Source organism: Litchfieldella xinjiangensis (assembly GCF_000759345.1).
GTDB classification, from domain to species: domain Bacteria; phylum Pseudomonadota; class Gammaproteobacteria; order Pseudomonadales; family Halomonadaceae; genus Litchfieldella_A; species Litchfieldella_A xinjiangensis.
In genome coordinates this window covers 1-57160 of record NZ_JPZL01000003.1, presented here as the reverse complement: position 1 = coordinate 57160, position 57160 = coordinate 1, and the positions used below count along the sequence as shown (strand labels likewise).

Here is a 57160-nt window from a genome sequence, read left to right as displayed (position 1 = left end):
TCGGCGGCCAGTTCGCGCTCGGCGAGCCACGCGCCCGCTTCGGGCAAGGCGGCGATATCGAATCGCGCGGAAAGATCGGCACGCTCGGCACCGTGGCGCACGCTGCCGGCATCGGCACGCTCGCCCAGGCACAATCCCAGCGCCCCGAGAAGGATGGACTTGCCGGCACCGGTTTCCCCGGTGATGGCAGTCATGCCGCCATGCAACTCCAGATCGAGGGAATCGACGATGGCGAAATCACGAATCGCAAGCTGCACCAGCATGGCCACCTCCAGGTCGTGCCGTGTGATACGGGTCTAAGACGGGCTTCTGTGTGTTTATACAGTAGTCGATGAGGCGCATCAATTCCTGCATAAAGGGAGAGGGTACGATCCCTTGAGTTTCTTGTGGGTATCCCCATATAGCCTGAAACGCTGGGTGGCTACGCCACTTCACTATCCACAGCCCACTGTGTCGAAGGCGAACGGTTCGCCTTTGCCGTCAGGAGATGTTCATGGCTAAAGAACCTCAGAACCCGATCGACGAGGAAATGGAACGTGCCGAGCGCGATGCCGAGCCGGTACCCGAGCCAGTGGAAGGCGAGCTCGATGAGGCCGACGCTGCCGAGCGTGCGGTTGCCGACGAGCAGGAAGTCGACCCCGAGATTCTCGAGGATCCGGATGCCGACGTCCTGACCGCTCGCATCGAGGAGCTGGAACAGGAACTGGCTGAAACGCGTGATCAATCACTGCGTGCCGCGGCCGAAGCCCAGAACGTGCGGCGCCGGGCGGATCAGGATGTCGACAAGGCCCGCAAGTTCGCGCTGGAGAAATTCGTCAAGGAGCTGCTGCCGGTAGTCGACAGCCTCGAGAAGGCGCTCGACAGCATGCAGGACGGCGCCAGCGAGACCCATCGGGAAGGGGTGTCGATGACCCTCAAGCTGCAGCTCGACGTGTTGACCAAGTTCGGCGTCGAGGTGGTCGAGCCGGAAGGTGAACCCTTCGATCCGCAGTATCACGAAGCCATGGCCATGGTGCCCAACCCCGAGCTCGAACCCAACACGGTTATGGAAGTGATGCAGAAGGGTTACCTGCTCAACGGTCGCCTGGTACGCCCGGCCATGGTGGTGGTGAGTCAGGAAGCCGGCTGAACGGTTCGTGGGGGATAGCCCTTGAAATGGTCACGGCGACCCCCACATAGACGACAACTCCGCGGTAAACGCCGCAATCAGTAATTCAGCGAACGAATTTGAGGATTACCTATGGGACGCATCATCGGTATTGACCTGGGGACTACCAACTCCTGTGTCGCCGTCCTCGACGGCGATAGCGCCAAAGTCATCGAGAACGCCGAAGGTGGCCGCACCACGCCGTCCATCATCGCTTATACCGATGATGGCGAAACGCTGGTAGGCCAGGCGGCCAAGCGCCAGGCGGTCACCAACCCCGAGAACACCCTGTACGCCATCAAGCGCCTGATCGGTCGTCGCTTCAAGGACGACGTGGTGCAGAAGGACATCAAGATGGTGCCCTACACCATCGCCGAGGCCGATAACGGCGACGCCTGGGTGGAAGTGAAGGGCAAGAAGCTGGCACCGCCGCAGGTCAGCGCCGAAGTCTTGAAGAAAATGAAGAAGACGGCGGAAGACTACCTGGGTGAAGAAGTCACCGAAGCGGTCATCACCGTGCCGGCTTACTTCAACGACAGCCAGCGTCAGGCAACCAAGGACGCCGGTCGTATCGCCGGTCTAGAGGTCAAGCGCATCATCAACGAGCCGACCGCGGCGGCGTTGGCCTATGGCATGGACAAGTCGCGTGGCGACAAGACCATCGCCGTATACGACCTGGGCGGCGGTACCTTCGATATTTCGATCATCGAAGTGGCCGACGTCGACGGCGAAACCCAGTTCGAGGTACTGGCCACCAATGGCGATACCTTCCTGGGCGGTGAAGATTTCGACATGAAACTGATCAACTATCTGGTCGATCAGTTCAAGTCCGACAGCGGTATCGACCTGTCCGGCGACAACCTGGCCATGCAGCGCCTCAAGGAAGCCGCCGAGAAGGCCAAGATCGAGCTATCCAGCGCGCAGCAGACCGACGTCAACCTGCCTTACATCACGGCTGACAACACCGGCCCCAAGCACCTGAACGTCAAGGTGACCCGGGCCAAGCTGGAGTCGCTGGTGGAAGAGCTGGTGCAGCGCTCCATGGGGCCGTGCAAGACCGCACTGGCCGATGCGGGTCTCTCCGCCTCCGAGATCGACGACGTGATCCTGGTCGGTGGCCAGACGCGCATGCCGATGGTCCAGAAGCAGGTGGCCGAATTCTTCGGCAAGGACGCTCGCAAGGACGTCAATCCGGACGAAGCCGTGGCCGTAGGCGCCGCGATTCAGGGTGGCGTGCTCGGCGGTAGCGTCAAGGACGTGCTGCTCCTCGACGTCACTCCGCTGACGCTGGGCATCGAGACGCTGGGTGGCGTGATGACGCCGCTGATCGAGAAGAACTCGACCATTCCGACCAAGAAGACCCAGACCTTCTCGACCGCCGACGACAACCAGACAGCCGTGACCATTCACGTGCTGCAGGGTGAGCGCAAGCAGTCCAGCGGTAACAAGTCGTTGGGTCGCTTCGACCTCAGCGACATTCCGCCCGCGCCGCGCGGTGTGCCGCAGATCGAAGTCGCCTTCGATATCGATGCCAACGGTATCCTGCACGTGTCCGCCAAGGACAAGGCCACCAACAAGGAGCAGTCGATCGTCATCAAGGCCTCCAGTGGCCTGTCGGACGACGAGATCGATCAGATGGTACGCGATGCCGAGGCGCATGCCGACGAGGACAAGAAGTTCGAGGAACTCGTCCAACTGCGCAACCAGGCCGATGGCATGGTACATGCGGCACGCAAGACCCTCGACGACGCTGGCGACAAGGTCAGCGACGACGAGAAGCAGAAGATCGAATCGGCCATCGCCGAGCTCGAGGAAGCGGCCAAGGGCGACGACAAGGATGCCATCCAGTCCAAGCTCGACGCGCTGACCGAGGCCTCCGGCGAACTCGCCCAGAAGCTCTATGCCGAGCAGGGTGAAGGCGCCCAGGCGGCTGGCGAGGCCGGTGCCGGCGAGAAGAAGGAAGACGACGTGGTCGACGCTGAGTACGAAGAAGTCAACGACGACCAGAAAAAGCAGTAACCACGTCAGTCGCTACTAAGCACGCCAGCGCGGGGGCCGATGACTCCCGCGTTGGCGTTTGCGTAGCGCCGATAGGAGGCGGACAGATCCATGTCCAAACGTGACTATTACGAGGTTTTGGGTGTCGAGCGCGGGGCCGATCAGAAAGAGATCAAGAAGGCCTATCGCCGGCTCGCCCAGAAATACCACCCCGACCGCAATCCCGATGACGAGACCGCGGCCGAGAAGTTCCGCGATGTCTCCGAGGCCTACGAAATCCTGGCCGATGAAGAAAAACGGGCTGCTTATGACCAGTTCGGTCATGCCGGTGTCGACGGCCAGGCCGGCGGTTTCGGTGGGGGCGGCTTCGGTGGCGCCGGGGCCGGTGGCTTCAGCGACATCTTCGGCGACGTGTTCGGCGATATCTTCGGCGGTGCCGGCGGCGGTCGCCGCAACCCCAACGCGCCCGCACGCGGCAGCGACCTGAGATACAACCTCGAGCTCGATCTCGAGGATGCCGTAGCGGGCACCAACGTGGATATCCGTGTACCGCGCCATGTGGAATGCGGTCGTTGTGACGGTAACGGGGCCGAGCCAGGCTCTACCAAGGAAACCTGCCCGACCTGTGCCGGCCATGGCCAGGTGCGCATGCAACAGGGTTTCTTCGCCGTTCAGCAGACCTGTCCGACCTGCCATGGCACGGGCCAGATGATCAAGGTGCCTTGCCATGAGTGTAATGGTGAGGGTCGGGTGCGCGAGACCCGCACGCTGTCGGTCAAGATCCCCGCTGGCGTGGATACCGGTGACCGTATCCGCCTGAACGGGGAAGGTGAGTCCGGCATGAATGGCGGCCCGCCGGGCGATCTCTACGTGCAGGTAGCGATCAAGCCGCACCCCATCTTCCAGCGCGACGGACGCCATCTGCAGTGCGAGGTGCCGATCAACTTTGTGGATGCGGCGCTGGGTGGCGAACTCGAAGTGCCCACGCTGGATGGCCGGGTCAAACTCAAGATCCCGCCCGAGACCCAGACCGGCAAGTTGTTCCGTCTGCGTGGCAAGGGCGTGAAGCCGGTACGTGGCGGCCCCGCCGGCGACCTGCTGTGCAAGGTGGTGCTGGAGACGCCGGTCAAGCTCAACGAGCACCAGAAGGACTTGCTGCGCAAGTTCCAGGACAGCCTCGGCGAGAGCAACAGCCACTCGCCCAAGAAGACCAGCTTCTTCGATGGCGTGAAGAAGTTCTTCGAGGACATGAAGCCCTAGTCGCTTGGGCTGCCGTTGACAAAACCCCGGGTGTCAGATCCCGGGGTTTTTTAATGCGGCGAAGGTAGGGTCTAATTCCCTCCTTCCTGAAACGATTGGAGCAGGTCAGCGTGATGCAACATGAAGTAGCCAGGCCGATGACAGGCATCCTGCTCAGGCTTCTCTCCGGTGTGCTTTTTACCGGCATGATGGTCTGCATCAAGGCGGTAAGTACCGTGGCACCGGTGGGGCAGACTGTCTTCTTCCGTTCGGCCTTCGCGCTGCTGCCTATCGTGGTGTTTCTGGCGCTACGTGGGGAATTCCCGCGGGGGTTGGCTACCCGGCGGCCCGCAGGTCATTTGATGCGCTCCGGACTCGGCGCGGCGGCCATGTTCGCCTCGTTTGCCGCTCTTGCGTATCTGCCGGTGGCGGAGGCAACGCTCTTGGCACAGCTGACCCCGGTGCTCATGGCTTTGGGTGGGGTACTCCTGCTTGGCGAACGCTTTTCGCTTTGCCGGGGCGCCGCGTTGGCGCTGGCACTCGGCGGTGTGGGCGTTCTCATCGTGCCGGGACTTGAGGCGGGGGCTGCCGGTGGGCGCCTGCCCGGCTATGTCCTCGGCCTGTTGGCGGCGCTGCTGTCCGCCGCGGCACTGCTGACGGTGCGCCGCATTTCACGGACGGAGACCCCGGGCGCCATCGCGTTTTATTTCGTACTGGTCACGACCCTGGCCGGGTTGGCCACGGCACCGTTGGGGTGGGCGTCACTGACCGGCACCGAGTTGGGGCTATTGATACTGTCAGGGTTGTTCGGGGGCTCGGCGCATATCGCCATGACCCTGGCGCTGCGCTATGCGGAAGCCTCGCGCCTGGCACCCTTCGAGTACGTCGCCCTGATCTGGCCGGTGCTGGCCGACCTGTTGATCTTCGGTGTAGCGCTGTCGAGTGGCTTTTTGCTGGCCCTGCCGCTGGTGCTGGGCGGGGCGGTGTTGGCGGCGTTCGAGGGCCGAAGCTTCAAACGGCCGCTTCGACAATAAGCTGTGGTTGGCCCTGAGAGCAGGGCTCGATTCGGGCGGTCACGCGATACACGTCTCGCACCAGCTCAGGCGTTACCACCTCGGCTGTGGGGCCGCAGGCAATCAGGCGCCCGTTCTCGAGCACCATCGCCTTGTCGGTGAAGCGCAGCGCATGGCCGAGATCGTGCAGGGCAATCATGATCAACATCTCACGCTCCCGGGCGAGCCGGCGCAGGATCGATAGCAAGCTGATCTGTCGATTGAGGTCGAGGGCCGAGGTGGGCTCGTCGAGCAGAAGAATTTCGGGTCGCTGAACCAGCGCCTGGGCAGCACTCAATAGCTGCCGCTGCCCCCCGCTGAGATCACCGATGTCACGCTCGCTCAAACTGGCGATGCCGAGCTCGTCCAGGGCCTGCTCCACCTCGGCGAGATCCTCGGGCTGGACGTTCAGGCGACGCCCCTGCATGCGCGCCAGAAGCACTGACTCATAGACCGTCAGGATCGCGTTCACACCCGTATCCTGTGGCATGTACGCCACGGGGCGCGCCGTGGTGGCGCCATCGATCCGGGCTTCGCCCCCGCCCTTGAGCAGGCCGAAAATGCGCCGGAACAGGGTGGATTTCCCCGCGGCATTGGGGCCAAGCAGCGCCACGACCTGGCCGCCTTCAAAGCGGGGCGTGGAAACCTCCGTCAGGATTTGACGCCGACCGTAGCCGGCCGAAAGGCGATCGAGCTGTAGCGTTACCATGAGGCCTTCTTGTGGTTGAGCACGAGAAACAGGAAGAAGGGAATACCGACCAGGGAAGTGATGATGCCAATGGGGATGATGGTTCCCGGCAGGATGACCTTCGACAATACCGAGCCAATGGACAGAATCAAGGCACCGCAAAGCGCCGAGCCCGGCAGGAAGAAGCGCTGATCCTCACCCAGCAGGAGCCGGGCGATGTGCGGGCCGACCAGGCCGATGAAGCCGATGGTGCCGACGAAAGCCACCGCAATGGCGGCCAGCAACGAGACCAGCACCAGGACCTCCAGGCGCAGCCGCCGCGGGTTGACGCCCATGCTTTCGGCCTTGCTGTCGCCCAGGCGCATGGCGGTGAGCGCCCAGCCGTGACGGGCCAGCAGCGGCACGACCATCGCCAATACAGCCAGCGAGATCCACAGCTTGGGCCAGGTGGCCTTGGTCAGGCTACCCATGGTCCAGAACACCACCGCGGCTACGGCCTGCTGACTGGCGAAGAACTGGATCAATGCCATCAGGGAATTGAAGATGAACACCATGGCAATCCCGAGCAGAACGATCGTCTCCACCGTCACGCCGCGCTTCAGGCTCAGGGCGTGGATGAAGAAGGCGGTCAGCATGGCCATGATGAAGGCGTTGATGGGAACGATGTAATCGATCGCCGAGGGAACGATGGCAACCCCGAACGCCAGGGCCAAGGCTGCACCGAAGCTTGCCCCGGCAGAGATGCCTAGGGTGAAGGGGCTGGCCAGGGGGTTGCTGAGAATGGTCTGCATCTCGGCGCCGGCAATGGACAGGCTGGCGCCGACGACCATGGCCATCAATGCCACGGGCATGCGGATCTCCCAGACGATGACACGCGCCTGCTGGCTCACGGCGTCCGGATTAAGGATCGCAGCAACGACTTCGCCCAGACTGAAACGGGCCGGGCCGAGTGCAAGATCGATACACAGGCTCAGCAGTAGCGCAAGCACCAGGGCGACGAGAATCAACTGGCGACGCAATACCAGGGCGCGATAGTGATCGCGCCCTAGTGCCAGAGACTGGGGAGCCGCCTCACTCCTCATCGAGCGAGATCCAGTAGCCGGGTTCGTAATCCACGGGCAGGAAACGCTCGTGCAGCTCGGTCATTGTCGCTTCGGGGTCAAGATCGGCGAATAACTCCGGGTGGAACCACTTGGCCATTTTCTGAACAGCCACGAAGTAATACGGGCTGTTGTAGAACTGATGCCAAATGGCATGGAAATTGTCGTTCTCGACCGCCGAGATGCCGGTCATGGCGGTCCGTTCCGTGAGCCCCTCGAGCTTCTGGCGGGCGGCGTCCATATCGGCGCCGGGCCCCACGCCAACCCAGGCTCCGCCGGGCACGTAGGCGTCCCAGTTGCCGCCTGTCACCACCACGTGGTCGGGATTGGCGGCAATGATCTGTTCCGGATTCAATGTGCCGAAGGTATTGGGAATGATGTCCTTGGCAATATTGGTGCCGCCTGCCAGCTCGACATACTCGCCGAAATTGCCGGGCCCGAAGCTCATGCAGCAATCCTCGGAGTACCCGCCGGCACGGTCCACGAAGACACTGGGGCGTTCGGGATTCTCCGCTTCGATCACCTCCGTCACGCGAGCCAGCTGCGCCTGGGAAAATGCGATGAATTCCTCGGCGGCAGCTTCTTTGCCCAGCAGCTCGCCCATGATCCGCATGGAATCGGTGGTGTGGTTGAGCGGATCTTCCCGGAAGTCGACGTAGACGATGGGAATGCCGAGTTCGCCCAGCTTGTCGTCATAAGCCGCATCTTCGGTGGCTGCCTGGGCTTCCAGATTCATCAGGATAACGTCGGGCTCGAGCGCAGCGGCCTGCTCCACGTCGAATGTGCCATCCTTGAACCCGCCGAAGGTCGGCAGGTTCAGCAGGTGGGGGAACGTCTCGGCGTAGCGCGTGAAACTGTCAGGGTCGGCCTGCGAAAAGTCCTCGCGCCATCCCACCACGTTAGCGAACGGGTCGTCGGGCTGCAGCACGCCCAGGAGATAGACCTGACGCCCCTCACCGAGAATGATGCGCTCCACCGGCGTGTTCACGGTGACCTGGCGACCGGCGATATCGGTGATGGTGGTCTCTTCGGCGTGGGCGGCTACGAGCGTCATCGTGAGCGCCACGCCGATAATGGCTTTGACTGGAAGAGATGGGTGCATGGCTGGCTGTCGTTTCCCGTTGACCGTTAGCGTCGATCCCGCTCGTTTCGTGCTCGTTACGTTAGCTTGCTTACCTGAGTCTTATACGCATTCGCAACAGACGGCCAGTATGGGTGAATCCGTGACTTTCGTCGAGATAGATCCGGTAAGGATTGGCAGGGCGCCACTGCGACCGGGCGTGCATGTCACGAGCTGAGGGGACTAAGATGCTAGAACACTCGTCACGCATGCAGGTCTTCCATGGCACGCACTACTCTCGTTCTCGGCGCCGGCATGGTCGGTACCTCGGTGGCCTACCACCTGGCCAGGCGAGGACGCGCAGTCACGTTGGTGGATCGCCAGCCGCCGGGGCGCGAAACGTCATTCGGCAATGCCGGCATCATTCAGCGTGAAGCGGTGCAGCCTCATCCTTTCCCTCGCGATGTCGGTACCCTGGCCCGGGTGCTACCCAACCGGCGCATCGATATTCGCTACCGCCCCAGGGGCATGCTGGCCGCTGCGGGGCCGTTGTTCCAGTACTGGCGACATTCGGCACCCCTTCGCTATGCCGATATCGTCCCTGAGTATGCCTCGCTGATCATGCGCAGTACCGACGAGCATCAGGTCATGGTAGACGCGGCGGACGCAGAGGCATTGATTCGGCGCGAGGGGTGGTTGGAAGGCTTTCGCAGCCAGCGTGTCTTCGACGAGCAGCAGGCGGTTGCCCGTGACAATGAAACCCGCTTCGGGGTGACCTTCGAAACGCTCGACCGGTCTGCCCTCCAGGCCATGGAGCCCTATCTTGGCGATGCCGTCATCGGGGCGATCCATTGGACCAATGCCTGGACGGTCGTCGATCCCGGTGGTCTGGTGCAGGCCTATGCCCAGGCCTTCGAAGCGGAAGGCGGTCAATGCGAGCGGGCCGATGTCGAGCATCTCGAGCCAACGACGACGGGCTGGCGATTGACCACATCCAGTGGAACGCTCGAGGCGGAAGAACTGGTGCTGGCGGCAGGGCCGTGGTCGATGCGCTGGCTTCGCGAGTTGGGTTATCACCTGCCGATGTTCCCCAAGCGCGGTTACCACATGCACTACGCGCCGGCCGGCGATGCCCGGCTGAACCATTGGTTCATGGACTTCGAGACTGGCTATCTGCTGGCGCCGATGCGGGCCGGGGTGCGACTCACGACCGGAGCAGAGCTGACCACACTGGAGGGCCGGGCGCAGCACGGCCAGCTCGATGCGGCAGAAAAGGCCGCGCGCAAGCTGTTTCCGCTGGGTGAGCGACGTGATCCCGAACCCTGGTCAGGCAACCGCCCCTGCATGCCGGACATGAAGCCGGTAATAGGCCCGGCTCCTCGTCACTCTGGGCTGTGGTTCGCCTTCGGTCACGGCCATCAGGGGTTCACGCTGGGTCCGGTCACGGGGCGTCTGCTGGGTGAAATGATGACGGGCGAGCCGACCTGCATAGACCCCACGCCGTTTCGCGCCGAACGGTTTTCGCGCTGACGCTGGGCTTGTCGGGGTGGCGCATTGGGAGCATCAGTCATAGGCTTATAAATGACCCTTTAGACATGGAGAACGTGCATGCCCATTTCCCACGCTGAGATCGTCACTGCGTCGGGCGAGCGATTGATCAATCGCCTCTGCAAGCACTGGTCGCACAAGCTGGAGGTCGAACAGAACGAGGACCATGCCAGGGTCAACTTCGATGAGGGCACCTGCCTGATGCAGGCCGAGGGGGACAAGTTGTACATTGCCGTGGAAGCGCTCGATGACCGAAGCCTCGACCGCCTCGAGCACGTGGTCGATGGCCATCTCGAACGCATGGCCGCCAATGAAGACCTGGATATCGTCTGGCAGAATTGAGCCTGCCTTCCGCCCCTGCTTCGCCTGCGGCCCGGGCCCATCTTGGGCTTGGGCTGTGGGCGGCCCTGGTGGGGCTATCCTTCCCCGCGGTGGGACTGATTGGTGAAACCCTGCCGCCGCTGTTGCTGACGTCGATACGCTTCCTGATCGCCAGTCTGGCCCTCTGGGGGCTTGCGCGGCACACACAAGGCTGGCGACCCAGCATCCATGCGCTGGGCCTGTATGCGCTGATGGGGCTCTGCCTTGCCGGTTTCTTCGGCGCCATGTTCTGGTCGGCGCACCGCACCACGGCGGTATCGATGTCGACCCTGTTCGTCAGTGTGCCGCTGCTTGCTTTCATGCTGGGCTGGGCCGTGGGTGTCGAGCGCCCCGCCTGGCGGTTGATCGCCGCGCTCGGGTTGGGCGCGACGGGGGCCCTGGCGCTGGCCTGGGCCGAAGCCCGGGGGCAGCAGGGCCAGTGGCGCTTCGGGATCGGTGAAGCCGTTTTCTTTCTTGGCTGTATCTCCGCGGCGCTCTATCCGGTACTCACCAAGTGGGGGCTGAACCGGCAATGGCTGTCGGCTTCCGCTGCCGTGCGCACCTTCTGGAGCCTGGGATGCGGGGCGGTACTGATTGGCCTGGCAGGCGTGCTGCTCGAGCCGTGGCAACGCCTGGCCGAGATGACCTTCAGTGATGCCGTTTTATTGCTCTATCTTGGGCTCTGTTCCAGTGCGCTCACCTTCTGGCTGCAACAACGTGCCACGGCTGTACTGACCCCGGGCACCGTTACCGCCTACAACTATCTGGTGCCGTTTGTCTCGATGCTGCTGCTGTTCGTTGGAGCGCCTGAGCGTATTGGCTGGGCATGGCTGCCCGGTAGCCTACTGGTGATGGTCGCCATCGGCGTGTTGTTACGCAACGAACGCGTCGCGGCCTGATACCGATCAGCGAGAATCGCTACCTCCGCGACGGCTATCGCCTCAATCGATATCGAGGCCCTGCGGGGTCCAGACCCGGTCGAAAGCCCCACGTATCTCGGTATATAGGGCCCGTAAATCCTCGCCGTAGCGGCGCGAGAAGTGAAAGGGGATCAGTTGGCCGACCTGCGCCTCGTCGGCAATCGAGCCGCAGGCGCTGGCAGTCAGGTGACCGGTACGTTTGGCTTGCTCAGATTGCTCCTCTCGGAACGAGGCTTCGCAGAACAGCACATGGGCTCCCCGGGCCAAGTCGAGAACGCGTTGGCGATTTCCGGGAGTGTCCGCGAAGTCGGTGGCATAGGCAAGGCGCTGGCCGGGCTCGCTCATCAGCAGGTCGTTACACAGCTCGCCCACACGCTGAAGCCGGCCATCCGGCAACGTGATTTCTGCATGAAGGGCCCCTTCCTGCACCTTGCGCTTGAGCACCCCCAGCCAGGGCCCGGGCGTCAAGGCGCGTTCGTCGAGGCGCTCCTTGCGTACCTTGAGTTGCGTGCTCGGCTCGAAGGCGAAGGCCAGTACCGGCGTGCCATGATCGAGCGTGGTCGCCCGCACCCGAAAGCTTGCCTCCTCATGGACGACACCACCATTGGCGGGGCGTGACGCCAATCGCTCGGGTGTGGCATGGCCGGCTTCGACGATATAGCGCTCCAGTCGCTCGCCATGTAGCTCGCTGACCTCGAAGCGAGGCGCCTTGTCGCCCACGCGATCCCATAGGATGCCGCGCACCAGGCCGGCGATATGCGACGCCAGTCCTGGCGGGCCAACCAGGCGACAGGGCGTGGGAACGCCGATGCTTGAACGCAGCAGCCACATGAACCCGGCGATATGATCGAAATGGGCATGGCTGATGAAGACATCGCTGACTTGGTGAGCCAGGCGCGACGAGTGTCGGCCGATGTCGCCAAGATCGAAAAACAGGCTGCGGCGCTGATGGCGAAGGCGCAAGTGAAGGGCGGGGTCGCCATAAACGCCATTGATCAGCGAGGCAGTGGCCAGACCCAGGCGCACCGACGGACGCGGCCCATCGGACCCCGCACTGGGGGATTCCTCGAGCGAGAGGATGTCGGCCACGGGCTGGGGCCGCTCAGGGGGGCGAGCGGTCACGAGTCGCCCGTCGGAATCTCTCTGCGCATCGCGAATCAGCAGGCTGGATACGTCTGCCTGAGGCTGTCGTGCTGGAAGGCGTATCCGGAGCCGTTCGGCGTGGCAGGCCTGGACTTCCCCCAGCGCCAGCGTCTCTCCCGAGGCGCCCTGCAGGGCCACCTGGCGGCCACGCCACGCGTCAGGCACATCGCGAGGGGGAGGCGTGCCAACGATCGGCATGGTATCCAGGTCGAAATCCTGGCATTCGCTAGCGCCTAGGTGGGCATCCCAAGCCTGGGTGCGTTTGTCGGCACGTGCTGGGCGGCTGGTACTATGCGCGTCCGGATCGGCAGTGATCTTTACCAGGGGCAGTCCAGTGGCTTGGCATTCCGCATCGAGCGGCATTGGCGCGCCATCGGGAACGACAACGACGAGTGCCTCGGCGCCGCTGGCCTCGGCCAGGGCGGGAAGCAGCTCGGCCCCCGCGACGCCACGCACGACGCCGGGAGCATCTATCAGCAGCGGATCGTTCGCGACCCGCCGGCTCAGGCGGCGGGCAGCCTCGGCGAGGGGGAGGCGAAAGCGTGCGGCATCCAGGCTGCATAAGCCGTGTAGACGCTGTAACTGCCACTGGTCGCCTTGCCACACGCCGAGGCTTACGGCACCGGGTGGACCGAACCCCGGGGAGCCGGGGTCGAGCATCAAGCAATGACTGCTGCGCCCAGCATTTGCCAGTGAGGCTGCGGCGCGGGCCGCCAACGTTGTCTTGCCGCTGCCAGGCACGCCCACGAGCAGCACACGGCGATAGCGCTCGAGCAGGTCCAGCAGGCAATGATCGGCAGGGAGTTCCGTTACCCTCGGCATGTCGCTTGCTCCGTGCTTGCGTGAATAGCTCCTGCAGTGTGGTCAAAGCTGGCAGACGACCCAAGCCCCCGTCCCCCGTCGGCTTTGGTATACTGCTCGCTTTACGCCCACGAACCCTGATCCAGGAGACCGCATGACCCGTATCGCCATCGTTGGCGTCGCCGGCCGCATGGGCCGCCAGCTCGTCGCTGCCGTTCATCAGGATCCCGATGCCACGCTTGCTGCAGGACTCGTCAAGCCAGACAGTTCCCTGGTCGGTGTGGATATCGGCGAGCTGGCGGGCCAGGGGCGCCTCGGTGTCGCGGCGGTCGCCACACTGGAAGAGGCCATCGACTCATTCGACGTGCTGATCGATTTCACGACGCCCCAGGTGACGCTCGCCAACCTGGCCGTATGTGCCGAGCATGGCAAGCGGATCGTGATTGGCACGACCGGTCTTGACCACGAACAGCTGGCCGAGCTGGATGCCTATCGAGACCGCGTGCCCATGGTCTTTGCGCCCAACATGAGCGTCGGAGTGAACCTCAGCCTGAAGCTGCTCGAGACGGCCGCGAGGGCATTGGGCGATGAGGGGTACGATATCGAGGTGATCGAGGCACACCATCGGCACAAGGTCGATGCGCCTTCGGGAACGGCACTGAAGATGGGCGAGGTGGTTGCCGAGTCGCTGGGGCGCACCCTTAAAGAGCATGGTGTTTTTGCCCGCGAGGGCCAGTGCGGTCCACGCACCGACAAGGAGATCGGCTTCGCCACGGTACGGGCCGGCGATATCGTCGGGGAGCACACGGTCATGTTCGCCACCGAGGGCGAGCGCATCGAAATCACCCACAAGGCCAGTAGCCGCATGACCTTTGCCAAGGGTGCCGTACGTGCAGCGCGCTGGGTCGCCGATCGTGATGCGGGCCGCTACGACATGCAGGATGTGCTGGGCTTCACCGATTCGCGCTGAATTCTTAAATAAAATAAGTCAATGCAGGCTCATGAGTGGGGAGGCCAGAGACTGGTCAGGCGTCGGTTTTTCCTGTAACATCCCCAAAATTTTGGCCGGGCGCTGGATGAGAAATCCGAGTGAGCGCTTGTTGAGTCGGGCCAAGCATTCCGAGCGAATGACAACAAGCGGGATGAAACCGGTTTTTATCGGGTTTCGTCCCGCTTTTTTACGACTCGACGGTTGCAGCGGCGGTCAAGTGAATCAGATGTTGGATGGGAGGAAGTTGCGTTGAACAGACCCGCGATACTGGCTTTGGAAGATGGCAGCGTGTTCTACGGCACCGCCATCGGCGCCGACGGGCAAACCAGCGGTGAGGTCGTGTTCAATACGGCCATGACCGGCTACCAGGAAATCCTGACGGATCTTTCCTACTCTCGACAGATCGTCACCCTGACCTATCCCCATATCGGCAACACTGGCGTCAATTCGGAGGATGTCGAGTCCGATGGCATCGCCGCGGCCGGCCTGGTGATTCGTGACCTGCCGCTGTTGGCCAGCAACTTTCGCAGCGAACAGTCGCTCGATGCCTACCTGAAAAGCCATAACGTCCTGGGTATCGCCGATGTCGATACGCGTCGCCTGACCCGTATCCTGCGCGATAAAGGCGCCCAGAATGGCGCGATCCTGGCCGGCCCCGACGCTGAAGGCCCTGATGCGGCCGAGCGCGCCCTGCAGGTGGCCCGCGACTTCCCCGGGCTCAAGGGCATGGATCTGGCCAAGGAAGTGTCCTGCAAAACGAGCTACGAGTGGAACCAGGTCGAATGGGTTCTGGGGCAGGGCAACCTCGATGCGGCAGGCGAGCGTCCGTACCACGTCGTGGTCTACGACTATGGCGTCAAGTACAACATACTGCGCATGCTGGCCTCGCGCGGTTGCCGCCTGACCATCGTCCCCGCCCAGACCCCCGCAGCCGAGGTGCTGGCAATGTCCCCCGACGGGATCCTGCTGGCCAACGGCCCCGGCGATCCCGCCCCGTGCGACTACGCCATCGAGGCGATACGCGAAATTCTCACCACCGATACCCCCCTGTTCGGTATCTGCCTTGGCCACCAGCTGCTTGCGTTGGCCGCCGGGGGCAAGACGGTGAAGATGAAGCACGGTCACCATGGCGCCAACCATCCGGTACTGGACATCGACACCGGTCAGGTGATGATCACCAGCCAGAACCACGGCTTTGCTGCCGACGAAACGACCCTGCCCGTCAACGTGCGTGCCACTCATCGTTCGCTGTTCGACGGTACCTTGCAGGGCATCGAGCTGACCGACCGCCCGGCCTTCAGCTTCCAGGGCCACCCGGAGGCCAGCCCCGGTCCGCGCGATGTGTCGCCGCTGTTCGACCGCTTCGTCGGCATGATGAGGGAGCGTCGCTGAGCGCACGTCACCGTCACCGAGTCCTGTTTTCATCGTTTTAGCCGCGGAGCCGACATGCCCAAGCGTACCGACATCAAGAGCATCCTGATCATTGGCGCTGGCCCGATCGTCATCGGCCAAGCCAGCGAGTTCGACTATTCCGGCGCCCAGGCCTGCAAGGCGCTGCGTGAAGAGGGGTTCCGGGTCATTCTGGTCAACTCCAATCCGGCCACCATCATGACCGATCCGGTCATGGCCGATGCCACCTACATCGAGCCGATCACCTGGCAATCGGTGGAAAAGATCATCGAGGCCGAGCGCCCCGATGCCGTGCTGCCCACCATGGGTGGCCAGACGGCGCTCAACTGTGCCCTTGAACTGGACAAGCACGGCGTGCTGGAGAAGTACGGCGTCGAGATGATCGGCGCCAACGCCGATGCCATCAACAAGGCCGAAGACCGCGACCTGTTCGACAAGGCTATGAAGAACATTGGCCTTGAATGCCCCAAGGCCAAGGTCGCCCACAGCATGGAGGAAGCTTGGGAGATCCAGGGTGAGCTGGGCTTCCCGGTCATTATTCGCCCTTCCTACACCATGGGCGGCTCCGGCGGCGGTGTCGCCTATAACAAGGAAGAGTTCGAGGAGATCTGCGAGCGCGGCTTCGACCTGTCCAACAATCATGAGTTGCTGATCGACGAATCGCTGCTGGGCTGGAAAGAGTACGAGATGGAGGTCGTCCGCGACCGCAACGACAATTGCATCATTGTCTGCGCGATCGAGAACTTCGACCCCATGGGCGTGCACACCGGCGACTCGATCACGGTCGCGCCGGCCCAGACGCTGACCGATAAGGAATACCAGATCATGCGCGACGCATCGCTTGCGGTGCTGCGCGAGATCGGCGTCGAGACGGGCGGTTCCAACGTGCAGTTCGGCGTCGATCCGAAGACCGGTCGCATGGTGGTCATCGAGATGAACCCGCGCGTATCGCGTTCATCGGCGCTGGCGTCCAAGGCCACCGGCTTCCCGATCGCCAAGATCGCCGCCAAGCTGGCCGTGGGCTATACCCTCGACGAACTGCAGAACGACATCACCGGCGGTACCACGCCGGCCTCGTTCGAGCCGTCGATCGATTATGTCGTTACCAAGATTCCGCGCTTCACCTTCGAGAAATTCCCGCAGGCCAACGATCGCCTGACGACGCAGATGAAGTCGGTGGGCGAAGTGATGGCCATCGGGCGCACCTTCCAGGAATCGCTGCAGAAGGCCCTGCGCGGCCTCGAGACCGGCAACGACGGTCTCGACCCCAAGGTCACCGACTTCAGCGATGAGGCCATGGCCCACATCAAAGGCGAACTGCAGGCAGCGGGCGCCGAGCGGATCTTCTTCATTGCCGATGCCATGCGCGCCGGGATGAGCCTGGAAGAAATCTTTGCGCTGACCAATATCGACCCCTGGTTTCTGGTCCAGCTCGAGGACCTCATTCGTATCGAAGCCGAGGTCAGCCAGCGCTCGCTCTCCGAAATCGGTGGGCGGGAGATGTTCGGCCTCAAGCGTAAGGGCTTTTCCGATGCTCGCCTTGCAGCCCTGCTCGGGGTCGCCGAACAGGAAGTGCGTCGTGCTCGCCACAAGCTGGGGATTCGTCCGGTCTACAAGCGGGTCGATACCTGTGCTGCGGAGTTCGCCTCGGATACCGCCTACATGTACTCCACCTACGAGGAGGAGTGCGAGGCCGAGGTCTCCGATCGCAAGAAGATCATGGTGTTGGGGGGCGGCCCCAACCGTATCGGCCAGGGGATCGAGTTCGACTACTGCTGCGTGCATGCCGCGCTTGCCATGCGCGACGACGGGTACGAGACCATCATGGTCAACTGCAACCCGGAAACGGTCTCGACCGATTATGACACCTCGGATCGCCTCTACTTCGAGCCGGTCACGCTTGAGGATGTCCTCGAGATCGCTGCCAAGGAGAAGCCGGTTGGCGTGATCGTGCAGTTCGGCGGCCAGACACCGCTGAAGCTGGCCCGCGATCTTGAAGCGGCGGGCGTGCCCATCATCGGCACGACGCCGGATGCCATCGACCGCGCCGAGGATCGCGAGCGTTTCCAGCAGATGATCGAGAAGCTGGGACTCAAGCAGCCGCCCAACGCCACGGCACGCAGCTTCGAGGACGCCTTCGCCAAGGCCGAGGCGATCGGCTACCCGCTGGTAGTGCGTCCGAGCTACGTGCTGGGCGGTCGCGCCATGGAAATCGTCTATACCGCATCGGAGCTCGAGGGCTACATGACCCATGCGGTCAAGGTTTCCAACGACTCGCCGGTGCTGCTCGATCACTTCCTCAATGCGGCGGTGGAAATCGATATCGATGCGGTTTCCGACGGCCAGCAGGTGGTGATCGGCGGGATTATGCAGCACATCGAGCAGGCGGGCGTGCATTCGGGCGATTCCGCCTGTGCCCTGCCGCCTTACTCGCTGCCGGCTGACGTCCAGGATGAGATGCGTGCCCAGGTCAAGCGCATGGCCGTCGAGCTCGGCGTGGTGGGCCTGATGAACGTTCAGCTCGCCTGGCAGGATGGCGAAATCTACGTGATCGAAGTCAACCCGCGCGCCTCGCGCACGGTGCCCTTCGTCTCCAAGTGCATCGGTACCTCGCTTGCGCAGATTGCCGCACGCTGCATGGCGGGCAAGACCCTCGCCGAGCAGGGCTTCGAGCGGGAAATCGTGCCGCACTTCTACAGCGTCAAGGAAGCGGTCTTCCCGTTCAACAAGTTCCCGGGCGTCGACCCGATCCTGTCGCCGGAAATGAAGTCTACCGGGGAAGTGATGGGCTCTGGGGATACCTTTGCGGAGGCCTTCTACAAGGCGCAGCTTGGCGCGGGCGAAGCGATTCCCAAGCTTACCGGCGACCGCAAGGCCTTCCTGTCGGTGCGCGATCCGGACAAGGCGGGCATTATCGAGGTCGCTCAATCTCTGTTAGGATTGGGGTTCACCCTTTGCGCCACCCGCGGAACGGCCTCTGCCTTGCAGGATGCCGGCCTCGAGGTGGATATCGTCAATAAGGTCTATGAAGGTCGCCCCCACATCGTCGATATGCTCAAGAACGATGAGGTGGCCTATATCGTCAATACCACCGAAGGTCGTCAGGCCATCAACGACTCCTCGGTGATCCGCCGCACTGCACTCGCCCGGAAGGTTCCCTACGCCACGACGCTGGCGGGCGCCCGAGCTGTGTGCATGGCACTCGAATACGGTAATGCGATCACGGTGCGGCGGCTTCAGACATTGCATGCAGGAGCCACACAATGAATAAGGTCCCGATGACTGTCGCAGGCGAGGCTCGCCTGCGAAAGGAGTTGGATCAGCTCAAAGGGGTTGAGCGTCCTCGGGTGATCAATGCCATCGCCGAGGCGCGCGAGCACGGCGATCTCAAGGAGAACGCCGAATATCATGCGGCGCGTGAGCAGCAGGGCTTCATCGAGGGGCGTATCCAGGAGATCGAAAGCAAGCTCTCCACCGCCCAGGTGATCGATGTCACCAAGCTGCCCAAGACGGGCAAGGTGATCTTCGGCGTCACCGTCGGGCTGCTCAACCTGGATAACGATGACGAGGTTCGCTATCGCATCGTTGGTGAGGACGAAGCCGATATCAAGTCGGGGATGATCTCGGTATCTTCGCCGATCGCGCGGGCGCTCATCGGCAAGGAAGAAGGTGACGTGGCCGTGGTGCAGACGCCGGGCGGCGAGGTCGAATACGAGATCGTCAGTGTCGAGCACATCTGAGCGTGCGAGCTTTGCGAGCCGTCAATGCAACGAGGCCGCCCGATGGGGCGGCCTCGTTGTCTTTGGTGTCGTTCCATGGCGGGTAGTGGCGTTCAATGACGGCCGTGATGGTCCTGGAAGCGTGTCACATTCGAGAGGCGCGGGTTGGCCTTGGGATTCTTGCGATACAGCAGGGCCGTTTTGCCGATGGTCTGTACTGCCTCTGACCGGCTCTGGGCGACCAGCTCGTCGAGCATGGCTGTGCGCTCGTCGCGGTCGGCAATCGCCAGCTTGATCTTGACCAATTCGTGATCGCTCAAGGCGCGGTCGAGTTCGGCCAGCAGACCCTCGGATACCCCATTCTCGGATACCGTGACCACCGGATTCAGATGATGGCCGATGCTGCGAAATGCTTTCTTTTGTGCCGATGACAAGCTCATGGTATCGTGTGGCTTCCGGTTGCGCTGAACGCGCCATGGTAAGGCGAAAGCCTTTATGTTTAAAGCCTCAGTGTTGAAAGCCCAACCGCTATCTCGATCAGGTCCCCTCCGTAGTTCCCTAGCGTCCGACCGTAGCAATTCAGGTGATGCCGTGGCCCGTGCCTCAAGCCCCAGCAAGACATCCGCGACCCAACGCGGCGCCAATAGCAAGCGTTCTTCCAGCAAGACGAGCGCCGGCTGGCTCAAGGAGCATTTCGACGACCAGTACGTTCAGCGCTCCTGGCAGGATGGCTATCGCTCCCGTGCCAGTTACAAGCTGCTCGAAATCGATGCCAAAGACAGCCTTTTCTCTCCGGGAATGACGGTGATCGACTTGGGAGCGGCGCCGGGCGGGTGGAGCCAGGTGGCGGCCGAAAAGGTCGGCGACAAGGGAATGGTGGTGGCCTCCGATATCCTCGAGATGGATGCCGTGCCCGGCGTAGCGTTCATTTGTGGCGATTTCACCGAGGAGTCGGTATTGGACGAAATCCTTGGCACGGTAGGCGATAGACCGGTCGACCTTGTGATGTCGGACATGGCCCCCAATATGAGTGGGATGGCGGCCATCGACCAGCCCCAGGCGATGTACCTCGTCGAGCTGGCGTTGGATCTGGCTCGCCAGACCTTGGCGCCGGGGGGGAATTTCCTCGCCAAGGTATTCCAGGGTGAAGGATTCGATCCCTACCTGGCGGAACTGAGAAAGAGTTTTAAGCGGGTCGTGACTCGCAAGCCGGAGGCCTCCCGCGCCCGTTCGCGCGAAGTTTACCTGCTGGCGCAAGGGTTTCGTGATTGAGTGCCGTTGTCGGTAGTGGTGGATGCTGGCGGGCAATAGTAGCGGGCTAATATGCCGATAGACGGACATTGCGCGACGATATGTGGCAAAGTGGAGCGGACTGCCGCTCGGGTGGAACATCGCCTTGTACTGTAGTGTCGAATGGCTAGGCTCATGCATAGCAGATCGTTTTTAGCAATGAGGGTGCTCCCTTGAATGATATGGCGAAGAACCTGATCCTGTGGTTGGTCATCGCGGCAGTCCTGCTGACGGTGTTCAACAACTTCAGTGTCGACAGCTCTCCCCAGTCGATGAATTACTCGCAGTTCGTCCAGCAGGTCCAGAACCAGCAGGTACGAAGTGTGACGATCGATGGGTACACAATCACTGGCGAACGTACCGATGGGTCGCAGTTCCAGACCATCAGGCCGGCCGCCGAAGACCCGCAGTTGATCAACGATCTGTTGTCCAACAACGTGACCGTAGTGGGGCAGGAGCCTCAGGAACAGAGTCTCTGGACACGGCTGCTGATCGCCAGTTTCCCGATTCTGATCATCCTGGCCATTTTCCTGTTCTTCATGCGCCAGATGCAGGGCGGTGCCGGGGGCAAGGGTGGCCCGATGAGCTTTGGCAAGTCCAAGGCCAAGCTGCTATCTCACGATCAGGTCAAGACCACGTTTGCCGATGTCGCCGGGTGTGACGAAGCGAAGGAAGAAGTGGAGGAACTGGTCGACTTCCTGCGCGATCCTTCCAAGTTCCAGCGCCTCGGCGGTACCATCCCGCGCGGTGTTCTGATGGTCGGGCCGCCCGGGACCGGCAAGACCTTGCTGGCGCGTTCGATCGCCGGTGAGGCCAAGGTGCCGTTCTTCTCGATCTCGGGCTCTGATTTCGTCGAGATGTTCGTCGGTGTCGGTGCCTCGCGGGTACGTGACATGTTCGAACAGGCCAAGAAGCAGGCGCCCTGCATCATCTTCATCGACGAGATCGATGCCGTAGGTCGTTCGCGCGGTGCCGGCATGGGTGGTGGCAACGATGAGCGTGAACAGACGCTTAACCAGCTGCTGGTCGAGATGGATGGTTTCGAGGCCAACGAAGGTATCATCGTCATCGCTGCGACCAACCGTCCCGACGTACTCGATCCGGCACTGCTGCGCCCGGGCCGTTTCGATCGCCAGGTGACCGTCGGGCTGCCCGACATTCGTGGCCGCGAGCACATCCTCGGCGTGCACCTGCGCAAGGTGCCGCTGGGCGATGACGTCAAGCCTCAGTTGATTGCTCGTGGTACGCCCGGCTTCTCCGGCGCCGATCTGGCCAACCTGGTGAATGAGGCCGCCCTGTTTGCCGCGCGCCGCAACAAGCGTCTGGTAGGCATGGACGAGCTTGAGCTTGCCAAGGACAAGATCATGATGGGGGCCGAGCGCCGCTCCATGGTCATGACCGACAAGGAGAAGCTCAACACGGCCTATCACGAGTCTGGCCACGCCATTATCGGTCTGGTCATGCCCGAGCATGACCCGGTGTACAAGGTGACGATCATTCCGCGTGGTCGAGCGCTGGGTGTCACCATGTTCCTGCCCGAGGAAGATCGTTACAGCCTGTCTCGCCAGCAGATCATCAGCCAGATCTGCTCCTTGTTCGGTGGCCGTATCGCCGAAGAAATGACGCTAGGACCCAACGGTGTGACCACCGGCGCCTCGAACGACATCAAGCGGGCCACGGAGCTTGCCCACAACATGGTTGCCAAGTGGGGTCTCTCCGATGAGATGGGGCCGCTGATGTACGACGAGGACGAGTCTCATCAGTTCCTGGGCGGTCCCGGACAAGGCGGTGGTAAACTCAAGTCAGGCGAAACCACCACCAGGCTCGACAAGGAAGTGCGCCGCATCATTGACGAGTGCTATGCCCAGGCGCGACAGATTCTTGAGGACAATCGCGAGAAGCTGGACGCCATGGCTGAAGCGCTGATGCTCTACGAGACGATCGACTCCACTCAGCTCAAGGACATCATGGAGGGGCGCGACCCGCGTCCGCCGGAAGGGTGGGATGACCCTAGCGGTGGTGCACCGTCGGCGCCTGTCGAAGATGACACCTCCCGGTCCGACGCCTCCAGCGAATCTTCTAAGGAAGACGGCTCTGATGCCGGCGATGAGGAGGAGGGGCCGCGTCGCCGTCCTTCCGACCCGCTGGGAGGCCCTGCAGGGCACTGATGCGGTAATCCCTGTGCTGGCTTGTGACAAGGCGCCTTCGGGCGCCTTTGTTGCACCTGGGAGGGGGCCTGTTTACAGTGGTCGCTTTCTTCAAGCCTTGATTCATAGCCATGAAGCATTGCAGGGCCCATCGTCAGGATTCGACGCCATGAGCGATTCTCCTTCTGCCGCCCCACTTCATTGCGGCCGGCATCGGCTTGACCTCTCCTATCCCCGTGTCATGGGGATTCTCAACGTCACCCCCGATTCATTTTCTGACGGAGGTCGGCATAACATCCTCGACGATGCGCTTGCCCATGCCGAGCGCATGCTGGCCGAAGGGGCGGCAATCATCGACGTGGGTGGCGAGTCTACCCGACCCGGGGCGCAGCCGATTTCCGAACAGGAGGAGCTCGACCGGGTAGCGCCCGTGGTCGAACGCCTTGTTCGTGACCTCGATGCCCTGGTCTCCGTGGACACCAGCTCGCCAGCAGTCATGACCGAGTGCGCCGCACTGGGCGCGGGTATGATCAACGATGTACGCGCCCTGCGCCGCGAGGGCGCCCTGTCGGCGGCGGTGAGAACGGCCCTACCCGTCAGTCTGATGCATATGGTCGGCGAGCCGGAGGACATGCAGCAGGCGCCCCAGTATGATGGCGCTATCGAGTCGGCCGTCGAAGACTTCCTTATGGAGCGGGTGGCCGCTTGCGAAGCGGGAGGGCTAACGCGGGCAAGGTTGCTCCTCGATCCCGGCTTCGGCTTCGGCAAGACGGTCGAGCATAACTTGCGGTTGCTCAACCGTCTCGGGCGACTCGAGGCGCTGGGGTTGCCCCTGTTGGTCGGCATGTCTCGAAAGAGCATGATCGGTAAGGTGCTGGAGCGCCCCGTTGAAGAGCGATTACCTGGTGGGTTGGCTCTGGCGGCGCTTGCCGTCGAGCGGGGCGCCCGAATTCTACGCGTTCACGATGTGGGGCCCAGTGTGGACGCGATCAATATGACCTGGGCTGTGTTACAGGAAGGCATGGAGCCATGACTAGACGTTATTTCGGCACCGATGGCATTCGCGGCACCGTCGGTCACCCCCCCATCACCGCCGACTTCATGCTCAAGCTGGGATGGGCGATGGGGCGCGTCCTGACCCGCGAGCGTCGCACCGCCAAGGTATTGATTGGCAAGGATACGCGTATCTCGGGCTACATGTTCGAGTCGGCCCTTGAAGCCGGCCTTTCAGCGGCGGGTGTCGATGTGTCGTTGCTGGGGCCCATGCCCACGCCCGGGATCGCTTATCTGACCCGGACCTTCCGTGCCGACGCTGGCATCGTCATTTCGGCATCGCACAATCCGTTCGACGATAACGGCATCAAGTTTTTCTCCGCCGCAGGCACCAAGCTGGATGACGCGATCGAAGCCAGCATCGAGGAAGAGCTCGACAAACCGCTGACCACGGTGGCCAACGATGCGCTGGGCAAGGCAGTACGCATCAACGATGCCGCTGGTCGCTACATCGAATTCTGCAAATCGACGATTCCCGATCGTGTCAGCCTGCATGGGCTCAAGATCGTGCTCGACTGCGCCCATGGCGCCACCTACCACATTGCTCCTAGTGTCTTCCGGGAACTGGGCGCAGAGGTCAGTGTGATCGGGGCGACGCCGGACGGACTGAACATCAACCAGCAGGTCGGATCCACTCACCCTGCCAGCCTGCGCGCCGCGGTGATTGGCGCGGGGGCCGATCTGGGCATCGCCTTCGATGGCGACGGCGACCGCGTCCTGTTGGTCGATGCCGATGGTCGCGAGGTGGATGGCGACGACATCCTGTTCCTGATCGCCCGCGATCGCCATTCGCGTGGAGAGCTCAAAGGCGGTGTCGTGGGCACCTTGATGTCCAATTTTGGGCTGGCGGCAGCGCTGGAAGCCATGGACATTCCTTTCGAGCGGGCCAAGGTGGGCGATCGCTACGTCATGGAACGCCTCGCGGCGAACGACTGGCAGTTGGGAGGAGAGTCCTCGGGCCATATCGTGTGTGGTCACGTGCAGACCACCGGGGACGGCATCGTCTCGGCGCTTCAGGTCGTTTCGATCATGGTGCGCGAGGGGGTGCCGCTGGCCAAGTTGCTGGGAGGCTTTGAGAAAGCGCCCCAGGCATTGATCAACGTGCGCCTAAACCCCAAGACCGATCGAGCCGAGTTGATGCAGAGCGACGAGCTTAAGCGCTCGGTGGCCTCCGTCGAAGCCGAACTCGGTGATGAAGGGCGCGTGCTGTTGCGACCCTCCGGCACCGAGCCGTTGATCCGCGTCATGGTCGAAGGGCGGCCCCACCTGGACGTGGCCGGCCTGGCGCGTCGCATCGCCGATGATGTTAAGTCGCTGATTGCCTGATGGCTCGCTAGTTTAATTCCCTGGGTCGCCGGTGATGGCTGGCGGCCAGGTTGCTTCGTTCCTAGTTGTCATGCTAGGGACGCTCCTATACCATTTCGCACCACTTGCAAGAGGACTGTCCCCATGCGCGTGCCCCTGATTGCCGGTAACTGGAAAATGAACGGATCGGCCGAACTGGTCGACGCCTTCGGCCGTGCCTTTGCCGATGCTCAGCTGCCCGCGTCACTGGACGTAGCTCTATTTCCCCCGTTCCCCTATCTCGACGCAGCGCGTCGTGCCCTGGCCGAGACGCCGGTGAAACTGGGAGCCCAGACGCTCAATCCGTTGGCGTCGGGGGCCCATACCGGTGAGGTGAGCGGCGGCATGCTCAAGGAGCTCGGCGTCGAGTATGCCTTGGCCGGCCACTCCGAACGCAGGCAGCTGTATCGCGAGGACGACGAGGCTGTTCTCGATCGCCTGCTTGCGGCGTTGAGCGTTAGCCTCACTCCAGTATTGTGCGTGGGCGAGACCCTCGAAGAACGAGACGCCAACCGCACGCGGGACGTGGTGTTGCGTCAGGTGGGCTATGTCATGGCGCGCCTCGAGCCGGTCCAGCGTCGTCAGGTTATCATTGCCTATGAGCCTGTCTGGGCCATCGGTACCGGACGTACCGCGACGCCGGAGCAGGCGCAGGAAGTCATGGCCGCCATTCGTGAATATCAGGCCAGCTTCGATCGCGAACTGGCTGACGGGTTGCGTCTGCTGTACGGCGGTAGCATGAATGCAAGCAACGCGGCTGAGCTGTTGTCTCAGCCTGACATCGACGGCGGCCTGGTGGGCGGTGCCTCGCTCAAGGTCGACGATTTCCTAGCCATTTGCCAGTCAGCAGGTTGAATCCATGCAAGTTGTCTTTCTCATGATCCATGTGGCGATCGCGATCGCCTTGGTCGTCCTCGTTCTGCTGCAACAGGGCAAGGGCGCCGAAGCCGGCGCCGCCTTCGGTGGCGGTGCGTCGCAAACAGTCTTCGGCTCACGCGGCAGCGGCGGTTTCCTCGCCAAGATGACGGGTGTTCTGGCGGCGGCGTTCTTCGCCACCTCGCTGGCCCTGGCCTACTTTGCCTCCGAGGCAAGTAACGCGCCTGAAGCGGGCATCCCCGATGCACGCCTGATCGAACAGCAAAATAGCGTGCCGACGCTTGACGACGGGGCTGCTGATCAGGATAATGCGGCGCCAGTGCTAGAGGAGAACGGCGACCAATAAGCCGTTCCTTATCAAGCGCTCCCCGATGCCGAAGTGGTGGAATTGGTAGACACGCTATCTTGAGGGGGTAGTGACCGTATGGTCGTGCGGGTTCAAGTCCCGCCTTCGGCACCAACTGAACGCCTGAGCATGTAGGCTTCAGCGCGACTGGCAAGCGGCGTAGGTAGCTCATTGACTAAAGCATGAGCATGCCTTATACTCGCCGACCTAATGATGCGGGGTGGAGCAGTCTGGTAGCTCGTCGGGCTCATAACCCGAAGGTCATCGGTTCAAATCCGGTCCCCGCTACCAATTTGCCGAAGTCAAAAGCCTGTTCATGGGGCTCGGCAGTTGGATCGAAAGGTTTTCGTAAAAAGCCCCTTCCAGTGAAGGGGCTTTTTGTTAGCAGCTCTGTCGGCCATCACTTGCCGGCAGCAGGGCCAATCAGCCACCTAGCTTTCTCATGACCTCCTGGCCAGGTGCCTGATGCAACGGCTTTAGGAGTCTACGTCTGTGGCAATCAAGGACGCAGCAGTACATGCGCTCATCGAACCGGTGGTGACCGCCATGGGGTTCGAGCTCTGGGGGATCGACTATCTTTCCCAGGGCAAACATTCACGACTGGTAATCTATATTGACAGCCCCGAGGGTGTGTCGGTGGAAGATTGTGCCAGCATCAGTCGCCAGGTGAGCGCTGTGCTCGATGTCGAGGATCCGATTGCCGGGGAGTATCGCCTGGAAGTGTCCTCGCCCGGGTTGGACCGCCCCCTTTATACCCTCGATCACTTCACGCGTTATCGTGGACAGGATGTCGCGTTGCGCCTACGGGTGCCGTTCGAGGGGCGGCGCAAGTTCCAGGGATTGTTGGCCGGTGTCGAGGGCGACGAGGTACTGGTTCAACTCGATGGCGAAGAGTATTGCTTCCCCATCGATACCATTGACCAGGCGCGCGTTGTGCCGCGGTTCGAAGATTGAGGGTGGCGCATGGATTCGATGCATAAGGACGGATTTTCTGGCGAGGCAAAGGCATGAGCAAAGAAATTCTGATGGTGGTTGACGCCATCTCGAACGAGAAGGGCGTGCCCCGTGACGTCATCTTCGAGGCTGTCGAGGCCGCCCTGGCAAGCGCATCGCGCAAGCGGTTCGAGGGCCAGGAAGTCAATGTCCGGGTCAAGATCGATCGGTCGACGGGCGATTATGAAACATTCCGGCGTTGGGTCGTCATCGAAGACGATGAGTTCGAGAATCCCGATGCCGAGATCAAGCAGTCGTTTGCCGAGCGTCGCGATCCACCGCTGACGCTCGGTGACGTTGTCGAGGAGCGCATCGAGAATGCGGCCTTCGGTCGTATCGCGGCGCAAACCGCGAAGCAGGTTATCGTGCAGAAGGTTCGCGAAGCGGAGCGCGCCGAGGTGGTGCGCCAGTACGCCGACCGTGAAGGCGAACTGGTCGCCGGTATCGTCAAGAAGACGACACGCGATGGCCTGATCATCGACTTGGGTGACAACGCCGAAGCCTTCCTGCCGCGCAGCGAGATGATCCCTGGCGAGCGCTACCGCATGAACGAGCGGGTACGTGCCTTGCTGGTCAAGGTCGATGCCGAGGCGCGAGGCGCGCAATTGATCCTGTCTCGTACCAACCCCGACCTGATCATCGAACTGTTCAAGATCGAGGTGCCTGAAATCGCCGAGCAGCTCATCGAGATCAAGGGCGCAGCCCGCGATCCCGGTTCGCGCGCCAAGATTGCGGTCAAGACCAACGACCGCCGCATCGACCCGGTAGGGGCGTGTGTGGGCATGCGTGGTTCTCGAGTACAAGCGGTATCGACCGAACTGCGCAGTGAACGCGTCGACATCATCCTGTGGGATGACAACCCGGCACAGTTGGTCATCAACGCCATGGCCCCGGCCGATGTGGGTTCTATCCTGGTCGATGAAGACGCCCATTCAATGGACGTTGCCGTGGCCGAAGATAACCTGGCCCAGGCCATCGGCCGCAGTGGTCAGAACGTGCGATTGGCATCCGAGCTGACTGGCTGGAAGCTCAATGTGATGACCGAGGAAGAGGCCGAGGGTAAGCGCGAGCAGGAAATCGACAGTCTGGTGGAACATTTCATCCAGCACCTGGAGATCGACGAGGAGTTGGCAAGGGTCCTGGTCGAGGAAGGGTTCACTTCGCTGGAAGAGATCGCCTACGTACCGGTCGAGGAGATGCTCGAGATCGATGAATTCGACGAGGATCTCATTGAAGAGCTGCGGGCGCGGGCCAAGGACGAATTGTTGAACCTGGCGATAGCCTCCGAGGAAGAGCTGGACGGGGCACAACCTGCCGACGACCTGCTCGAGATGGAAGGTATGGAGCGTCACCTGGCCTTTCTGCTGGCCAGCCGCGGCATTGTCACTATGGAAGACCTTGCCGAGCAGTCCGTCGATGATCTGAAGGACATCGATGGCGTGGACGAGGAGCGCGCTGCGGCACTGATCATGACTGCCCGTGCGCCTTGGTTCGAAGCACAGTAATCAGGTCACGGGCTCAGGAGGGTCGTAATGTCAGAAATGACCGTTAAAGATTTTGCAGCTAAGGTGGGACGCGAAGTTCCCCGCCTGCTGGAACAGATGAAAGATGCGGGTCTGCCGCACAAGACCGAAGCCGATGCCGTGTCCGAAGAGGACAAGCAGCGCCTGCTCGATCATCTCACCAAGAGCCATGGTAGCGGCGGACGGGGGCCCAAGAACCGGATCACCCTGACGCGCAAGACCAAGAGCAAGATTCGCACCGGTGAGCGTGGCAAGACCATCGAGGTCCAGGTACGCAAGAAGCGGACCTACGTCAAGCGCGGTGACGAGGAGCAGGCGCCCCAGGCCCCTGAGCCTCAGGAAACCGGGCCGCGTCAGTTGGTCGGCGACATGGCCAATTCGCAGCAGGCCAAGGCGCAGGAAGAACAGGCTCGGGCCGAAGCCGATGCCAAGGCAGCCGAAGCGCGCGAGCGTGAGGAAGCCGCCCAGGCAGAGCAGCCCAAGGCCGCTGAAAAGCCCGCGCCGGTCGAGCCCGAAATTCCAGTGCCCGAGCTGGAAGTCGGCGAGGCACCGGCAGAACCGCCGGCACCGCCCAAGGAAGGCCGTAGCGATCGCCGTACTGCACCGCCCAAGAAGACGGCCGCCAAGAAGGGGCGTGGGCGTGATGACGATGACGATCGTAGCGACCGTGACGAGCGTCGTCGTGGTAGCGGCAAGAAGGTCAAGCGCGCCGAGCGTCGTGGCACCCGTCGCGGCGGCCGCGAGAGCGGCGGTGGTAAGCATGGCTTCCAGAAGCCGACCCAGCCGATCGTGCGCGAAGTGACGATTCCCGAATCGATCAGCGTCGCCGAGCTGGCCGACAAGATGTCGATCAAGGCCAACGAAGTCATCAAGACCATGTTCACCATGGGCGCGGCCGTGACCATCAACCAGACCATCGATCAGGATACCGCTGCGATCGTGGTCGAGGAGATGGGCCACAAGCCCAAGCTGGTCAAGGACGATGCGCTGGAGACGGAAGTGCTCGAGGGCATCTCCTACGAAGGCGAAGAGATCACCCGCTCGCCGGTCGTGACCGTCATGGGTCACGTCGACCACGGCAAGACCTCATTGCTCGACCATATTCGTGAAGCCAAGGTGGCCACGGGCGAAGCGGGCGGCATTACCCAGCATATCGGCGCCTACCACGTCGAAGACCAGCATGGTGGTGTAACGTTCCTCGATACCCCGGGCCACGCGGCGTTTACCGCCATGCGTGCTCGCGGTGCCCAGGCGACCGACGTGGTCATTCTGGTGGTGGCTGCCGATGACGGCGTGATGCCTCAGACCATCGAGGCGATCGATCATGCCAAGGCGGCAGAAGTGCCGCTGGTGGTTGCCGTCAACAAGATCGACAAGTCCGGTGCCGATCCCGAGCGGGTCAAGAACGAGCTGTCGCAGCATGGGGTGATCTCCGAGGAATGGGGCGGCGACACCCAGTTCGTGCATGTGTCGGCCAAGACCGGCGAAGGCATCGATGCGCTGCTCGAGGCGGTGCTGCTGGTGTCCGAAGTGCTCGAACTCAAGGCCGTGCCGGAAGCACCTGGCAAGGGCGTTGTCGTCGAGTCGCGTCTCGACAAGGGCCGCGGCCCGGTAGCTACCGTCCTGGTTCAGAACGGTACGCTGAGGCGGGGCGACATCGTGCTCGCCGGCCTGCACTATGGCCGCGTTCGCGCCCTGACCAACGAGCTTGGTCAACAGGTCGAATCGGTGGGTCCGTCGATGCCGGTGGAGATCCAGGGTCTCGACGGTACGCCCGAAGCGGGTGAGGACTTCATGGTCCTGGCCGACGAGAAGAAAGCCCGTGAAGTCGCCAACTTCCGCCAGGGCAAGTACCGCGAAGTCCGTCTGGCACGTCAGCAGAAGGCCAAGCTGGAGAACATGTTCAGCCAGATGGGCCAGGACGAGGTTGCCAAGGTCAACATCGTGCTCAAGGCCGACGTGCAGGGCTCGCTGGAAGCCATCAAGGGGGCGCTCGAAGAGCTCTCCACCGATGAAGTCCAGGTCGCTGTGGTCTCCTCCGGCGTGGGCGGTATCACCGGGACTGACGCCAACTTGGCGTTGGCGAGTGATGCCATCGTGATCGGCTTCAACGTGCGTGCCGATGCCGCCGCTCGCGAGATCGTCGAACGTGAAGGCCTGGATTTGCGCTACTACAGCGTCATCTACCAGCTGATCGACGAGGTCAAGCAGGCCATGAGCGGTATGCTCGCCCCCGAGTGGAAGGAAGAGATCCTCGGGGTGGCCGAAGTGCGCGATGTGTTCCGCGCGCCCAAGATCGGTGCCGTCGCGGGCTGCATGGTGGTCGAGGGCACGGTGTATCGCAACAAGAGCATCCGTGTTCTGCGCGACAACGTGGTGATCTATGAAGGCGAGCTCGAGTCGCTGCGTCGCTTCAAGGACGATGTCAACGAAGTGCGTAACGGCATGGAGTGTGGCATCGGCGTCAAGAACTACAATGACGTCCAGACCGGCGACAAGATCGAGGTCTTCGACCAGATCAAGGTCGAGCGTAGTCTTTAAGCGCCCGAGGAGCGATACCCATGCGTGAGTTCAAGCGAACCGACCGGGTCGCCGATCAGCTGCAGCAGGAACTGGCGGTACTGATCCAGCGCGAGGTCAAGGACCCGCGCTTGGGTATGATCACCGTCAGCGGGGTCACGGTCAGCCGTGACCTCGGCTATGCGGACGTCCACGTGACGCTGCTCGGTGAGAACGATCCTGAGCGCATCCGTGAAAACCTCAAGGTGCTCAAGAACGCCGCCGGCTTCCTGCGCAGCCAGATTGCCCGGCGCATCAAGCTGCGCCATGTTCCGGAGCTGCGCTTTCATTACGATGAAAGCGTGGTACGAGGCCAGCATCTGTCGTCGCTGATCGACGAGGCTGTCGCCAAGGACCGGGCGCGTCAGGGGGAAGAAGATGCCCCCGATGACGAGGGTGAGCGCTGATGGCGCGACGGCGCCGAGGGCTGCCGATCGATGGGGTGCTGTTGTTCGACAAGCCGCAAGGCATTTCGAGCAACGCCGCCTTGCAGCGTGTACGGCGGCTGTTTCAGGCCCAGAAGGCCGGTCATACCGGCACGCTGGATCCGATGGCGACCGGCCTGTTACCGATCTGCTTTGGCGAGGCGACCAAGTTCTCTTCGCACTTGCTGGAATCGGATAAGGTCTATCGCACCCGGGTTCGCCTGGGTGAGGTGACCGACACCGGGGATGCCGATGGCGAGGTGATCGAGCGTCTGCCAATACCTGCGTTGGATGAGCAGGAAATCCAGGCGGTACTGAAGGATTTTCGTGGCGAGATCGAGCAGGTGCCGCCCATGTATTCGGCGCTCAAGCATGAGGGGCGCCCGCTGTATGAGTTGGCTCGTCAGGGCAAGACGATCGAGCGTGCAGTCAGGCGTGTGACGGTTTATGATACGCGCCTCTTGACGCAGGAGGCCGAGGCATTCGAGCTCGAGGTCTCGTGCAGCAAGGGCACCTACATCCGCACCCTGGCCGAGGACATCGGTCGTGCGCTGGGAAGCGGCGCGCACATCACCGCACTGAGACGGCTGAAAACCGGCCCCTTCGGGGTGGATGGCATGTGCGATCTCAGCCATCTGGAGGCATTGCCCGACCAGGCGGCACGGGAAGCGTACCTGCTACCGATGGATGTGTTGGTGGAACATCTGCCAGCTATCGCTGTCGAGCCTGATGAAGTCCGGCGTCTATTGCATGGCCAGCCGGCCAGTGGCGACACCGGGGATCTGGCACCGGGCACGGTAGCCAGACTCTATCGTGATACCGCCTTTCTGGGGCTGGTCACGGTCAAGGCGGCGGGGCACATCGTGCCGCGACGCCTGCTGAGTACCGCTCCCGCCGAGCCTACCGGGCCGGAAGGGGCGTAGCAGCAACGATGGACAGTTCGGTTGTCCTGGCTGTGAATCGTAGTAGTTGGAAGTAGTGAAGTGGAGACTGCAAATATGCGTGGTCTCAGACATTCATCATTTAGGCATATTGCTTACTGGAGAGACAGATGGCACTTACCGCTGAAAAGAAGGCCGAGATCGTCAAGGATTACGGCCGTGGCGAAAACGACACCGGTTCCCCCGAAGTTCAGGTGGCCCTGCTGAGCGCCAATATCGATGGCCTGCAGGATCACTTCAAGACCAACAAGCAGGATCACCACTCACGTCGTGGCCTGATCCGCATGGTCAACCAGCGCCGCAAGCTGCTTGACTACCTGAAGCGCAAGGACTTCGAGCGCTATCAGTCTCTGATCCAGCGTCTGGGTCTGCGTCGCTAAGCGTTTACGCAGCAGCGCAAGCGCTTACAGCAGTATCGAAACGGGCAGCCTTAGGGCTGCCCGTTTTCGTTTTCTCGGTGGCTTCTCGGCAAGTGGTGGCCCTGACGCCCGTCAAGCCCTAAAATGGGCGCCGAGTCAAAACGGCCCAAATGAATCGACAAGTTGAAGGAAGTTACCGTGAACCCGGTCAAGAAAAGTTTTCAGTACGGTCGCAGTACCGTCACCCTGGAAACGGGCGTCATTGCCCGTCAGGCAACCGCCGCTGTACAAGTCACCATGGACGATACCGTGGTGCTGTGTACCGTCGTGGGCAAGAAAGAACTCAAGCCAGGTCAGGATTTCTTCCCCCTGGCGGTGTTCTATCAAGAGAAGACCTATGCCGTGGGCAAGATTCCCGGCGGCTTCTTCAAGCGTGAAGGTCGCCCTACCGAGAAGGAAACCCTCACCTCGCGCCTGATCGATCGCCCCATTCGCCCCCTCTTCCCCAAGGGCTTCATGAACGAAGTCCAGGTCATCTGTACGGTGCTGTCCACCGATCGCAATCATGATCCGGATATCGCGGCGATGATCGGCACCTCGGCGGCGCTGTCGATTTCCGGCCTGCCGTTCAATGGTCCGATCGGTGCTGCCCGCGTCGGCTTCAACGAGGACAAGGGTTACTTTCTCAACCCCACGGTCGAAGAGCTCACCACCTCGGAACTGGACATGGTCGTCGCGGGAACCGAGAAAGCCGTGCTGATGGTGGAATCCGAAGCCAAGGAACTGCTCGAAGACGAAATGCTGGGCGCCGTGCTGTTCGCCCACCAGGAAATGCAGGTCGCCATCTCCGCCATCAACGAACTGGCCGCTGAAGCCGGCAAGCCCAAGTGGGACTGGCAGCCTGCCGCTGAAAACCTGCTACTCAAGGAAGCCGTGGCCAGTGGCTTCGAGGCGAAGGTGGGTGACGCCTACCGCATCACTGACAAGATGGCGCGCCAGGATGCCCTGTCGGCGGCCAAGGCCGAAGCCATCGAGCAGCTCGGTGGTGAAGAAGAAGGCAAGTTCAATGCCGATGAAGTGGCCAGCGCATTCGCCAGCCTCGAGAAGCGCGTGGTGCGTTCGCGTGTCGTTGCCGGTGAGCCGCGCATCGACGGTCGCGACCACAAGACCGTGCGTCCGCTGGACATGAGTGTCGGCCTGCTGCCCAAGACACACGGTTCGGCCCTGTTCACTCGCGGTGAAACCCAGGCCATCGTGATCGCTACCCTGGGCACGCTGCGTGATGCCCAGTTGATCGAGTCGCTGGAAGGCGAGCGCAAGGATCGTTTCCTGCTGCACTACAACTTCCCCCCGTACTGTGTCGGCGAAGCCGGCTTCATGGGTGGCCCCAAGCGTCGCGAGATCGGCCATGGCCGCCTGGCCCGGCGTGGCGTGCAGGCGATGCTGCCTGCCGAGGACGACTTCCCCTACACCATCCGTGTGGTCTCAGAGATCACCGAGTCCAACGGCTCGAGCTCCATGGCTTCCGTGTGTGGCACCTCGCTGGCCCTGATGGATGCCGGGGTGCCGCTCAAGGCGCCGGTAGCGGGTATCGCCATGGGTCTGGTCAAGGATGACAACGGCTTCGCCGTGCTGACCGATATCCTGGGTGACGAGGATCACCTCGGTGACATGGACTTCAAGGTGGCCGGCTCCGCCGAAGGCGTGACTGCACTGCAGATGGACATCAAGATCGAGGGTATCAACGAAGAGATCATGGAAACGGCGCTGCAGCAGGCTCTCCAGGCTCGCCTGCATATTCTCGAACAGATGAATGCCGTGATCAGCCAGAGCCGTAGCGAAGTCTCTGCTAATGCACCGTCCATGGCGACCATCAAGATCGACCCGGAGAAAATCCGCGACGTCATCGGCAAGGGTGGCGCCACCATTCGCAAGATTTGCGAAGACACCGGGGCCTCCATCGATCTCGACGACGACGGGACCGTACGCATCTACGCCGAGGACAAGGCAGCAGCCAAGGCGGCTATCGATACCGTACTGGCGATCACGGCCGAAGCTGAAATCGGCAAGCTCTATAAGGGCAAGGTGGTGCGCATCGCCGACTTCGGTGCCTTCGTCAACATCATGCCGGGAACCGACGGTCTGGTGCACATCTCGCAGATCGTCCAGGAACGGGTCAACGATGTGCGGGACTTCCTCAACGAAGGGGACGAGGTAATCGTCAAGGTGCTGGATATCGACAATCGCAACCGGGTGAAGCTCTCCATCAAGGAGATCACGCCGGAAGAGAAAGCCGAGTTCGAAGCAGCGGACGCCGCTATCGTCTAAGTATTATCCATGCGCTAACGAAAGCGCCCCTGCAGCTGAGCTGCAGGGGCGCTTTTTTTATCCCTTACTGTGGGGCGATGCGAATCATCGACGTTCGATGGCCAGGGCGACCCCTTGTCCGCCACCGATACACAGCGTTGCCAGCCCCTTATGGACGTCACGGGCGATCATTTCATGTAGCAGGGTGACGAACACACGACACCCCGAAGCGCCGATGGGATGACCCAAAGCGATGGCGCCCCCATTGACGTTGATTTTCGAGGTATCCCAGCCAAGCTCCTTGTTGACTGCCAGGGCCTGCGCCGCAAAGGCTTCGTTGGCTTCCACGAGATCGAGTTCGTCGAGGCTCCAGCCGGCCTTTTCAAGGCAACGACGGGTCGCCGGGGCGGGACCAATGCCCATGATTGACGGATCGACACCGGCATTGGCATAGGCTTTGATGTAAGCAAGCGGCTCGAGACCCAGCGCCTTGGCTTTCTCGGCGGAGCAGATCATGACAGCGGCGGCACCGTCATTGATCGACGAGGCATTGCCGGCGGTAATGGTGCCATCCTTCTTGAAGGCGGGCTTCATGCCCCCGAGCTTCTCGGCGGTGACGCCGGCGCGTGGTCCCTCGTCCTTGTCGAAAACGATGGGATCACCCTTGCGCTGGGGAATCTCTACGGGAACGACCTGACTATCGAAGCGCCCGCTGTCGATGGCAGCAGCTGCTTTCTGCTGGGAGGCGGCTGAGAATTCATCCATCTCATCACGCGTGATCCCGTACTTTTCGGCCAGGTTTTCCGCAGTGATCCCCATATGGTAATTGTTGAAGGCATCCCAAAGGCCGTCATGCACCATGGTGTCAATAGCCTTCCAGTCGCCCATGCGCTGTCCGTTACGCGAGTTTGGCAAGACATGCGGGGACATGGACATGTTTTCCTGTCCCCCTGCGATGATCAGATCAGCATCGCCGCAGCGGATCGCCTGGGTGGCCAGGTGGAGCGCCTTGAGCCCCGAACCGCAGACCTTGTTGATGGTCATGGCGGGCACGGCGTCGGGCAGGCCGGCCTTGATCGCAGCCTGGCGTGCCGGGTTTTGCCCCACCCCCGCCGTGAGCACTTGGCCCAGCAGGACTTCATCGACCTGGTCGCCGCTGACACCGGTTCTGGCGAGGAGATCCTTGATGACGAGCGCTCCCAGGTCGCTGGCCGGGATACCCGCCAGCGAGCCACCAAAAGTGCCGATAGCGGTGCGGCGAGCCGCGACAATCACCACGTCTTGCATAACAGACTCCTCATTATTGGAATAGCGCCCTACTAGCATAGGAGAGGCTTGTGCGCCGCGACAATCGCCAAAGGTGGCATACCACTATTCAGTAGGCCGCGTCAGGCCAGCTGCACCGGTATGGCATGGCTGGTGTGACTGACGTGATTGCCTTCCTGAAGATAGACCAGTGCGGGATGGTGGTCGTCGAGTTCGCTATCACTGTAATGAGCATAGCTGCAGATGATGACCCGGTCGCCAACATCTGCCAGGTGGGCGGCGGCACCGTTGACCGAGATCAGACGTGATCCCTCCTCGCCACGAATGGCATAGGTCGTGAAGCGGTGACCGTTTTCGACATTGTAGATCTGGATCTGCTCGTTCTCGCGGATGCCAGCCATGTCGAGCAACTCGCCATCGATGGCACACGAACCTTCATAGTTGAGAACGGCATGGGTGACACGGGCCATGTGGAGCTTGGCCTTGAGCATGATGGTATACATGGACGTGCAAACACTCCTGACAATGACGACGTTCAGCGGGGGAGGGTAGCGGCAAGGTTATCGATCAGGCGTGCCGGCCCAAGGTAAGCAGCGGCAAGAATGATCGCATCGCGGGTGGATGCATTGACTGCGGCCAAGTCATGGGCTTGGCGGACTTCAAGGTAATCGGGCTGGAAGCCACGTTCCACGAGCCTGGCCCGGCTGGCCTCGATGGCTTCCGGCAGCGACGATCCACGTTCCAGCGCATCGCGAAGCTCGCCAAGGGTCCGATACAGTCCCGGGGCCTGGGCGCGCTCCGCATCATTCAGGTAACCGTTACGCGAGGAGAGCGCGAGGCCGTCTTCAGCACGCACGGTGGGTACGCCCACGATCGCCACGGGGAGGTGAAGATCGGACACCAGCTTGCGGATGACGGCAAGCTGCTGATAGTCCTTCTGACCGAAACACGCGACATCGGGCTGTACCAGGTTGAAGAGCATGGCGACCACGGTCGCCACCCCCTCGAAGTGCCCGGGGCGGCTGCCTCCGCAGAGGCCTTCGCTAATTCCGGGCACGTGAATGCGGGTATGCTGTTCAAGGCCATGGGGGTACAGTGTCGCGACACTCGGTGCAAACAGCAGATCGCAACCGGCGCTACTCAGGCCCGCCTGGTCGTCGGGAAGCGTTCGTGGGTAGCTGTCGAGATCCTCGCCGGGGCCGAACTGCATGGGATTGACGAAGATCGTCGCTACCACCAGGTCGGCCTGGGCGCGGGCTGCCTTGACCAGTTCCAGATGACCGGCATGGAGGTTACCCATGGTTGGCACCAAGCCGATACGCTGGCCCTTGCGCCGGGCAGTGGCCAATGTGTCGCGCAGCGCGTCGATGGCATGCAGGGTTTGCATTAGAACGTATGCTCCTCGGCGGGAAAGCGACGCGTCTTGACCTCCTCATGAAAGGCTTTAAAGGCACCTTGAATATCGTCGGCCTCGGCCATGAAATTCTTGACGAAGCGCGGCACCCGACCATGGGTGATGCCCAGGATGTCGTGCATTACCAGGATCTGGCCATCCACGTCCGCCCCGGCACCGATCCCGATCACCGGCACCGAGACAGCTTGGCTGATGGCGCGGCCGAGTGAGGCCGGGACGCATTCCAGCAGGATCACCGAGGCACCGGCCTCGACCAAGGTGCGTGCATCGTTGAGGATCTGTTCGGCGCGCTCGGCCTCCCGGCCTTGCACCTTGTACCCGCCCAGTTGGTAGACGGTCTGGGGGGTCAGGCCCAGGTGCGCACAAACGGGCACGCCACGGCGAGTCAATTCGCGTATGCCGTCAGCCATCCAGGCTTCACCCTCGACTTTAACCAGCTCGGCACCGGCGCGCATCAGCGCACCCGCATCGTCGAGCAGCCGTTCCATGGTGGTATTGCTCATGAACGGCAGGTCGACCATCAGTAGGCTCGCGCCCTTGGTGCGGGCGACGCAGCGGGTGTGATAAACGATGTCGTCGAGGGTAACGGGTAACGTACTGGGGTGGCCTTGAAGCACCATGCCCAGCGAGTCGCCGACCAACAAGACCTCGATGCCGGCCTCATTGGCTACCCGAGCAAAAGTGGCGTCATAGGCGGTCAGGCAACTGAACGTCTCGCCGGCACGCTTGTAGGCTTGGAGCGTGCTCAAGGTGACCGTTTTCATAGATGTCCGATCTCATCGTTGGAATCGTCTCGCGTCGCCTGGGCGGCGCGGGCGATAAGCTGGCGTGTTATTACGCGATACTGTTACCGACGGTGCGGAACAAAAGGAGTTGAACGGTAACAAATCCGACTCACTCTACCTTTCCGGTAACACGACCCGCAAGCCATCCTGTTGCATGTCCCGTGCCAGTGCGTCGATCCGCTGGCCGTCGGGCAGGGTAAGCTCCGGGGCGACCTCTGCCAGTGGAACCAGCACGAAGGCACGTCGCGTCATCTCGGGATGCGGTATCCGAAGGCGCGGCACGTTGATATGGCTGTCAGCGTAGAGTAGCAGGTCGAGATCCAGCGTGCGGGGGCCCCAGCGTCGCTGTCGAAGCCGGCCATGGCGCTGCTCCAGCGCCTGAAGTTGATCGAGCAGGGCCAACGGGGAGAATCGGGTATCCAGGATAGCGACAGCGTTGATGAAGTCAGGCTGATCCTGAGGGCCGAGCGGCCGGCTCGCATAAAGCCGCGAGTGGGCGTTCAACCGACACAGCGGCAGCATGGCCAATTCATTCAGCGCGGTGAGAACGTACCGTTGCGGCGTCTCCAGGTTGCTGCCCAGGCCGATGTAGGCGCGCTGAAATGTGGCGTCGTCAGTCACGTTGTCCGCTAGTCGATGAAGGTCGTCTATTGCGCTTGCGGGGGCGCCGCTTGCGACCACTGTTGCCGGGAGCCTCGCTTCCTGCCTTGGCCAGTAGACGATGCTGCTCGTGTTCGTCGGCTTGCTGAAAGGCGGTCCACCACTGCCCAAGGCCGGGCTCGATCTCGCCGGCTTGCTCGCGCAGCAGAAGGAAGTCGTAAGCTGCGCGGAACCGCGGATGGTCGCGGGTCTGTAGCGCGCGTGCCCCGCGTCGCTTGGGCAAACGCTGTTGAAGATCCCATATATCCCGCATCGGCAAGCTGAAGCGCTTGGGGATCGAAATGTGTTGTAGCTGTCGGGTCACGGCCTGCTGTGACGCCGCCTGGAGCGCCGGAATCGCGGGCATGCCTTCGTTCTGCAGGGCGGCCATGCGTTGCGTGACCCCCGGCCATAGCATGGCAGCAAACAGGAACGCCGGCGTGACGGGGCGCTCCTCACGAATGCGGGCATCGGTATTCGCCAGGGCCTGCTCGATCAGTGGTTCTGCCCAGGGGAGCTGGGCCATGGCTTCGTCGGCCTCGGGAAAGAGCATCGCGAACAGCCCGTATTCCCGCAGTGCGTGGAAGGTATCCACGGCATGCCCGGCCAGGAACAGCTTGAGGGCTTCGTCGAACAGGCGGGCCGGGGGGATCTGCAGCAGTAACGGTGCCATGTCCCGCAGGGGCGCCTCGGTCTTTGGGTCGAAGCGGAAGTCGAGCTTGGCGGCAAAGCGAATGGCACGCAGCATGCGCACCGGGTCTTCCCGATAACGCGTTTCGGGATCGCCGATCAGGCGCAGGGTGCGTGACTCAATGTCATGCACGCCGTTAGCCCAATCGTGAATCGAGAAATCGGCGATATTGTAATAGAGCGCATTGACGGTGAAATCCCGACGCAAGGCGTCTTCGCCGATACTGCCCCAGACATTGTCACGCAGCAGCAGGCCCTGTTCGGACTGATGGGCGATATGCTCGCCATGATCGTCTCCAGGCCGGCCACGGAAGGTGGTGACCTCGATGACCTCGCGGCCGAAGCGAACGTGCACGATACGAAAGCGCCGACCAATGATGCGCGAGTTCCTGAACAGGTCGCGGATCTGCTCGGGGGTGGCATCGGTTGCGACATCGAAATCCTTGGGCACGCGTCCCAGGAGCGAGTCACGAATGCAGCCCCCCACGAGGTAGGCATCGAAGCCCGCGTTGTGGAGACGATAGAGAACCTTTAGAGCAGCATCGCTGAATAGCTTGCGCGATACTGGATGATCTTCGCGTGCGATGATGCGGGGGCTGGCACTTTCACCAGGCCCTTCCTGGCTGCCGAGCAGTGTCTTCAATCGTTCACCGGGGCGTTGTAGAAAGCGTGTAAATCCTTTGAACATGCCGCTATAGCGACTCATAGCCAATGAAAACTCAGTGTAGCTGACCACCGACACCTTGGGAACCGCTGTGTCGCCAGAGCGCAACCTAATAAAAAAGCCATTCCAACGTAAGAAGGGGAGACCGTATGGTCTCCCCTCGAAGCAACTATTCAGCGTCCGTGCTGCTGGTTCTTCTTCGTGATGGCGCATCGCCTTGAATACGCACCACAGTCACCTAAAGCGTCAGCAAGCCATTCTCTTGTTGTTGTTGCGCTTCCTGATAGGGCGACCGCCTCGTATTCAAAACAATAATCCAACCACGACGGTAGGGATTCTACCTCCCCCTCGGCGATTTGTTCTTGTTGCCGAGGATGCCTCTCTGGCGGGCCTGTTCTTGTTGTTGCCCGCTCGGGAGGCGTCGCGTCCTGATGGATCCGGACCTTCGGTTATCTTGTTGTTGTTGCAAACCGAAGCAGGGCTGCATGCGTTGTCGTTGTTATTGCCTTGCCCAATGTCATTGTTCGGCACGTTTGTCGTTGTTTGTGTGCCGTGAGCGTCCTGGTAGCAACTGATTGTTATTGGTGGTGTACCGCAACGTCCGGATGTTGTTTTTCTTGATCTATGTTTAGCAGTGGTTATGCCAGAAATCTAAAAAACTCTATATTTCAGTGTCTTAACTTTTTGACACTAAGTTCCTCACGTCTCGGGCCTCGGGGGTGTTACCTGTATTGCGCCACGATGAGGCGCTTGCTGAGTGAGATGGTAACAACTGGTGCGCCGATCGCTTTCGTATGGCCCCAACATGCCCGAGACCGCTCGTGAGTACCAGTTAGACCATGGTCGTGTCATGCAGGAATCAGCCGTTGCGTGGCCGTGCTGTCCGGCGTCGGGGGATGCCCAACCGCTGGCGTCGTTCCCACAAGCACTTGCGGCTGATGCCGAGTTTCTGGGCAAGCTCGGTCTCGCTCATCTGCTCCTGATGCTCGAGAACGAAATGTTGAAAATAGTCCTCGAGCGACAGCTCCTCACTGTCGGGTGGGCTGGGTTCGCCATGGGTCCTTGTGACCGGTAAGGGTGCGCTACATGACGAGGGCATGGTGATCCCCAGATCGTCAGAATGAATCAGATGCCCCTCGGCGAGAATGACACCCCGTTCCAGGGCGTTCTCGAGTTCACGCACGTTCCCCGGCCACGGATAATTGCGGATATCTCGACGTGCGGCGCGTGACAGTTTCAAGCCCTGGCGCGAGTGGCGCCGGCAAGCGTTGTCCAGCAGCACATCGGCGATCATCAGGATATCGTCTTCACGGTCGCGCAATGGGGGCAGTTCGATCTGCATCACGTTGAGGCGGTAATACAGGTCCAGGCGGAACTCGCCGGTTTTTGACATGGCGTGCAGATCGCGGTGCGTGGCGGCGATGAGCCTGACATCCACATAGCGGGTTTCTACCGAGCCCACTCGACGGATCTCGCCCTGCTGGAGCACGCGAAGAAGCCGCGCCTGGGCGTCGAGGGGCAACTCGCCGATCTCATCGAGAAACAGGGTGCCGGTGTCGGCGGCTTCCACCAGCCCGGTGCGCGCGCTGCTGGCGCCGGTGAAGGCACCTTTCTCATGGCCGAATAGCTCCGACTCGATCAATGTCTCGGGGATGGCGGCACAATTGACACAGATCAGCGGTGCCTGGACGCGTCGGCTCTGGCGATGGATGGCCCGAGCGACCAGCTCCTTCCCGGTCCCCGACTCCCCTTGGATAAGCACCGTGACATCCGCCGGTGCCGTCTTGCGAATCCGCGTGTAAACCCGATGCATGGCGCCACACTCGCCAATCATGGTGGGAAGCGTGGCGTCAATGGTCGCCGCCGAGGCGGGGCCCCTTTCATGTATCTTGGCCTGAGCCTGCTCGATAGCCTGGCCTACGCTATCGAGCAGGTCCTCGTCATTGAAGGGCTGAGCGATATAGTCGACGGCGCCTTGCTTCATGGTATCAACCGCCGAGCGCATGCTGGCATGACGCGTCGTGATCAGTACCGGAACCGGGGCGGCACGCTCGATCAGCACCGTACCGGGCTCTCCGGGCAGGCGCAGGTCGCTGATGATCAGCTCGAACTGTTGCAGGTCCTGGCGCTCGGCTTCCTCGACCGAAGCCGCTTCACTGACCCGGTAATCGCGGCGTTCGAGCAGTCGCTTCAGGGCGCTACGGATAGTGGCTTCGTCTTCAACGATCAGGATCCGAGTCATTGCTCTCTTCGCCGACCTCCCTTGATGGGTAACCTCGAGCGTGGGGCTCGGGTTACGGTAGCTCACATCCTGAACCGAGCGCGCCTGGAGGATCAAGTGGACCTATGGCGAGGGCGGAGGCACCCGATTACCCCTGACGGTGGTTGACCGGGACCAGCCGCGTGCTGTCCCAGCGTGCGATGGCCTCGGCAAGCTGGGCTTCGACCGGCGCATGGCGCTGCTCGGGATCGATGGGCTGATCGAGCAGGCCCAGCGCGCGGCTCAGCAGGGGGCGGGCGTGAACTTCATCACACGGCAGGGCCGGGGCCAGGTTCTGCTTGGAGAGCTTCTGTCCATCCTCGCCAATGACCAGGGGGAGATGAAGATAACGGGGCTCGGGCAATGACAGGGCGTGCTGTAGCTGGCGTTGCCATGGCGTATTGTCGAGCAGGTCGTACCCCCTCACCACGTCCGTGATGCCCTGGTCGGCATCGTCGACGACAACGGCAAGCTGATACGCCCAGAGGGCATCCTTGCGCTTGAGCACCACATCGCCCAACGCTGCCGGGTCGAAGGTCTGCTCGCCGAACAATCGATCCTGCCAAGTGACCGGACGCAGGCCGAGATCGCTGCGCAGACGCCAGGCCTGAGGCTTGCCGGGCTCACGTACACCGCAGCGGCACCAGCCGGGGTAGACGGCATGATCGCGCCATTGGCGCCGTGAGCAACTGCAGGGATAGGCGAGCCCCTGGTCACGCAATCGATCGAGTGCGTCCTGATAGGCCTCGTCTCGTTCACTCTGGAAACGCACCGGACCGTCCCAGTGCAGGCCAAAGACCTCAAGCTGGCGCAGGATGACGCTGTCGGTTCCAGGCGGGCAACGCGGTGGGTCGATATCTTCAATACGCAGCAGCCACTCGCCACCCACGTGGCGAGCATCGAGATAACTGGCGAGTGCCGCGACCAACGACCCGAGATGTAATGGGCCCGAAGGCGTAGGGGCGAAACGACCTCGATAGGGGGTCATGGGTCTCCCGGGCGCAAAACGCAAACGGGCACCCGAGGTGCCCGTTTCGACATGCCGACGTCGGATCAGCCGCCGAGCTGCTTTTCCTTGAGCTCGGCCAGGGTCTTGCAGTCGACACACAACGTGGCGGTGGGGCGGGCCTCGAGGCGGCGAATGCCGATCTCGACACCACAAGCCTCACAGAAGCCATAGTCGTCTTCATCGATCTTTTCGATCGTCTCGTTAATCTTCTTGAGCAGCTTGCGCTCGCGGTCACGCGTACGCAATTCGAGGCTGAAGCCTTCTTCCTGCGTCGCCCGGTCCGCTGGGTCGGCGTAGTTGTTGGCATCTTCCTGCAAGTGGCGAACCGTGCGGTCCACCTCCTCCATCAATTCGTGTTTCCAGCCCAGCAGGATCTGTCGGAAGTGCTCCAGCTGCTGCTCATTCATGTACTCTTCACCCGGCGCTGGCTCGTACGGGGTGAATTTCTCAGGCGCTTCCGTCTTCTGTTCTGCTACTGGCATGGGGGCTGCCTCTTTACATGCAAGTGACTGGGGTCAATGCGTGGCCGTGTCCGATCGCCGTGGATCGCATCCTGGCGAAGCCGTCGAGATCCTTCTGGGCGCGGCCTCACCCGCCCAAAGCCCTGCTTATTTAGCGGAAAACCTTGCCCAATGCAACTGTCGTTTTCGCTGTATTGTCCTGAATGGAGGGGGCTAAGCGGTTACACTGGGACATCGAGCGCAGCGGCGCTTGGCAGGGTTTCATTGCGAAGTCACTGTTTTGTCATCGTTAACTAGCGGAGCCTGGGCATGGAGTTCAGTTCTCGAGTCGCTCGCGTTGAAGCCTTTCGTGTCATGAGTCTCCTCGAGCAGGCACAGGCGCGAGAGGCTGCGGGCCATGATGTTATCCACCTGGAGGTCGGCGAGCCTGACTTTCCCACGCCCGAGGCCGTGATTCAGGCGGGACAGCGGGCCTTGGCGGCGGGGCATACCCGCTACACGCCTGCCGCTGGCCTGCCTGCCTTGCGTGAAGCGATCGCCGAGCATTACGCGCAGCACTTCGACGCCCGGGTCGACCCGGCACGCATCATCATCACACCGGGGGCGTCCGGTGCGCTCCTGTTGGCCAGCCAGCTCTTGGTAGAACAGGGTGACCGGGTGCTGATGGCCGACCCCAATTACCCCTGCAATCGCCACCTCATGGCGCTTTCCGGCGCCGAGCTGGATACCGTGGCGGTGGGCCCCGAGAGTGGCTGGCAATTGGATGCCAGCCTCGTGGCACGCCATTGGCAGCCCGCGACGCGCCTGGCCATGTTGGCCAGTCCCTCGAACCCTACCGGTCACACCCTGTCACGGGATGCTCTCACGGCCGTGTCACACGCCGTGGGTGAGCGGGGTGGCCATCTGCTGGTCGACGAGATCTACCAGGGCCTGACCTATGACATCGAGCCGGTCTCGGCGGCGGCACTGGCGCCCGGAGCGTTCGTGGTCAATAGCTTCTCGAAGTATTTCGGCATGACTGGCTGGCGGCTGGGTTGGCTGGTCGCCCCCGACCCCGCCGTCGAGCCACTGACGCGGTTGGCTCAAAACGTATTTCTGGCAGCATCGACCCCCTCGCAGCATGCCGCGCTGGCTGTTTTTGCACCGAGCTGTCGCGAGGAGCTCGAATGGCGTCGACAAGAGCTGCACAAGCGACGCGACGTATTACTGGCCGGGCTAGCGCGCCTGGAGCTGGCGCCATCGGTACCTCCACAGGGCGCCTTCTATGTCTGGCTGGATATCTCGCGCTATAGCCACGACAGCCAGGACTTCTGCCGACGCTTGCTTGAAGAGGAAAACGTGGCGATTACCCCGGGGATCGATTTCGCCGTGCGTGGTGGCGAGTACCATGTACGTATCGCATTCACCAACGACGTGGCCCGTCTCGAGGAAGCCGTATCTCGCCTCGAGCGCTTCCTGGCCCGCCAGTAGCGAGGCGATCATGGATTATCCACAACTGGTGCCTGGCGTGTTGCTGCGTCGCTACAAACGCTTCCTGGCCGATATCGAGCTCGCCGACGGTAGCCAGGTCGTTGCTCACTGTCCCAACACCGGCTCCATGCGGGCCGTCAACGTGCCGGGCAGCCGGGTATGGCTCTCACCCAGCACCAATCCGGCGCGCAAGCTGGCCTGGACCTGGGAACTGATCGAACTGCCGCAGCCGGAAGGCGGCATGGCGCTGGCCTCGGTGCAGACGGGGCGTGCCAATGCCATCGTCGAGGAGGCCCTTCGCACCGGAGTGATCGAAACACTGCGTGGATACGACACACTCAAGCGCGAGGCTAAGGTCGAGGATGCCCGTCTGGATTTTCGGCTCACCCTGTCCGGCCAGCCGGATGCCTACGTCGAGGTCAAGCAGGTGACCTTGAAAGAGGGCGACGGTCATGGCTACTTCCCCGATGCCGTTAGTGAACGTGGCCGCAAGCACCTAGAAAGCCTGGCCCGCCTGGCGGGCCAGGGACAGCGCGCCGTTCTGCTGTTTTGTGTCGCCCATACCGGTATCGAGGATGTAGCGCCGGCGCTGCACATCGACCCACGCTATACCCATACCCTGGCGGGGGTTGCCGAGCGTGGCGTCGAAGTGCTGGCCTACGGCTGCGAGGTCGCCTGTATCGACGACACGCCAAGCTCGATTCGCTTGGCACGGCCATTGCCGGTATCGCTGACACGCCGTCTCCCCGATGTCCTTTCCATGGAGCCCTATCATGCGTCGTCGTGAGTGTTTGAAAGGGGGGCTCTCCCTGATATTGGCTGGCCTGTTGCCCTTGGCGCGTTCCGGCAAGGCGGAGGTGGAGCGGGACCACATGGCCCAGGGGCCCACGGTGCAAGGACGGGTGCGGGATTTGCGAAACGGCACTTGGCTAAGCGAGACGCAGTTTCTCGAACAACTGATAGCCGCTGAGGCAGTGGTCATCGGGGAGCGCCACGATAACCCCGAGCATCATCGCCGCGAGCGCTGGGTAATCAATCAGTTGGCAAAGCGCGAACGCTTGGGCGGCGTAGCAATGGAAATGCTTGATGCCTCGCAGCGCAGGGCTCTCGAGACTCACTCACCCGCTGCGTGGCTGGCCATGTCTGAGCGGTCCATGCGTGAGACGCTCGAGTGGAATCCCGGTTGGGACTGGCAGGCCTACGGGCCGACACTGCAGCGAGTATTCGAATTAGGTATCACGCCGCAGCCGGCCAATTTGGCGCAGGAGACGATCCGCTCGATCGTGACGAATAATCAAGCGCCCGAACTGCCCGCGCCGGTGGCCCAGGCCCAGCGCCAGGCGTTGATCGAAGGCCATTGTCACTTGCTGCCCGAGGAGCATCTCGACGGCATGCTGGCCGCCCAGGTGGCGAGGGACCGGGCCATGGCCGAGGCGCTGGACGCGTTGCCGGCGACGGCGGTATTGATCTGTGGTAATGGGCATGCCCGGCGCGATATCGGTGTGCCGTTGCATGCCCGTAAATCGACACTGTCCTTGGGTATGCTCGAAGCGCCACCGGGACAAGACGCCTGGCAGGCGGCCCTGCCGGCTGGTGTCGACGCGAAGCCACCCTTTGATCTGGTCTGGTTCTCGACCGGCGTATCGCGGGGAGATCCCTGTGCCGAGCTGCGCGAGCGCTTCGCCCACTAGCACAGTGGCGGCTAGCCCGGCGGAAAGTCAGCGATCGATGTAGAAGCGCTGGATGAAGGCGACATCGGCCGGGGGTTGGGTGCGGTCGTACGTCACATCCAACCTGAAATGCATGGGCTCATCGACCTGAATGCGAAAGATGGCGATATGGTAGATGGCCTCGCCGTCGCGTACGGTTCGAAATGAGAGTCCCTGGGATTGGCCGGCGAGATTACCGACCTCGCCATTGACCATGGCCATCGCCGCCTGTGTCGTCCCGTCATCGAGCTCCTCACGGACACTGACACTCAATAACCCCAGCACCTGGCTGCGCTGAATGTCATGCGCAGCCGCCACTTCCGGTGTCAGGAAGCTGGTATTCACGGCGCTATAGTGAATCTGATAATCCCCGATCTGTTCATATTGCTGGGCCGGCGCGAGCCCGGCAAATAGCGACATCAACAGGCCGAGGCCCCAGGCGCAAGCGCTTCTGGCCATGCTCTTCCCCTTCTTGACTGACGACTCGTGTTTCGTGCTAGCGGCCGCGACTGATGCGGAATATTGCGGTTTCACCGAACAGGTTGGGCCACAGGCGTGAGCTCCAATGCCCTTCGTGCTCGCCGTTGCCCACGGCACGGTCGCTGATGATCAGACCCTTTTCCTGACACAGTTGTTCAAAATCGTTGAAGGTCGAGAGGTGGATATTGGGCGTATCGTACCAGGCGTGCGGCAATGACTTGGACACGGGCATATAGCCCCTGAAGCCCAGGTACGCCCGATGACGCCAGTATGCGAAGTTGGGGAAGGTGATGATGCACTCGTTGGCCACGCGCAGCATCTCGTCGAGCATCATGTCCGGGCGGCGCAGTGCCTGCAGGGCCTGGGTCATGATCACCAGATCGCACGTGTCGTCGCCGAAATTGGCTAACCCCTGGTCGAGGTTCTGCTCGATCACGTTCACACCTTTTTGGATGCATTGGGTTATCCCGTCGGGATCGATCTCCAACCCGTAACCCGTCACTTGCTTGTCCCGGGCGAGTACGTCGAGCAGCGTGCCATCCCCGCAGCCCAGGTCGAGAATACGCGCGCCGGGTGGCACCCATTGGTAGATTACCTTGAGGTCGGCTCGCATCATGGCGTGTGTACTCCCAAGTCACGCGCCACGCGTGCCATGAACCCGGCGAACACGGCCTGGTAGCGTGGTTCGGGCAGCAGGAAGGCATCGTGACCATGCGGCGAATCGATGTTGGCGTAACTGACACGCTTGCCAGCGTGGATCAGAGCGTCCACCAGTTCTTGCGAGCGTGTTGGCGGGAAACGCCAGTCTGTCGTGAAACTGACGACCAGGAACGGGCAGCGTGCCGGGGCCAGCGCCGCGGCGAGATCGCCTCCGTGTGCGGCCGCCGGGTCGAAATAGTCGAGTACCTTGGTCATCAGCAAGTAGGTATTGGCATCGAAGGCGGTGGAGAAGGCATCGCCCTGGTAACGCAGATAGGATTCCACCTGGAATTCGACGTCATAGCCGAAGTTCAGGTCATCGCTGCGCAGGTCGCGTCCGAACTTGGTGCCCATGGCATCTTCCGACAGGTAGGTGATATGCCCCACCATGCGTGCCAGCTTGAGCCCCCGGCGCGGTACGGTGCCATGCTCGGCATACCAGCCATCGTTAAAGTCGGGGTCGGAGCGGATGGCTTGCCGGGCCACCTCGTTGAAGGCGATGTTCTGGGCCGAGAGCTTGTGGGTGGCGGCGATGATGACGGCATTGGCTACCCGTTCGGGGTAGGCCAGGGTCCACTGCATGACCTGCATGCCGCCCAGGCTGCCACCGACGATCGCGGCGAAGCGTTCTATCCCTAATTGATCCGCCAGGCGGGCCTGGCTATGCACCCAATCGCCCACGGTCATCATGGGGAAATCGGGCCCCCACTGGCGTCCCGTTTCGGGATCGGTGGCGCAGGGGCCGGTGCTGCCGTGGCAGCCTCCCAGGTTATTCACCGCCACGACGAAGAAGCGGTTGGTATCGATGCTTTTCCCGGGCCCTATGTGGGCGTCCCACCACCCGGGCTTGCGGTCATCCGAGCTGTGGTAGCCCGCGGCATGGTGGTGCCCTGAAAGGGCGTGGCAGATAAGCACCGCATTGGTGCGCTGCTCGTTCAGCGTGCCGTAGGTCTCGTAGATCAGGTCATAGGCCGGCAGCGATCGCCCACAGGCCAGGGCCAGGGGCGAGTCGAAATGTGCGATCTGCGGTTTGACCAAACCGACGGAGTCGTCGGGAAAGCGGCTCTTCCGGGTGTCGTTATCCAATGCTACGCGTGTCCCCACCGATGTCTGGGTTTTCACTCTACAGGCCGACCAGGGCGCCGGAAATGCCTGCCGCTCGGGTCAACGAACCCACCACGATGCCATCGAGCAGACTGATGGCGATGAATACCACGATCGGTGACAGATCGATCATGCCCAGCGGTGGGATCACCTTGCGTACCGGGGCCATGATCGGCTCGACCAGTTGAAAGATAAGTAAGGCCCCGGGGTGGCTGGCCTGTGGCGCGACCCAGCTCAGGATGATCATGCCGATCAGCGCGAAGAAGTAGATCTTCAGAATGGCATTGGCCAAGGCGGCGAGCGTTGCGATGGCCACGCCACCCAAAGGCGGCATACCGAAGTCCGCGATCTGCAGGATGACGACAATGCTGATCGCCTTGATCAAGAACGCGGCCGCCAGCGTGGCTAGGTCGAACGGGCCTGCCGGCTTCAGGAACCCCTGAAAGGGCTTGACCACCGGTTGCGTGACCTTCACCACCGATTGACTGATGGGATTGTAGTAATCGGCCCTAGAGGCTTGCAGTAGGAACCGCAGCATCAGCAGGAACAGATAGATATTGATCAGCGTATTGATCAGCAGCAGGCCGGCATTTCCAAATTGACTGCCCATGGGGGCTCCTCGTAGCTAAAGGACTAGTTTTTGCCGAACTCGTCGGCCATCTCGCGGGCACGCACGGCGCATGCCTCGGTGGCATCAAGAAATATCTGGCGCAGCCCGGCCTCCTCGAGCACACGAATGGCCTGCTCTGTGGTGCCCCCCGGGGACATCACGTTGCGCTTGAGCTGATCGGGGGCATGCTCGCTCTGCTGGGCCATGCGCGCCGCACCATACGCTGTCTGCAATGCCAGGCGACGTGCACTCTCGGCAGGCAGGCCCAGCCGCTCGCCAGCGGCCTCCAGCGCTTCGAAGATAAGGAAGAAGTAGGCCGGTGCGCTACCCGAAATCGCCGTGACAGCTTCCAGTAGTGCCTCATCTTCGACCCATTCGACCAGGCCGACCGATGTCATCAGGGAGGCAGCGAGCTCACGCTGTTCGCTGTTGACTCGCGAATTGGCATACAACCCGGACGCGCCGGCGCCTACCAGCGACGGCGTATTGGGCATGCAGCGGACCAGCGGCAGGTCGCCTCCCAGCCAGCGTTCGAGCGTATCGGCCGGCAGGCCTGCGGCCACCGACACGACCAGCGGCTTGCGAGCCTGGATCGCATCGCGTAGCCCGAGACAAACGTCATGCATGATCTGTGGCTTGACGGCCAGTACCACCACGTCCGCATCGCTCACGGCGGCAGCATTGTCGCTCGAGGTATGAATGCCATAGCGAGACTGCAGGTCGTTACGCTGTTCGTCGCTGGGTGAAGTGGCGGTGATGGCCTCACGCGGATAACCGCTATCGATCATGCCGCCGAAAATGGCGCTGGCCATGTTGCCGGCGCCGATGAAGGTGACTTGGCTCGCCATGCGTACAGTCCTTTCTCGTCTTGGGCAAAATTAAAACTAGATAGTACCAGTCTCGCTACTGGCGTGCCCCGAAGATGGCGGTACCCAGGCGCACTAGCGTCGCCCCTTCCGCCACGGCGGCTTCCAGGTCGTCACTCATTCCCATCGAAAGGGTGTCGAGGGGGGCCTGGGGATAGCGCATCTGCAAGCGTTCGAGCGCCTTGCGCAATGCCGCCAGAGGCGCTCGCTGTTCCTCGAAGCTCGTTGCGGGCGCCGGAATGGCCATCAATCCACGCAGCACGAGATGCGGCATATTCATTACGGCCGCTGCCAGGGGCTCCAATTCGTCCAATGTCACCCCGGATTTGCTGGGTTCTCCACTCACATTCACTTGCAGGCAGATATTAAGCGGGGGAAGCGCGTCGGGGCGCTGTTCATCGAGACGCCTGGCGATCTTCTCCCGATCGACGCTGTGTACCCAGGCGAAGTGCTCCGCCACGGCGCGTGTCTTGTTGGACTGCAACGGACCGATTAAATGCCACACGATATCCTGGAGATCGGCAAGTGCTTCCTGCTTGTCGAGGGCTTCCTGCAGGTAGTTCTCGCCGAAGTCACGTTGCCCTGCAAGATAGGTATCACGAACCATGGCGTCAGGCTTGGTCTTGCTTACCGCCAGCAGGCGGGCGGCGTCGGCACTGCGTCCGGCCTGGCGCAGCGCAGCGGCCAGACGAGCGTTGGCGGCGGCGAGTGTCTCGGAGACGATTACCTCTGTCATACTGGCGTCGACCTTACCTGGGAGCAGGGGAACGATGGATATTACCGAACTGCTGGCATTCTCGGCAAAGCAGAACGCGTCGGATCTGCACCTGTCGGCCGGATTGCCGCCGATGATTCGTGTCGATGGGGACATTCGCCGCCTGAACGTGCCGGCAATGGACGACCGTGAGGTCCGCAAGCTGATTTACGACATCATGGGCGATCGCCAGCGGCGTGACTATGAAGAGCAGCTAGAGACCGACTTTTCGTTCGAGGTGCCCGGCATCGCCCGCTTCCGCGTCAATGCCTTCAATCATGGTCGCGGGGCCGGCGCGGTATTCAGGACCATCCCGTCCGAGGTATTGACCATGGACGATCTTGAACTGGGCGACGTGTTCCGGCGGATGGCAATGTTGCCCCGCGGACTGGTGCTGGTTACGGGCCCCACCGGCTCGGGCAAGAGCACCACGTTGGCGGCGATGATCGATCACATCAACGAAACCCGCTACGACCACATTCTCACCATCGAGGACCCGGTGGAATTCGTGCATCGCAGCAAGCGGTGCCTGATCAACCAGCGAGAAGTCAGTCGAGACACGCACGGCTTCGCACCGGCGCTGCGTAGCGCCCTCCGTGAAGACCCCGACGTGATCCTGGTTGGCGAATTGCGCGATCTCGAAACCATTCGCCTGGCGCTTACCGCCGCCGAAACCGGGCACTTGGTGTTCGGTACGCTGCATACGACCTCGGCGGCCAAGACCGTGGACCGCATCATCGACGTATTCCCCGGTGATGAAAAAGCCATGGTGCGTTCGATGCTTTCCGAATCGCTGCAGGGCGTCATTTCCCAGGCGCTGCTCAAGCGTGTAGGTGGCGGGCGTATCGCCGCCCACGAGATCCTCGTGGCGACGTCTGCGGTACGCAACCTGATTCGCGAGGATAAGGTCGCACAGATCTATTCGACGATACAGACGGGCGGCAACCTGGGCATGCAGACTCTGGATGCCTGCCTATCACGGCTGGTCAGCGAGGGGCTGGTAGCCCGCGACGATGCCCAGGCCAAGGCCAAGGGAACGCTTGCGGCCTGAACGGCCCACTATGTAATAGCATGGGGACGCAGTCATGACACCGAGCGAGTGGCTCTATCAATTGCTGGATATCATGGTCGAACAGCAGGCATCCGACCTGCTGATTTCGGTTAATGCGCCGCCGACGCTCAAGATGACCGGAAAGCTCACCCCCTTGGGCGAGCAGGTGCTGAGCCACCCTCAGGTTCGCGAGCTGGTGACTGCTGCGCTTCCGGAAGGGCTGCGCGAGCGCTTTGCTACCGAGCAGGAGGCTAACTTTGCGCTGAGCCTAACGGGGCGTGGGCGGTTTCGTGTCAGCGCCTTTCAGCAGCGCAGCCAGCCGGCGATGGTCATACGGCGTATCGCCTTCGACATACCGCGCCTGGACGAGCTGTCGCTGCCGCCGGTGTTGGGCGATCTGGCGGGGCTCAAGCGGGGGCTGGTCTTCGTCGTTGGGGGAACCGGGACCGGGAAGTCGACCACCTTGGCTTCGATGATTCAGCACCGCAACGAAACGATCGGTGGCCATATCATCAGCATCGAAGACCCGATCGAGTATATCCATCCCCACAAGCGCGCGATCATCAACCAGCGTGAAGTCGGCATCGATACCGAGTCGTTCGAGGTGGCGCTGAAGAATACGCTACGTCAGGCTCCCGATGTGATCCTGATTGGCGAGGTACGCACCCGCGAAACCATGGAGCATGCGCTGACCTTCGCCGAAACCGGCCATCTGTGTCTGGCGACCCTGCACGCCAACAATGCCAACCAGGCGCTGGATCGGATCATCAATTTCTTCCCGTCGGAGCGCCATGAGCAAGTGTTGCTGGATCTCTCGCTCAACTTGCGTGCGGTGGTCGCCCAGCAGTTGTTGCCTACGCTGGAGGGTGGAAGGCATGCGGCAATCGAAGTCCTGCTGCAGTCGCCGCTGATCAGTGACCTCATACGCAAGGGCGAGGTGGGCGAAATCAAGAACATTATGCGCCGGTCAGGCGATCTGGGCATGAAGACGTTTGATCAGGCGCTTTACGAGCTTTTCCATGCCGGCATCATCAGCGAGGAGGTGGCGTTAGTGCATGCTGACTCGGCCAATGAGGTGCGCATGATGATCAAATTCGGCGACAAGCAGAGCCCGGGAATGAACAAGGCGCAGGACGCTGCCAGTCAGTTCTCTCTCAAAGAGGGGGACGATTTCTGAGCTTCTGCCTCAGTGTTGCGCTCTGCTCAAGGGGCATAGACGCCACCCAGGACGCGCGGCCCGGCGGCCCCCGTTACGGAAGGCAGGTTACCGGGAAGCCCTTCCAGCCGGCGATGGGCCAGCCAGGCGAAGGCGCCGGCTTCCAGCCAGTCCTCTGGCCACCCCCAGTCGGTGCTGGGAACCAAGGCAGTCTCTGGAAGATGGCGTGCCAGGCGAGAGAGTAGGTCGATATTGTGTGCACCACCGCCGCAGGGGATGAGTGTGGCTGGGGCTGGTGCACTCACCAATTCACATGCCATCTGGATCCCTAGCGCAATGCTCGTCGCCGTCAGTTCGGCTAGCGTTGCCTGAACATCCTGCTTGGCTTCTTGTCCGCTCAAATGTCGTTCAAGCCAAGTCAGGTGAAACACTTCGCGACCGGTGCTGCGCGGGGGCGATTGGTGAAAGAACGGCTCGCGCAATAGGGATTCGAGCAAGTCATCGATGACCTGGCCCGATGCGGCCCAGGCACCCTCCGGGTCATAGCGCCCGCCGCGATGACGCCCGTACCAGGCATCCATCAGAACGTTGGCGGGGCCGGTATCGAACCCGATCACCGGTACGCGCTGTTCTGCCGGCGGCAACAATGTCAGATTCGCAAAGCCACCCAGGTTGAGTGCCAGGCGCCATTCGTCGGCACCTCGAAAGACGGCGTCATGGAACGCAGGGGCTAACGGTGCGGCCTGTCCCCCTGCCGCCAGGTCGCGGCGCCGGAAGTCGCCAACCACGTGGCAGCCGGTGAGTTCGGCCAACAGGCTGGGGTTGTCCATCTGCCAGGTATAGGCCGGCCCGGCGTCGTTCTGGATGCCTAGGTCGTGGCCGTAGGGAGCGTGCTCGATGGTCTGGCCGTGACTGCCGATGGCCACGATCGCGTCGCGCGGGGTGCCGCTTTTCTCCAGCAAGCGCGAGACCGCTTCGGCCTGGACGCGACAAAAGGCATCTTCCGCGACGGCCAGGTCGGCGAAACTGGCCTGGTCGGCATGGCACAAGGCAAGCAGGCGCTCGCGCAGCGCATCGGGCATCGTCACTGCCTGTGTCGCTAGCAACTGGGGCGGACGGGAGGTGTCGCAGTCAACTAGAGCGGCATCCACCCCATCCAGGCTGGTACCCGACATCAAACCTATGAACAGAGCCATGCCTTCTCCTGCGCCCGTGGCGCTCAACCGTGATGCTCCAGTCATGCTAACATCCCGCACATCGTTTGATATGACATCGTTTTAGGGGAGTTGGGCACGATGACCGACCTTGAGAGCGCGTTTGCCCTGTTGCAGCGCGGCACCCATGAAATTTTGCTGGAAGACGAGCTCAAGAAGAAGCTCGCCTCGGGCCGTAAGCTGCGTATCAAGGCCGGTTTCGACCCCACGGCACCGGATCTACATCTAGGCCACAGTGTATTGCTGACCAAGATGCGCCAGTTTCAGGATCTCGGCCATGAGGTCATTTTCTTGATTGGCGATTTTACCGGACGAATCGGCGACCCCACCGGCAAGAACGTCACCCGAAAGCCGCTGACCGAAGATGAAGTCAAGGCCAACGCTCAGACCTATAAAGAGCAGGTTTTCAAGATCCTCGACCCTGAGAAGACCGAGGTTCGCTTCAATGCCGAGTGGTTCTCGGCAATGAGTGCCGCTGACATGATCGAACTGGCGGGCCAGAGCACCGTGGCACGCATGCTGGAGCGTGACGATTTCGAAAAGCGTTACAAGTCGGGACAGTCGATCTCCCTCCATGAATTTCTCTACCCGCTGGTGCAGGGGTACGACTCGGTGGCCCTCAAGGCCGATATCGAACTGGGGGGTACCGACCAGAAGTTCAATTTGTTGATGGGCCGCGAGATTCAGAAGCACTTCGGCCAGGAGCCCCAGGTCGTCATCACCATGCCGCTACTTGAAGGGCTCGATGGCGTGCAGAAGATGTCCAAGTCGTTGGGTAATTATGTCGGTGTCGATGAAGCGCCGGGCTCCATGTTCAACAAGTTAGTCTCTATGCCTGACAGCCTGATGTGGCGCTATTTCGAGCTGCTGTCGTTGAAAACCAACGAAGAGCTCGAAGGGCTCAAGCGTGACATTGAGGCGGGGGCTAACCCACGCGATATCAAAATGGAACTCGCCCGAGAGCTGATCGGTCGCTATCACGGCGAAGAGGCTGCCGCCAACGCACACAAGTCTGCTGGCAATCAGCTTGCCGAGGGGGAGCTGCCCGAGGATCTGCCCGAGGTCGAGGTCGATTTCGAAGGAAGCCCACAGGCGCCCATCGCTGCCGTACTCAACCGTTCGGGCCTGGCCAACAACAGTGCCCAGGCCAAGGACATGCTGGGCAATGGCCGGGTCAAGGTCGATGGCGAGGTCGTCTCACGCGACCACATGTTGGCCACGGGGCAGGCCTACGTCATTCAGGCCGGCAAGAAGCGCTATGCTCGCGTGATCCTGAGCTGACGTCCGGCTTTTACTGTCATTGTAAAGTCTCTCTGTCAGGCGCCCGCTCCGTGCGGGCGTTTTGCGTTAATAAGCAATTGTCTCGGGGTGGGCGCAGCGGGTATCACAAGAGACGAATATTTCTTCGTAAAAGGGTTGTCAGGGCGCTCTGGGAAACGTAAAGTACGCATCCGCTGCCGGCGACGAGCAACGTTGCAGGCGGTGGAGGATGGTGCAAGGCTTTGTTTCTGTGTGGTTTT

53 protein-coding genes and 2 tRNA genes (1 of these 55 cut by a window edge) are annotated in these 57160 nt (G+C 61.9%); 32 read left to right on the top strand and 23 right to left on the bottom strand.

Translation table 11 applies throughout. The features are described 5' to 3' along the window. A protein-coding gene (gene recN, locus JH15_RS12500) for a DNA repair protein RecN (protein WP_043530907.1) crosses the window boundary here: on the bottom strand, positions 1–263 show its start. Its footprint begins 1411 nt before the window's first position; 263 of the gene's 1674 nt are visible here — the first part of the coding sequence; its start codon is at positions 261–263; its stop codon lies beyond the left edge, outside the window. A gap of 230 nt (positions 264–493) precedes the next feature. On the opposite strand from recN, the gene grpE reads away from it, so the two are divergent. From grpE to JH15_RS12480, 4 genes are all read left to right on the top strand, one after another. Then, on the top strand, positions 494–1129 hold the full coding sequence (gene grpE / locus JH15_RS12495) for a nucleotide exchange factor GrpE (protein ID WP_043530905.1): 636 nt from the start codon (positions 494–496) through the stop codon (positions 1127–1129). Between the two features lie 111 nt (positions 1130–1240). After that, complete coding sequence (dnaK, locus tag JH15_RS12490; protein WP_043530904.1) at positions 1241–3166, top strand: molecular chaperone DnaK; 1926 nt, start codon at positions 1241–1243, stop codon at positions 3164–3166. A 90-nt stretch (positions 3167–3256) separates the two neighbouring features. Further along, positions 3257–4405 carry a molecular chaperone DnaJ gene (dnaJ, locus tag JH15_RS12485; protein WP_043530902.1) on the top strand — a complete coding sequence of 383 codons (1149 nt, stop codon included), beginning with the start codon at positions 3257–3259 and terminating at the stop codon, positions 4403–4405. Between the two features lie 113 nt (positions 4406–4518). Continuing rightward, complete coding sequence (locus JH15_RS12480) at positions 4519–5418, top strand: DMT family transporter (RefSeq protein WP_043530901.1); 900 nt, start codon at positions 4519–4521, stop codon at positions 5416–5418. On the opposite strand, the gene JH15_RS12475 is transcribed toward JH15_RS12480, so the two are convergent. Genes JH15_RS12475 through JH15_RS12465 form a run of 3 tightly spaced genes read right to left on the bottom strand, consistent with a single transcriptional unit; the run spans position 5396 to position 8278 of the window. Next, complete coding sequence (locus JH15_RS12475; protein WP_043530899.1) at positions 5396–6145, bottom strand: ABC transporter ATP-binding protein; 750 nt, start codon at positions 6143–6145, stop codon at positions 5396–5398. The two genes, JH15_RS12480 and JH15_RS12475, sit on opposite strands and share 23 nt — an antisense overlap. Continuing rightward, a complete protein-coding gene (locus JH15_RS12470; RefSeq protein WP_043530898.1) occupies positions 6139–7206 on the bottom strand; it encodes a FecCD family ABC transporter permease in 1068 nt (355 codons plus the stop codon). The genes JH15_RS12475 and JH15_RS12470 overlap by 7 nt, the downstream gene beginning before the upstream one ends. Continuing rightward, positions 7196–8278 carry an ABC transporter substrate-binding protein gene (locus JH15_RS12465; RefSeq protein WP_231566435.1) on the bottom strand — a complete coding sequence of 361 codons (1083 nt, stop codon included), beginning with the start codon at positions 8276–8278 and terminating at the stop codon, positions 7196–7198. Before JH15_RS12465 ends, JH15_RS12470 begins: the two co-directional genes overlap by 11 nt. Before the next feature lie 288 nt (positions 8279–8566). Between JH15_RS12465 and JH15_RS12460 the strand changes: the two genes are divergently transcribed. From JH15_RS12460 to JH15_RS12450, 3 genes are all read left to right on the top strand, one after another. After that, complete coding sequence (locus tag JH15_RS12460; RefSeq protein WP_043530895.1) at positions 8567–9814, top strand: NAD(P)/FAD-dependent oxidoreductase; 1248 nt, start codon at positions 8567–8569, stop codon at positions 9812–9814. Positions 9815–9892: 78 nt separating this feature from the next. Further along, positions 9893–10174 carry a DUF2218 domain-containing protein gene (locus tag JH15_RS12455; protein ID WP_043530894.1) on the top strand — a complete coding sequence of 94 codons (282 nt, stop codon included), beginning with the start codon at positions 9893–9895 and terminating at the stop codon, positions 10172–10174. Continuing rightward, positions 10171–11091 (top strand): DMT family transporter, encoded by a 921-nt coding sequence (locus JH15_RS12450; protein WP_231566434.1) that lies wholly within the window; start codon positions 10171–10173, stop codon positions 11089–11091. The genes JH15_RS12455 and JH15_RS12450 overlap by 4 nt, the downstream gene beginning before the upstream one ends. 42 nt (positions 11092–11133) lie before the next feature. Here JH15_RS12450 and JH15_RS17580 read toward each other — a convergent pair whose 3' ends face one another. Next, the gene (locus JH15_RS17580) at positions 11134–13077 is read right to left on the bottom strand and encodes an MBL fold metallo-hydrolase (protein WP_052384104.1); all 1944 of its coding nucleotides are present in this window, start codon (positions 13075–13077) and stop codon (positions 11134–11136) included. 133 nt (positions 13078–13210) lie between these two features. Between JH15_RS17580 and dapB the strand changes: the two genes are divergently transcribed. From dapB to greA, 4 genes are all read left to right on the top strand, one after another. Beyond that, entirely contained in the window at positions 13211–14026 is an 816-nt protein-coding gene (gene dapB, locus JH15_RS12440; RefSeq protein WP_043530892.1) for a 4-hydroxy-tetrahydrodipicolinate reductase, read from the top strand. A 270-nt stretch (positions 14027–14296) separates the two neighbouring features. Beyond that, positions 14297–15439 (top strand): glutamine-hydrolyzing carbamoyl-phosphate synthase small subunit, encoded by a 1143-nt coding sequence (gene carA / locus JH15_RS12435; RefSeq protein ID WP_043530891.1) that lies wholly within the window; start codon positions 14297–14299, stop codon positions 15437–15439. 54 nt (positions 15440–15493) lie between these two features. Further along, positions 15494–18724, top strand: coding sequence for a carbamoyl-phosphate synthase large subunit (gene carB, locus JH15_RS12430; RefSeq protein ID WP_043530889.1), 3231 nt, complete (start codon positions 15494–15496; stop codon positions 18722–18724). Beyond that, positions 18721–19197 carry a transcription elongation factor GreA gene (gene greA, locus JH15_RS12425; protein WP_043530888.1) on the top strand — a complete coding sequence of 159 codons (477 nt, stop codon included), beginning with the start codon at positions 18721–18723 and terminating at the stop codon, positions 19195–19197. The genes carB and greA overlap by 4 nt, the downstream gene beginning before the upstream one ends. Before the next feature lie 92 nt (positions 19198–19289). On the opposite strand, the gene yhbY is transcribed toward greA, so the two are convergent. Continuing rightward, on the bottom strand, positions 19290–19616 hold the full coding sequence (gene yhbY, locus JH15_RS12420; RefSeq protein ID WP_043530887.1) for a ribosome assembly RNA-binding protein YhbY: 327 nt from the start codon (positions 19614–19616) through the stop codon (positions 19290–19292). Between the two features lie 151 nt (positions 19617–19767). On the opposite strand from yhbY, the gene rlmE reads away from it, so the two are divergent. The 15 genes from rlmE to pnp all read left to right on the top strand — a co-directional run bounded on the left by rlmE (position 19768) and on the right by pnp (position 35360). Next, a complete protein-coding gene (rlmE, locus tag JH15_RS12415; protein ID WP_052384103.1) occupies positions 19768–20448 on the top strand; it encodes a 23S rRNA (uridine(2552)-2'-O)-methyltransferase RlmE in 681 nt (226 codons plus the stop codon). Positions 20449–20639: 191 nt separating this feature from the next. Continuing rightward, on the top strand, positions 20640–22634 hold the full coding sequence (ftsH, locus tag JH15_RS12410) for an ATP-dependent zinc metalloprotease FtsH (RefSeq protein WP_043530885.1): 1995 nt from the start codon (positions 20640–20642) through the stop codon (positions 22632–22634). A 148-nt stretch (positions 22635–22782) separates the two neighbouring features. Beyond that, positions 22783–23646: a dihydropteroate synthase gene (gene folP, locus JH15_RS12405; protein ID WP_043530884.1), complete on the top strand. Its 864-nt coding sequence runs from the start codon at positions 22783–22785 to the stop codon at positions 23644–23646. After that, positions 23643–24992, top strand: coding sequence for a phosphoglucosamine mutase (gene glmM, locus JH15_RS12400; RefSeq protein WP_043530883.1), 1350 nt, complete (start codon positions 23643–23645; stop codon positions 24990–24992). Before folP ends, glmM begins: the two co-directional genes overlap by 4 nt. Before the next feature lie 123 nt (positions 24993–25115). Beyond that, positions 25116–25865, top strand: a complete 750-nt coding sequence (gene tpiA, locus JH15_RS12395; protein ID WP_043530881.1) for a triose-phosphate isomerase — start codon at positions 25116–25118, stop codon at positions 25863–25865. A gap of 4 nt (positions 25866–25869) precedes the next feature. Continuing rightward, the gene (gene secG / locus JH15_RS12390; protein WP_043530880.1) at positions 25870–26232 is read left to right on the top strand and encodes a preprotein translocase subunit SecG; all 363 of its coding nucleotides are present in this window, start codon (positions 25870–25872) and stop codon (positions 26230–26232) included. A 27-nt stretch (positions 26233–26259) separates the two neighbouring features. Continuing rightward, positions 26260–26346 (top strand) — tRNA-Leu (locus tag JH15_RS12385). Positions 26347–26446: 100 nt separating this feature from the next. Continuing rightward, positions 26447–26523 (top strand) — tRNA-Met (locus tag JH15_RS12380). A gap of 201 nt (positions 26524–26724) precedes the next feature. Then, the gene (gene rimP, locus JH15_RS12375; RefSeq protein ID WP_043530879.1) at positions 26725–27186 is read left to right on the top strand and encodes a ribosome maturation factor RimP; all 462 of its coding nucleotides are present in this window, start codon (positions 26725–26727) and stop codon (positions 27184–27186) included. 53 nt (positions 27187–27239) lie between these two features. Then, positions 27240–28730, top strand: a complete 1491-nt coding sequence (gene nusA, locus JH15_RS12370) for a transcription termination factor NusA (protein ID WP_043530877.1) — start codon at positions 27240–27242, stop codon at positions 28728–28730. Positions 28731–28757: 27 nt separating this feature from the next. Further along, complete coding sequence (gene infB / locus JH15_RS12365) at positions 28758–31289, top strand: translation initiation factor IF-2 (protein ID WP_043530876.1); 2532 nt, start codon at positions 28758–28760, stop codon at positions 31287–31289. 20 nt (positions 31290–31309) lie between these two features. Further along, positions 31310–31714, top strand: a complete 405-nt coding sequence (gene rbfA / locus JH15_RS12360; RefSeq protein WP_043530874.1) for a 30S ribosome-binding factor RbfA — start codon at positions 31310–31312, stop codon at positions 31712–31714. After that, a complete protein-coding gene (truB, locus tag JH15_RS12355) occupies positions 31714–32655 on the top strand; it encodes a tRNA pseudouridine(55) synthase TruB (protein ID WP_043530873.1) in 942 nt (313 codons plus the stop codon). The genes rbfA and truB overlap by 1 nt, the downstream gene beginning before the upstream one ends. A 128-nt stretch (positions 32656–32783) precedes the next feature. Next, a complete protein-coding gene (rpsO, locus tag JH15_RS12350; RefSeq protein ID WP_043530872.1) occupies positions 32784–33053 on the top strand; it encodes a 30S ribosomal protein S15 in 270 nt (89 codons plus the stop codon). Positions 33054–33230: 177 nt separating this feature from the next. Continuing rightward, positions 33231–35360 (top strand): polyribonucleotide nucleotidyltransferase, encoded by a 2130-nt coding sequence (gene pnp, locus JH15_RS12345; RefSeq protein WP_043530871.1) that lies wholly within the window; start codon positions 33231–33233, stop codon positions 35358–35360. An 84-nt stretch (positions 35361–35444) separates the two neighbouring features. Here pnp and JH15_RS12340 read toward each other — a convergent pair whose 3' ends face one another. The 9 genes from JH15_RS12340 to dksA form a co-directional block, all read right to left on the bottom strand. Continuing rightward, a complete protein-coding gene (locus JH15_RS12340) occupies positions 35445–36626 on the bottom strand; it encodes an acetyl-CoA C-acetyltransferase (protein ID WP_043530869.1) in 1182 nt (393 codons plus the stop codon). A gap of 101 nt (positions 36627–36727) precedes the next feature. Then, positions 36728–37108 carry an aspartate 1-decarboxylase gene (panD, locus tag JH15_RS12335; protein ID WP_043530868.1) on the bottom strand — a complete coding sequence of 127 codons (381 nt, stop codon included), beginning with the start codon at positions 37106–37108 and terminating at the stop codon, positions 36728–36730. A 32-nt stretch (positions 37109–37140) separates the two neighbouring features. Next, the gene (gene panC / locus JH15_RS12330; protein ID WP_043530866.1) at positions 37141–37992 is read right to left on the bottom strand and encodes a pantoate--beta-alanine ligase; all 852 of its coding nucleotides are present in this window, start codon (positions 37990–37992) and stop codon (positions 37141–37143) included. Next, the gene (gene panB, locus JH15_RS12325; RefSeq protein WP_043530865.1) at positions 37992–38783 is read right to left on the bottom strand and encodes a 3-methyl-2-oxobutanoate hydroxymethyltransferase; all 792 of its coding nucleotides are present in this window, start codon (positions 38781–38783) and stop codon (positions 37992–37994) included. Before panB ends, panC begins: the two co-directional genes overlap by 1 nt. Positions 38784–38918: 135 nt before the next feature. Beyond that, positions 38919–39425: a 2-amino-4-hydroxy-6-hydroxymethyldihydropteridine diphosphokinase gene (folK, locus tag JH15_RS12320; RefSeq protein ID WP_043530863.1), complete on the bottom strand. Its 507-nt coding sequence runs from the start codon at positions 39423–39425 to the stop codon at positions 38919–38921. Further along, positions 39418–40821, bottom strand: a complete 1404-nt coding sequence (gene pcnB / locus JH15_RS12315) for a polynucleotide adenylyltransferase PcnB (protein ID WP_043531632.1) — start codon at positions 40819–40821, stop codon at positions 39418–39420. Before pcnB ends, folK begins: the two co-directional genes overlap by 8 nt. 835 nt (positions 40822–41656) lie before the next feature. Further along, a complete protein-coding gene (locus JH15_RS12310) occupies positions 41657–43039 on the bottom strand; it encodes a sigma-54-dependent transcriptional regulator (RefSeq protein ID WP_043530862.1) in 1383 nt (460 codons plus the stop codon). Positions 43040–43166: 127 nt separating this feature from the next. Further along, positions 43167–44045 (bottom strand): tRNA glutamyl-Q(34) synthetase GluQRS, encoded by an 879-nt coding sequence (gluQRS, locus tag JH15_RS12305; RefSeq protein ID WP_043530861.1) that lies wholly within the window; start codon positions 44043–44045, stop codon positions 43167–43169. A 65-nt stretch (positions 44046–44110) separates the two neighbouring features. After that, the gene (gene dksA / locus JH15_RS12300; protein WP_043530859.1) at positions 44111–44548 is read right to left on the bottom strand and encodes an RNA polymerase-binding protein DksA; all 438 of its coding nucleotides are present in this window, start codon (positions 44546–44548) and stop codon (positions 44111–44113) included. 288 nt (positions 44549–44836) lie between these two features. On the opposite strand from dksA, the gene JH15_RS12295 reads away from it, so the two are divergent. The 3 genes from JH15_RS12295 to JH15_RS12285 are packed head-to-tail and all read left to right on the top strand — an operon-like array spanning position 44837 to position 47688. Next, the gene (locus JH15_RS12295) at positions 44837–45997 is read left to right on the top strand and encodes an aminotransferase class I/II-fold pyridoxal phosphate-dependent enzyme (protein WP_043530858.1); all 1161 of its coding nucleotides are present in this window, start codon (positions 44837–44839) and stop codon (positions 45995–45997) included. 10 nt (positions 45998–46007) lie between these two features. Beyond that, positions 46008–46784 carry a DNA/RNA nuclease SfsA gene (sfsA, locus tag JH15_RS12290; protein ID WP_043530857.1) on the top strand — a complete coding sequence of 259 codons (777 nt, stop codon included), beginning with the start codon at positions 46008–46010 and terminating at the stop codon, positions 46782–46784. Then, positions 46771–47688 carry a ChaN family lipoprotein gene (locus JH15_RS12285; RefSeq protein ID WP_052384102.1) on the top strand — a complete coding sequence of 306 codons (918 nt, stop codon included), beginning with the start codon at positions 46771–46773 and terminating at the stop codon, positions 47686–47688. Before sfsA ends, JH15_RS12285 begins: the two co-directional genes overlap by 14 nt. Positions 47689–47715: 27 nt before the next feature. On the opposite strand, the gene JH15_RS12280 is transcribed toward JH15_RS12285, so the two are convergent. Genes JH15_RS12280 through JH15_RS12255 form a run of 6 tightly spaced genes read right to left on the bottom strand, consistent with a single transcriptional unit; the run spans position 47716 to position 52201 of the window. Next, positions 47716–48165 carry a DUF4426 domain-containing protein gene (locus tag JH15_RS12280; protein ID WP_043530856.1) on the bottom strand — a complete coding sequence of 150 codons (450 nt, stop codon included), beginning with the start codon at positions 48163–48165 and terminating at the stop codon, positions 47716–47718. Between the two features lie 37 nt (positions 48166–48202). Further along, a complete protein-coding gene (metW, locus tag JH15_RS12275; protein ID WP_043531629.1) occupies positions 48203–48799 on the bottom strand; it encodes a methionine biosynthesis protein MetW in 597 nt (198 codons plus the stop codon). Further along, entirely contained in the window at positions 48799–49971 is a 1173-nt protein-coding gene (metX, locus tag JH15_RS12270) for a homoserine O-succinyltransferase MetX (RefSeq protein ID WP_043530855.1), read from the bottom strand. The genes metW and metX overlap by 1 nt, the downstream gene beginning before the upstream one ends. 37 nt (positions 49972–50008) lie before the next feature. Further along, positions 50009–50599: a YggT family protein gene (locus tag JH15_RS12265; protein ID WP_043530853.1), complete on the bottom strand. Its 591-nt coding sequence runs from the start codon at positions 50597–50599 to the stop codon at positions 50009–50011. A gap of 23 nt (positions 50600–50622) precedes the next feature. Beyond that, positions 50623–51447 carry a pyrroline-5-carboxylate reductase gene (gene proC, locus JH15_RS12260; protein ID WP_043530852.1) on the bottom strand — a complete coding sequence of 275 codons (825 nt, stop codon included), beginning with the start codon at positions 51445–51447 and terminating at the stop codon, positions 50623–50625. A gap of 55 nt (positions 51448–51502) precedes the next feature. Further along, complete coding sequence (locus JH15_RS12255; protein WP_043530850.1) at positions 51503–52201, bottom strand: YggS family pyridoxal phosphate-dependent enzyme; 699 nt, start codon at positions 52199–52201, stop codon at positions 51503–51505. 34 nt (positions 52202–52235) lie between these two features. Between JH15_RS12255 and JH15_RS12250 the strand changes: the two genes are divergently transcribed. Together JH15_RS12250 and JH15_RS12245 are read left to right on the top strand one after the other, a co-directional pair. After that, complete coding sequence (locus tag JH15_RS12250; protein WP_043530848.1) at positions 52236–53270, top strand: type IV pilus twitching motility protein PilT; 1035 nt, start codon at positions 52236–52238, stop codon at positions 53268–53270. Between the two features lie 34 nt (positions 53271–53304). Beyond that, positions 53305–54447, top strand: coding sequence for a PilT/PilU family type 4a pilus ATPase (locus JH15_RS12245; protein ID WP_043530847.1), 1143 nt, complete (start codon positions 53305–53307; stop codon positions 54445–54447). 26 nt (positions 54448–54473) lie between these two features. On the opposite strand, the gene JH15_RS12240 is transcribed toward JH15_RS12245, so the two are convergent. Beyond that, entirely contained in the window at positions 54474–55622 is a 1149-nt protein-coding gene (locus tag JH15_RS12240; RefSeq protein ID WP_043530846.1) for an anhydro-N-acetylmuramic acid kinase, read from the bottom strand. 99 nt (positions 55623–55721) lie between these two features. Here JH15_RS12240 and tyrS point away from each other — a divergent pair, with 99 nt between their 5' ends. Beyond that, positions 55722–56921 carry a tyrosine--tRNA ligase gene (gene tyrS, locus JH15_RS12235; protein WP_043530844.1) on the top strand — a complete coding sequence of 400 codons (1200 nt, stop codon included), beginning with the start codon at positions 55722–55724 and terminating at the stop codon, positions 56919–56921. A gap of 35 nt (positions 56922–56956) precedes the next feature. Here the strand turns inward: tyrS and JH15_RS18350 are convergent. Continuing rightward, a partial coding sequence (locus JH15_RS18350) for a hypothetical protein (RefSeq protein ID WP_231566433.1) occupies positions 56957–57160 on the bottom strand: 204 nt, incomplete at its 5' end.

Bases quoted from the DNA above. Each gene is read 5' to 3' on its own strand.
- JH15_RS12285 (WP_052384102.1), top strand. From the start codon at position 46,771: ATGCGTCGTCGTGAGTGTTTGAAAGGGGGGCTCTCCCTGATATTGGCT.
- JH15_RS12280 (WP_043530856.1), bottom strand. From the start codon at position 48,165: ATGGCCAGAAGCGCTTGCGCCTGGGGCCTCGGCCTGTTGATGTCGCTA.
- JH15_RS12240 (WP_043530846.1), bottom strand. From the start codon at position 55,622: ATGGCTCTGTTCATAGGTTTGATGTCGGGTACCAGCCTGGATGGGGTG.
- dnaK (WP_043530904.1), top strand. From the start codon at position 1,241: ATGGGACGCATCATCGGTATTGACCTGGGGACTACCAACTCCTGTGTC.
- panC (WP_043530866.1), bottom strand. From the start codon at position 37,992: ATGCAAACCCTGCATGCCATCGACGCGCTGCGCGACACATTGGCCACT.
- JH15_RS12475 (WP_043530899.1), bottom strand. From the start codon at position 6,145: ATGGTAACGCTACAGCTCGATCGCCTTTCGGCCGGCTACGGTCGGCGT.
- grpE (WP_043530905.1), top strand. From the start codon at position 494: ATGGCTAAAGAACCTCAGAACCCGATCGACGAGGAAATGGAACGTGCC.
- tpiA (WP_043530881.1), top strand. From the start codon at position 25,116: ATGCGCGTGCCCCTGATTGCCGGTAACTGGAAAATGAACGGATCGGCC.
- infB (WP_043530876.1), top strand. From the start codon at position 28,758: ATGTCAGAAATGACCGTTAAAGATTTTGCAGCTAAGGTGGGACGCGAA.
- panD (WP_043530868.1), bottom strand. From the start codon at position 37,108: ATGTATACCATCATGCTCAAGGCCAAGCTCCACATGGCCCGTGTCACC.
- panB (WP_043530865.1), bottom strand. From the start codon at position 38,783: ATGAAAACGGTCACCTTGAGCACGCTCCAAGCCTACAAGCGTGCCGGC.
- JH15_RS12310 (WP_043530862.1), bottom strand. From the start codon at position 43,039: ATGACTCGGATCCTGATCGTTGAAGACGAAGCCACTATCCGTAGCGCC.
- sfsA (WP_043530857.1), top strand. From the start codon at position 46,008: ATGGATTATCCACAACTGGTGCCTGGCGTGTTGCTGCGTCGCTACAAA.
- JH15_RS12255 (WP_043530850.1), bottom strand. From the start codon at position 52,201: ATGACAGAGGTAATCGTCTCCGAGACACTCGCCGCCGCCAACGCTCGT.
- dapB (WP_043530892.1), top strand. From the start codon at position 13,211: ATGACCCGTATCGCCATCGTTGGCGTCGCCGGCCGCATGGGCCGCCAG.
- JH15_RS12455 (WP_043530894.1), top strand. From the start codon at position 9,893: ATGCCCATTTCCCACGCTGAGATCGTCACTGCGTCGGGCGAGCGATTG.
- pcnB (WP_043531632.1), bottom strand. From the start codon at position 40,821: ATGTTCAAAGGATTTACACGCTTTCTACAACGCCCCGGTGAACGATTG.
- carB (WP_043530889.1), top strand. From the start codon at position 15,494: ATGCCCAAGCGTACCGACATCAAGAGCATCCTGATCATTGGCGCTGGC.
- tyrS (WP_043530844.1), top strand. From the start codon at position 55,722: ATGACCGACCTTGAGAGCGCGTTTGCCCTGTTGCAGCGCGGCACCCAT.
- dnaJ (WP_043530902.1), top strand. From the start codon at position 3,257: ATGTCCAAACGTGACTATTACGAGGTTTTGGGTGTCGAGCGCGGGGCC.
- JH15_RS12265 (WP_043530853.1), bottom strand. From the start codon at position 50,599: ATGGGCAGTCAATTTGGAAATGCCGGCCTGCTGCTGATCAATACGCTG.
- JH15_RS12250 (WP_043530848.1), top strand. From the start codon at position 52,236: ATGGATATTACCGAACTGCTGGCATTCTCGGCAAAGCAGAACGCGTCG.
- truB (WP_043530873.1), top strand. From the start codon at position 31,714: ATGGCGCGACGGCGCCGAGGGCTGCCGATCGATGGGGTGCTGTTGTTC.
- rbfA (WP_043530874.1), top strand. From the start codon at position 31,310: ATGCGTGAGTTCAAGCGAACCGACCGGGTCGCCGATCAGCTGCAGCAG.
- JH15_RS12295 (WP_043530858.1), top strand. From the start codon at position 44,837: ATGGAGTTCAGTTCTCGAGTCGCTCGCGTTGAAGCCTTTCGTGTCATG.
- JH15_RS12460 (WP_043530895.1), top strand. From the start codon at position 8,567: ATGGCACGCACTACTCTCGTTCTCGGCGCCGGCATGGTCGGTACCTCG.
- rpsO (WP_043530872.1), top strand. From the start codon at position 32,784: ATGGCACTTACCGCTGAAAAGAAGGCCGAGATCGTCAAGGATTACGGC.
- yhbY (WP_043530887.1), bottom strand. From the start codon at position 19,616: ATGAGCTTGTCATCGGCACAAAAGAAAGCATTTCGCAGCATCGGCCAT.
- dksA (WP_043530859.1), bottom strand. From the start codon at position 44,548: ATGCCAGTAGCAGAACAGAAGACGGAAGCGCCTGAGAAATTCACCCCG.
- nusA (WP_043530877.1), top strand. From the start codon at position 27,240: ATGAGCAAAGAAATTCTGATGGTGGTTGACGCCATCTCGAACGAGAAG.
- JH15_RS17580 (WP_052384104.1), bottom strand. From the start codon at position 13,077: ATGCCGAGGGTAACGGAACTCCCTGCCGATCATTGCCTGCTGGACCTG.
- glmM (WP_043530883.1), top strand. From the start codon at position 23,643: ATGACTAGACGTTATTTCGGCACCGATGGCATTCGCGGCACCGTCGGT.
- secG (WP_043530880.1), top strand. From the start codon at position 25,870: ATGCAAGTTGTCTTTCTCATGATCCATGTGGCGATCGCGATCGCCTTG.
- greA (WP_043530888.1), top strand. From the start codon at position 18,721: ATGAATAAGGTCCCGATGACTGTCGCAGGCGAGGCTCGCCTGCGAAAG.
- folP (WP_043530884.1), top strand. From the start codon at position 22,783: ATGAGCGATTCTCCTTCTGCCGCCCCACTTCATTGCGGCCGGCATCGG.
- JH15_RS12480 (WP_043530901.1), top strand. From the start codon at position 4,519: ATGCAACATGAAGTAGCCAGGCCGATGACAGGCATCCTGCTCAGGCTT.
- metW (WP_043531629.1), bottom strand. From the start codon at position 48,799: ATGCGAGCCGACCTCAAGGTAATCTACCAATGGGTGCCACCCGGCGCG.
- JH15_RS12245 (WP_043530847.1), top strand. From the start codon at position 53,305: ATGACACCGAGCGAGTGGCTCTATCAATTGCTGGATATCATGGTCGAA.
- JH15_RS12340 (WP_043530869.1), bottom strand. From the start codon at position 36,626: ATGCAAGACGTGGTGATTGTCGCGGCTCGCCGCACCGCTATCGGCACT.
- JH15_RS12470 (WP_043530898.1), bottom strand. From the start codon at position 7,206: ATGAGGAGTGAGGCGGCTCCCCAGTCTCTGGCACTAGGGCGCGATCAC.
- JH15_RS12465 (WP_231566435.1), bottom strand. From the start codon at position 8,278: ATGACGCTCGTAGCCGCCCACGCCGAAGAGACCACCATCACCGATATC.
- gluQRS (WP_043530861.1), bottom strand. From the start codon at position 44,045: ATGACCCCCTATCGAGGTCGTTTCGCCCCTACGCCTTCGGGCCCATTA.
- proC (WP_043530852.1), bottom strand. From the start codon at position 51,447: ATGGCGAGCCAAGTCACCTTCATCGGCGCCGGCAACATGGCCAGCGCC.